This window comes from Polaromonas sp. CT11-55 (assembly GCF_047303325.1).
In the GTDB taxonomy this organism is placed as follows: Bacteria; Pseudomonadota; Gammaproteobacteria; order Burkholderiales; family Burkholderiaceae_C; genus Polaromonas.
In genome coordinates, this window is record NZ_JBKBEX010000023.1 from 1 (window position 1) to 54,500 (window position 54,500).

Genomic DNA, 54,500 nt, shown 5'->3' on the forward strand with positions numbered 1-54,500 from the left:
CGGCGACGGACAGCGCATCGGGGGCGCTGCGGCGGGGGGAGGAGTCGAAGGGCGGTTGTTGCATAAGGCAGTCGGGGAAGCGCGCAGGAGTGCGGCAGGCAGTAGGGCGGTCACCCGGACAGCCATTGTGGCCCCGCGCGTCTTTTCCCAGGTGTAGGACAGAAACTTATTTGTACACGAGCCTGGTTGACCCTTTCGCGTGAACAGTTTCACGGAAATGGCCGCAACCACACGCCGCGGGCGCAGTGTCCTACACGGCGCGGCGGGCCTCTCCGGCAAGTTCGCCGCGGCCCGGCCCCTAAATTGAAACCAGCCCCGCCACACATCAGGGGTTGTTTATCCAACGCGCCTTATCCATGGGGCCAACCGAAGAGGAAATCACGATGACGAAAATTTCAATGAAATCCATTCCCGCAGCGGCTGCGATTGTTTCCGCCTTGTTGCTGGGCGCGCAAGTCCATGCGCAGACCGATACCACGACGCCGCCCGGAAGCACCAAGGCACAGGACCAGAACTCGGCGGCCCCTATGGGCGGTACGGCAAAGACCCCCGAGGCACGCACGGCCGCCAAGGCCGACCGTGCGGCAGCCAAGGCCGCCAAGCGCGAAAAACGCGCGGCCAAACGGGCGAAGAACGCCGCCGCGCGTGACGCGGCCGCCACTTCCACCGGCGGCGCGCAAGGCCCCGCGAAGGGCGACAGCCATTAAGACCGCCGATCCGTTTTGGGGCGAAGTGGTGATCCACGGCCCCAGGCGGCGCGGGCGGGCCACAGCGGTTTTCGTTGCGGCCCTGCTGGGTGGGTTGCCATGTTGAGCAAGCCCATCGTTTTTTGAAGGAGACTGAAATGTCCAAGTTCCTGATTCGTTCGATTCCCGGCGCCGTGGCGCTGACCCTGGCTGCCGCGCTGGCCGGGCCTGCTGTTTTTGCCCAAGGCCTTGGCGTAGGCGTGGGTGTGGGCGCCGGCGCAGGTGCCGGCTTGAGTGGCAACAGCGCCGGCGGCAACGCCGGGGCCGGCCTGGGCGTGAACCTCGGTGTCAATGCCGGCCAGAACGCCAACATTGATGCCGCCACCCGCGCGAATGCGGGCGGTGGTGGCGACAGCGGCACCGGCGCAACCGCCGGCCGTGTGGGCGCTGCTGCCGGCGTCGGCGCGGGCGCCAATGTCTCGGGTGCGGCCCAGAGTGCCGGCGGCCTGAGCAGCCGGGCCACGGGCGCGGTGGATGACACCGCACGCGCCACCGGCCGGGCCGTGGCCCGCACGGGCAGCGCCGTGAAGAGCGGCGCCAAACGCACCTACAACGGCGTGAGCAGCGGCGTGGGCAGCCTCCAGGGCGGCGTACAGGGCAGTGTCCAGGGTGGCGCGGCCGTCAGCGGCGGTGCTCATTAAGGGCTAGAAGGGCTAGAGCCTGGGCCGGCCGTTCGCGGCCGGCGCCACCAGCTTGCAAGGCCGGGCGCGGGCATGTCCCGCGGCCCGGCTTTTTGCTGCCCCATTCATTACCAAGGGGGCACAAAAAAGCCCGCACCGGTTTGCGGTGCGGGCTGGGGGCGTTGGCGCCGGGGCCTGGCTTAGCCCTTTTGCGGGCCGGGGCCGCCGTGCTCGCGGTGGCCGCCGCGCGGGCCGTGCTTTTTGTGTTCGGCATCAAAGACTTTTTGCTGCTCGGGGCTCAGCACGGCGTAAAAGGCCTTGGTGGCTTCGCCGCGTTTGTCCATGGCCGCGTTCATCTCGGCCATGCGCTGGGTGCGCATTTCCTTCATCTTGTCGATGCGCTGGGGCGTGGTCAGCTTGTCGAACTCGGCGCGCTGCTCGGCCGTGGGGCGGGGACCGTGCGCAGGCGGCTGCATGGCGGCCGTGTAGTTGGTCCATGCGCCTTCCTGGGCCGGGGTGAGCTTGAGCTTGGCCTTGAGTTCGGCCTGGTGCTTGGCGATCATGGCCTGCATCTTGGCGGGGTCATGGCGGCCCATGCGCTCGCCGTGGGGGCCGGCGGGTTTGCCGGCTGCGGGCGGCGATCCGGCCGGGGGGGCGGGAGGCGTTTGCGCCATGGCGCCGGCGCCCACCGTTGCCAGCAGGCCGGCCAGTACAAGGCTGTTGAGGGAAGCGGAGGGCTTGAATGCGAATTTCATGGGGACTTCCTTTCGAAGAGAAGATGCCTGAAATCCGCGGCCGTGACATACGGTTTTGGGTTCAGGTTGGGAGCAAGTGTGGCGGCGCTCTGTATCCCCGCGGTTGCCCGAGCGATGAGGTTTTGTAAAGTTTTGGGAAAAAGCACACCCCTGTTGGGGCTCACTGCGTGTAGCCCCCTCTCCCCTTGCAGGGGACGGGGGATGGATACACCCCTATCGGCACTCACTTCGTGTAGTGCCTTTTCCCCTTGCAGGGGACGGCGCCTGCGGCCTGGCAAAGCCAGTTCCGCGGCCCCCACGGGCTTGGACGACTTGTGACCTTGGTTATTTGCCATGCGGCCTGGGGGTGCCTACAATGGCTGCAGCTTGTCGGGGTGCCAAGATTTCCTTAGGGAGTGTCAAGGCTGAGATCGCAGTTTGCGAGACCCGCTGAACCTGATCGGGGTCATCCCCGCGTAGGGAACAACGCAATTGGCTCCGGCATTCCGTAGCGGCACCTCCAGAGGCCGCCCAAGGACCCTCCGGCTCCCCAGCAGGCACCCCACCTCCTGGAGAACCACATGGCCAAAACCCGACTCACCGTTGACACCCAAGACCTCACGGGCCGCATCACGCGCGCGCCCTTTCCCGGCTCGGCGAAGATTTATATCGAGGGCTCGCGCCCCGACATCCGCGTGCCGTTTCGCGAGGTCACGCTGACCGATACCCTGGTGCACGAAGGCGCCGGTGAGCCACGCCGTGAAGCCAACCCGCCGCTGCGCCTGTACGACGCCTCAGGCATCTACACCGACCCTGCTGCACCCATCGACATCACGCGCGGCCTGCCGCCGCTGCGCGGCGCCTGGATCAACGAGCGCCAGGACACCGAGGCCCTGGCCGGCATCAGCAGCGCCTACGGCCGCCAGCGCCTGAACGACCCGGCCCTGGCCGCGTTGCGCATGGCGCATGCGCCGGTGCCGCGCCGCGCCAAGGCGGGCGCCAATGTGTCGCAAATGCATTACGCGCGCAAAGGCATCATCACACCCGAGATGGAATACATCGCGGTGCGCGAGAACCTGGTGCGCGCGCAGCTGGCCGAGCGCCTGAAGACCGAGCGCCTGCCCAAGGCCGGCCATTCCTTCAATGCCGCCATCCCGAAAGAGATCACGGCCGAGTTCGTGCGCGACGAGGTGGCGCGCGGCCGCGCGGTGATCCCGAACAACATCAATCACCCCGAGAGCGAGCCGATGATCATCGGCCGCAACTTCCTGATCAAGGTCAACGCCAACATCGGCAACTCGGCGGTCACCTCGAGCATTGAGGAAGAAGTCGACAAGCTGGTCTGGTCGATTCGCTGGGGCGCAGATACCGTGATGGATCTCTCGACCGGCGAGAACATCCATGAAACCCGCGAATGGATTCTGCGCAACTCGCCGGTGCCCATCGGCACGGTGCCGATTTACCAGGCGCTCGAAAAAGTCAACGGCAAGGCCGAAGACCTGACCTGGGAAATCTTCCGCGACACGCTGATCGAGCAGGCCGAGCAGGGCGTGGACTACTTCACCATCCACGCCGGCGTGCGCCTGGCCTATGTGCCGCTCACGGCCAACCGCCTGACGGGCATCGTCTCGCGCGGCGGCTCCATCATGGCCAAGTGGTGCCTGTCGCACCACAAGGAAAGCTTTTTGTACGAGCGCTTTGAAGAGATCTGCGAGATCATGAAGGCGTATGACGTGTGCTTCTCGCTGGGTGACGGCCTGCGGCCCGGCTCGATTGCCGACGCCAACGACGAAGCGCAGTTCGCCGAGCTGCACACCCTGGGCGAGCTCACGCAAATTGCCTGGAAACACGACGTGCAGGTGATGATCGAAGGCCCCGGCCATGTGCCGCTGCAGCTGGTGAAGGAAAACGTCGACAAGCAGCTGGAGGCCTGCTTCGAGGCGCCGTTCTACACGCTGGGCCCGCTGATCACCGACATCTCGCCGGGCTACGACCACATCTCTTCGGCCATGGGCGCAGCCAACATCGGCTGGTACGGCACGGCCATGCTGTGCTACGTGACGCCCAAGGAACACCTGGGCCTGCCGAACCGCGACGACGTGAAGCAGGGCCTGATCGCCTACAAGATCGCCGCGCATGCGGGCGACCTGGCCAAGGGCTACCCGGGCGCGCAGATGTGGGACAACGCGGTGTCCAAGGCACGCTTCGAGTTCCGCTGGGAAGACCAGTTCCGCCTGGCGATCGACCCCGACACGGCCATGGCCTACCACGACGAAACCCTGCCCAAGGAGAACGCCAAGGTCGCGCATTTCTGCTCCATGTGCGGGCCGAAGTTCTGCTCGATGAAAATTTCGCAGGAGGTGCGCGAGTTCGCGCGGCTGAATCCGGCCACGACGACGCTGGCCCCGGCCGCCGGTACGATTCCCATCAAGCAGATCGCGACTGGCTTTGAGGAAAAGGCCAAGGAGTTCCGCGAGGGCGGCAGCGAGATTTATTCCTGAGATGAACAGCTTGCACATCGGCATCGCAGGCGCGGGCCTGGCCGGCCGCACGCTGGCCTGGCGCCTGCTGCGCGCCGGTTGCCGTGTGAGCCTGTTCGATGCGCGGGCGCGCGGCGACCTGGCCACGGCGTCCATGACGGCGGCGGCCATGCTCTCGCCGCTGGCCGAGCTTGCGGTATCCGATGATGTCGTGTTCGCGCTGGGCCAGCGCTCCATGCAGCTGTGGCCGCAATGGATCGGCGAGCTGGCCGATCGGGGCTTGCCGGTGTATTTCCGGCGCGAAGGCACGCTGGTCGTCGCGCATGCGCCCGACCAGAGTTCGCTGGCGCATTTCACCGGCCTGCTGCTGCACAAGCTGCCCGAGGCCGCGCGCGCCCAAGTGCACACGCTGGACGCGGCCGCGCTGGCCCAGGCCGAACCGGCGCTGGCCGGGCGCTTTGGCCAGGGGCTGATGCTGGACGGCGAAGGCCAGCTGGCCAACGACCAGTGGATGGCCGCGCTGGCGACCGAGATAGACCGGCTGGGCGGCAGCTGGCTCGAAGGCCGGGCTGTCGATGCGGTCGAAGACGACCATATCGAATGCGGCGGGCAAACATATGGCGTGGATGTGGCCGTGGATGCGCGCGGCGTGGGCGCGAAAGAAAGCTGGCCGCAGCTGCGCGGTGTGCGTGGCGAGGTGCTGACGGTTGAATGCGATGGCGTGACTTTGCAGCGCCCGGTGCGGCTGATGCACCCGCGCTACCAGCTTTATGTGGCGCCGCGCCCCAACCACCAGTTTGTGGTCGGCGCGACCGAGCTGGAGTCGGAAGACACCGGGCCAGTGACCTTGCGCTCCACGCTGGAGCTGGGCAGCGCGCTGCACAGCCTGCACCCGGCTTTTGGCGAGGCAAGGGTGCTGCGTCTGGCAGCAGCGTTACGCCCGGCGCTGGATGACCACCGGCCAACGATTGCGCAGCGGCATGGCGTGTGGCATATCAACGGCCTCTACCGCCACGGTTACCTGTGTGCGCCGGCGCTGGTCGAAGACCTGGTTCATCAACTGTTGGGGCAGTGAAAATGAATGACATGACAAGACTCCACATTTCGCTGAACGGCGAAGCCATTCAAACCGACGCACCCACCTTGCAGGCTTTGCTGCTGGCGCGTGGTTACCAGCTGCAAGGCGCGTTTGCCTGCGCGATCAACAACAGTTTTGTGCCGCGCCCCCAGTGGCCGGAGCGCGTCTTGAATAACGGCGACCGCATAGACATCGTCACCCCGATCACAGGAGGTTAAATGGACACGTCCGTCACTTCTTCCCCCATCGCCCATGGCAAGCCCTGGACGGTCGCCGGCGTTACCCTGTCCAGCCGCTTTTTCCTGGGCACTTCGCATTACCCTTCGCCGCAGGTGCTGGCCGACGCGGTGCGCGCCAGCGGCACCGAGGTGCTGACGGTGGGCCTGCGCCGCTTGCAACCCGAGAGCGGCGGCGGCAACAGTTTCTGGCAGCGAGTGCAGGCCATGGGCTGCCGCATCCTGCCCAACACGGCGGGCTGCCACAGCGCAGAAGAAGCGATCACGCTGGCGCAGATGGCACGCGAGATTTTCGGCACGCCCTGGATCAAGCTGGAAGTCATAGGCGATGACTACACACTGCAGCCAGACACGGTGGCCACACTCGAAGCCGCGACCACGCTGGCCAAAGAGGGCTTTGCCGTGTTTGCCTACACCACCGACGACCTGGTGATGGCGCAGCGCCTGCATGCGGCCGGCTGCGCGGCGGTGATGCCCTGGGCCGCGCCGATTGGCACGGGCCGCGGGCCACTCAACCCTTACGCACTCGAGACCATGCGCCGGCGTTTGCCCGATGCGGTGCTGGTGGTCGACGCCGGCCTGGGCCGGCCCTCGCATGCCGCGCAGGTGATGGAACTGGGCTTTGACGCCGTGCTGCTGAACACCGCGGTGGCGCAAGCTGGCGACCCGGTGCGCATGGCGCGCGCCTTTGCCGATGGCGTGGCGGCCGGCCGTGCGGCCTACGAGTCCACACCCATGCCTGAGCGCGCGGCGGCGCAGGCTTCGACACCGACAGTCGGTGTGCCCTTCTGGCATTCCTCTTGAGGCCGCTATGAGTTCCTTTAAGCCACTTACCGGCCCCATTGGTTTTTATCCCGTCGTTCCCGACGCCGCCTGGGTGCGGCGCCTGCTGGGCTGGGGTGTGCGCACCATCCAGCTGCGCATCAAGGCGGCGGACCACGACGCGGACGAGATCGCATGGGAAGTGCGCACCGCGGTGGCGGCGGGGCGCGAGGTGCCGGGCGCGCAGGTGTTTATCAACGACCACTGGGAGCTGGCGCTGGAGGCTGGCGCTTACGGCGTGCACCTGGGCCAGGAAGACCTGGACACGGCCGACATCGCGGCCCTGCGCAAAGCCGGCGTGCGCCTGGGCCTGAGCACGCACACGCCGGCTGAACTGGCGCGGGCCAAGGCGGTGCAGCCTTCCTACCTCGCGATAGGCCCGATCTACCCGACCACGCTCAAGGTCATGCCTTATGAGCCTGTGGGCCTGGAGCGCCTGGCGCTATGGGCCAAGGACGCCGCGCCCTATCCGGTGGTGGCCATAGGCGGCATTTCGCTGGCGCTGATGCCGGGCGTGCTGGCCTGCGGCGTGGACGGCGTGGCGGTGGTCAGCGCGGTGACGCTGGCGGCCGACCCGCAGGAGGCCGCGCGCCAGGGCATGGCCCTGGCGGCGCAGGCCCGCGGCACTTAAGCCGACAGCGCGGGGTAGTCGGTGTAGCCTTTTTCGCCGCCGCCGTAAAAGGTGTTTTTGTCGGGCGTGTTGAGCGGCGCCCTGGCGCGCAGGCGCTCCACCAGGTCGGGGTTGGCGATATAGGGCTTGCCGAACGCCACCAGGTCGGCGCCGTCGGCCACGGCTTTTTCAGCCAGGTCCTGGTCGTAGCCGTTGTTGACCATCCAGGCGCCCTTGCCGCCGGCCTTGCGGTAGGCGGCCTTGAGCGCCGGGTAGTCGAAGGGGCGGTCGTCAATTTCACGCGGCCCGCCGGTGGCGCCTTCGATGATGTGAATGTAGGCCAGGTTCAGGCTGGCGAGCTGCTTGACCACGTATTCAAACAAGGCCTGGGGCTTGCTGTCGTGCACGTCGTTGGCGGGGGTGACGGGCGACAGGCGTATGCCGGTGCGGCCGCCGCCGACGGCGTCGGTCACGGCGCGCGTGACTTCCAGCAGCAGGCGGGCGCGGTTTTCGATGCTGCCGCCGTAGTCGTCGCGGCGGTGGTTGCTGCCGTCCTTGAGGAACTGGTCCAGCAGGTAGCCGTTGGCGCCGTGGATTTCCACGCCGTCAAAGCCGGCGGTTTCGACCGCGTTGCGCGCCGCCGCCGCGAAGGTGTGCACGATGCCTGGGATTTCGCCGAGGTCGAGCGCGCGCGGCTCCGAGGTGTCGACAAAAGTCGGCACGCCGTCCTCGATCAGCACAGTTTTAGTCTTGGCCGTGATGGCCGAGGGCGCGACCGGCTTGCCGCCATTGGGTTGCAGCTTGTTGTGCGAGACGCGGCCCACATGCCACAGCTGCACGACGATCTTTCCGCCTTTGTCATGCACGGCATGGGTGACTTTTTTCCAGCTGTCGAGTTGCTCGCTGCCGTAGAGGCCCGGCACGTCCGAATAGCCCTGGCCCTGGTGGCTGATGGCGGTGGCCTCGGTGATCAGCAGGCCGGCGCTGGCGCGCTGAGCGTAATAGGTCCGGGCGATGGCCGGAGGCACGGCATTGGGCGAGCGGTTGCGCGTGAGCGGCGCCATGACGATGCGGTTGGCAAGGACAAGGTCACCGGCTTTGTTGGAGTCGAATAAGGTGGGCATGGCTTGGATCCTGAAAAGCTGAATGAAAACAGGGCCAGTTTGGCCCTGTTTCGATTGGCTTGCCCAACACGGGTTGCTAAATCCATGGTATTTAGAGCCCTCGCGGACACAAGCAGCAGGGGCCGCGGAACTGGCTTTGCCAGGCCGCAGGCGCCGCCCCCTAGAGGGGGAACAGGCTACACGCAGTGAGCCTGGACGGGAGTGTTACTTGGTCAAGCCTTCGTGCTTCATGGCCGCTTGGACGGCGGGCCGGGCCGCCATGCGCTCACGGAAGGCCGCCAGGTTGGCGAAGCCGGAGATGTCCACGCCGACGCGCGGCGCCCAGTTGGTGACGGTGAAGAGGTAGGGGTCGGCCACGCTGAAGGCATCGCCCATCAGGTACTGCTTGCCGGCGAGCTGGCCGTCCACCCACTTCAGGCGCGACAGCAGCTTGTCGATGACGATGGTTTTGTACTCGGCCGGCGTGGCGGCGTTGAACAGCGGGCTGAAGCCCTTGTGCAGTTCGGTGCCGATGAAGGTCAGCCAGGACTGCATCTTGTAGCGATCGAGCGTGCCGTTGGCCGGCGCGAGTTTCTTCTCGGGCACCTGGTCGGCGATGTACTGCACGATGGCCGGGCCTTCGGCGATGCGCGTGCCGTCGTCGAGCTCCAGCAGGGGCACATAGCCCAGCGGGTTGATGGTGTAGTAGTCGGTGCCGTCATCCAGCTGGTGGGTTTTGGTGGGCGCCGCCACGTGCTCGAACTTCAGGCCGGACTCGTGCAGCGTGATGTGCGGGGAGAGGGAACAGGCGCCGGGGGAGTAATAAAGCTTCATGGTGGGTCCTTTGTAGTGCGGGTGAAATGCGGTACAGCCCCTGATGCTAGCCGCAACCGTGGATTTTTGCTGTAGGCCGGGATGCGGATCGCCGCGCCGCGCCACAATAGCCGCATGGCAAAAGTTTTCAAATGGCTGGTGTTCCTGGCTTTGGGTTTGATGGTGCTGCTGGCCGTGGTGGCCTTCACGCTGCACCGCTGGGTGAGCACCGATGATTTCCGCCAGCGCGTGGAGCGCGAGGCCTCGGCCGCGTTGGGCGTGCCGGTGGCGCTGGACCGGGTCGCGGTGGACGTCTGGCCGCTGCCGGCGGTGGCCTTGAGCGGCATCTCCATCAAAAGCAAGCCGCCCCTCACGCTGGAGCGCCTGGAAGTGCGGCCGCGCTGGCAGCCGCTGCTGACGGGGAAGCTGGCGGTGGCGACCCTGTTGGTGCGCAAGGCGGTGCTGCCGCAGCAGGGCATTGACGCCGTGCTGCTCCTGCTGCAAAAGAAGAAAACCCCGGCGCAGGCCGCAGCCGCCGCGCCTTCCGCACCGGCGGGGCAAGCCTCCATGGACTGGCTGCCGCGCCGCACGGTGCTGGACGAGGTGACCTGGATCAGCGCCGCGGGCGCGCGCACCACGGTGAATGCCGAAGCTGCGCTGGGCGACGACGGCCTGCCGGACAGCGTCTCGCTCAAGCTGATCAAGGGCAACCTGCAGGGCCTGGAGGCCAGCCTCAAGCGCGAGGAATCCAAGGCCGGCGCCGCGGGCGACGAATGGGCTTTGCGTGTGGACGTGGGCGGCGGCAAGGTCGAAGGCAAGCTGGGCCTGAAGAAAGTGCCGGCGGCCGCCGCGCGGGAGGAACTGGAGCTGCAGGGCAAGCTGCAGACCAAAGATGTCGAGGTGTCGGCGCTGACCGCGCCCAGCAAATCGCTGACGGGCCGGCTCGAGGCATCGACCACGCTGCACGCCCGGGCCGCCACCACGGGCGCGCTGGTGGAGGCGCTGAACACCCAGACCACCTTTACCGTGCGCAATGCGGTGCTCAACGGGCTGGACCTGGCCAAGGCGGTGAGGACCATAGGCCTGAGCCGCGGCGGCCAGACCCCGCTGGACACCCTGGCCGGGCAGGTCAGCACCCAGGGCAAGTCGGCGCAGCTGACCAACCTGGTGGCGAGTTCGGGCGCGCTGAGCGCAACCGGCAACGTTGCCATCTCGCCGGCCAAGGCGCTGAGCGGGCGCGTGAGCGTGAACGTGGCCGGTGACAGCAAGCTGGGCAGCGCCATTGGCGGCGCGGTCGGCGTGCCTTTGACGGTGGGCGGCACGCTGGACAACCCCGAGGTCACGCTGTCACGCTCGGCCCTGCTGGGCGCGGCCATAGGCACGGCGCTGATGCCCGGCGTGGGCACCGGCGCCGGCGCCAACCTTGGCGACCGCGTGGGTGAGGGTTTTCGCAGCCTGTTTGGCAAGTAAGCCCCGCGGTCTCGGTATTCTGGGGTTTGTGTGCTGCTAAAAATATAGCAAGCCGGCACCGCCGCGCCCTTGTCCTACAGCGCCTGGCGGGTGCTGCTGATGGGGCACGGGCCGGCGCACTTTTAGCATGAAGATTCGCCGCGGCGCCTTGTCGCGGCCGTCCCGGCCCCGGCTGGCATGCCGATTCGCGCATGAACCGGGCCGCCCTACCTTGCACAGGAGGCCAAGATGCTCAAGTACGCGATTATTTTTGCGCTGATTTCACTGATTGCCGGCGCCCTCGGCTTCGGCGGCGTGGCGGCGGGTGCTGCCGGTATCGCCAAGATCCTGTTCGGGCTGTTCCTGATCCTGGCGGTCATCTTCCTGCTGCTGGCCGCCCTGGGCGTGGGCGCGGCGAACAAGGTGCTCAAGTAGATGACGCCACAAAAAGTGGATAGTGCCCCCGCGCCGCCGGCATCGCTGGCGTCGCGCTTTCGGCAGCGGCTGTTCCATCCCTGGTCCGGGCCGCTTGCGCCGGCGAGTGCGCCCGCGCCTGTCGCCAAACGCAAGATCACTTTCCAGGCCAGCATTGCCGAGTTCCTGCTGGTGAACCGCCTGCGCGCGCGCCGGCGCGCCCAGCCTTCGGCGGACGTGCTGGAGCGCGCCGCGCGCATTGTGTTTGTGACCTGCCAGAACTGGTTTGCCCAGCCGCGCCGTGGCGCGCCCGACCATCGCACCCGCCTTTGATGGCCTCCAGGGTTGACCCATGCACACCGCGCTGATTGAAACCCTGCTGGAATACGAAGTCGGCAGCCCTGCGCATTTTCTGTTCAATATCGAGACGGCTTTTCACGAAGGCCACCATGTGGTGGAGGAACGCCTGACCATCACACCCAGCATGAAGGTGCGCAACTTCTGCGACGAGCGCAGCGGCAACCGCTTCATACGGCTGGATGCGCCCAAGGGGCTGCTGTCGGTCAACTACCGCACGCGCGTGGAACTGCATCCCGCGCCTGTGCCGCTGCACCTGGAGGAAACGCCGGTGACCGGTGTACCCGACGACGTGCTGCGCTACCTGATGCCCAGCCGCTATTGCGAGTCCGACGTGATGAGCCGCGCGGCGCAGCAGCTGTTCGGCCAGTTGCCACCCGGCATAGGCCGCGTGCGCGCGATCGAAAGCTGGATTTACGAGTCGATCAACTACCTGCCCGGCTTCAGCGACTCCACGACCTCGGCGCAAGAAGTGTTTGTGCAGCGCGCGGGCGTGTGCCGCGATTTCGCGCACCTGGGCATCACCATGTGCCGCGCCCTCAACATCCCGGCGCGGCTGGTCGTGGGCTATGTGCACTTCGAGGAGCCGCCGGAGGATTTCCACGCGGTGTTCGAAGCCTGGCTGGAGGGCCGCTGGGTACTTTTCGACCCGACGCGCATGGCGCCCATAGACCGGCTGGTGCGCGTGGGCACGGGGCGCGACGCCAAGGACGTGGCCTTCGCCACCATCTTCGGCGACGTGCGCATGACGCGCAAGGAGCTGACGGTGGAGGAGGGCGACATGCCGCCGCGCCCGCCCGGCACGTCCCAGGCGCCGCCCCTGCTGACCGTGGTGAGCGCCTAGGCCGGCGCCTTGATTGGCACCGGCACGCTCTTTCGCTTGAGCACCAGCAGGCCGAACAGCGTGGCCGTGACATACATGCTGAAGGAGTAGACGGCCGCGGGCAGGGCCAGCTGGACGTTGTTCAGCACGGCCAGCGCGATGAAGATGGCCAGGGTCGCGTTGTGGATGCCGATCTCGTAGCTGATGGCGGTGGAAATCGGCTTGTCCAGGCCCGTCGCCCGCGACACGTAATAACCCGCCAGCAGGCTTACGAGGTTGAAGGCCAGCACGGCCGGGCCTATGGCCGCGAAGCCGGCGCTCAGCGCCTGCCATTCCTTGACGACCGCGCCAACGGCCACCACGACCAGCACGATGATGCTGAAGACCTTGGTCGGGTTCTCGCTGCGCGCGGCCCAGCCGGGCCTGAGGGTGCGCAGCCACATGCCGACGGCCACCGGCACCAGCACGATGACAATGACCTCCACCACCTTGCCGAACTGCAGCGGCACGACCTGGCCGGTTTTGGCGAAGGTGTTGATGGCCCAGTTGGCGATCAGCGGCATGGTCACGATGGACAGCAAGGTGTTGATGGCGGTCAGCGAGATGTTCATCGCGACGTTGCCGCCGAACAGGTGGCTGAACAGGTTGGCCGAGATGCCGCCGGGCGAGGCCGCCAGCAGCATCAGACCCACGGCGAACAGCGGCGGCACATTGAGCAGCATGATGATGGCGTAGCAGGCGATGGGCAGCACGATGACCTGCAGCACCAGCGCCACCAGCACGGCCTTGGGGTATTTGAGCAGGCGGGTGAAATCCTCGACCTTGAGCGTCAGGCCCAGGCCCAGCATGACCAGGGCCAGGGCCGCCACCAGCAGCTGCGCGACGATGGGGGAGCCGCTCATGACTTGTAGCTTTCATCGAGCCTGTCGAGCTTGCGGATCAGCGAGGGCCAGACAAACGCCCCGCCCATGCCGCCGGTCTGCACCCGCATGGCCTCGGACACGCCTTTGACGATCAGCGGGTTGACCTCTGTCAGCGGGCCGCCGGCCTGGGCGTCGAGCTGGATACGGCAGGTGTTCTCAAAGGTGTACATGCTCAGAAACGCGTCGGCAATCGTCTTGCCCACGACCAGCAGGCCGTGGTTGCGCAGCATCAGGAAATTGGCCCTGCCCAGGTCGGCCTGCAGGCGCGGTTTTTCCTCGTCGCGAAAGGCTACACCCTCGTACGCGTGATACGCGAGTGAGGCCAGTACAAAGGTCGACTGCTGGCTGATGGGCAGCACGCCGCACTGCTGGGCACTGACGGCCACACCGGCGCGCGTGTGGGTGTGCAGCACGCAGCCGGCATCGGCGCGCGCCTCATGCACCGCGCTGTGGATCACAAAACCGGCCGGGTTCACCGGGAAGGGCGAGTCGATCACCTTGTTGCACTGGCCGTCGACCTTGACCAGGCTGGAGGCCGTGATCTCGTCGAACATCAGGCCGTAAGGGTTGATCAGGAAGTGGTGATTGCCTGCGCCCGAGACCGACTCGGGCAGCTTGGCGCTGATGTGGGTGAAGACCAGGTCGCTCCAGCCGTAGAGCGCAACCAGGCGGTAGCAGGCGGCGAGGTCGCAGCGCAATTGCCATTCTTCGGCGCTGACGACTTCTTTGAGGGAAGGGATGTGCATGGTTTGTCTCCGGGGGGTTGTAATGTTTGGGTGGTTCTGGGGTTCAAGCTGCACGATACGTCCGTGCTTGACGGCGAACTGTCAAAAATTTGACAATTGACCACATGCCTATCGTTCCCGCGACAGCCTCGGCTTCTTCCCTGGTGGACCGCATGTCGGCCAACCCCTGGTTTGGCGCGCTGCCCCTGGCGGACCGGCAGGCCTTGCTCGACTCCGCGGAACTGCTGCGCCTGCGGCCCGGCGAGATGCTGTTCCGCCAGGGTGATGCGCCCGGCGGCTTTTACGGCTTGCTGGGCGGGCTGCTCAAGATTTCCTCGTTGCGCGAAGACGGGCGCGAGGCCATCCTGGTGGTGCTGGAGGCGGGCAACTGGATTGGCGAGATCTCGCTGATGGATGGTGAGCCGCGCACCCACGATGCTACGGCGCTGTCGGCGGCCGAGGTGCTGGTGGTGCCGCAGGCGGCTTTTGCCGCGCTGATGGAGGGCGCGCCCTTCGCGCGGGCGGTGGCGGGGCTGCTGGCGGCACGCGTGCGCTCGCTCTACGGCATGGTGGAGGACGCGGCGCTGCGCTCGACCCGCGCGCGCGTGGCGCGCCGCTTGCTGCTGCTGGCGCGCGGCGATGCCACCATGGCGCTGAAGGCGCGGCCTGTGGTGCCGGTGTCGCAGGAGGCGCTGGCCATGATGCTGGGCATCAGCCGGCAGACGCTGTCCAAAGAGTTGAAGGCGCTGGCGGCGCAAGGCGTGCTGGCGCTGCGCTATGGGCGCATGGAGATCCTGGCGATGGACCGGCTGGAGGTGCTGGGGCGGCGGGTTGAGTAGAGCTGTTGCCTGCTGTTGTCGCCTCAATAATTGACGTCGGGAAAGCCCGCGCGAGTTCGGATTACCGTAAGCGTACCGTAGCGTCGGATGCCAATACCGTAGTAGGCACAGTTACCTGGTCCGGCGGGCGATGCAACACTGGCTCCATGCATTTTCATGGAGTTGTGATGAGCGTTCAGGAATCCGTTGTCGAAGATCAGATGCAGGCCGAGGCCGGACAGGCGCTGCAGGATCAGTTCAAAGTCCATTGTTTCGGCTGCGGCGCTCTCAACGCGCACGGCCTGCAAATCAAGAGCCATTGGGTGGGTAAGGAGCTGGTGTGCCGCTGGCGCCCGCAACCCTTTCACATCGGCCATCCTGGTTTTGTGTATGGCGGAGCAATTGCCTCTGTCGTTGATTGCCATGCCATCTGGACCGCGCTGGCCACCGCTTGCCGGCAACTGGGCCATGATCTGGCAGGCGGTCCCCCGCCGTTTGCATTTGTCACCGGCAGATTGACCGTCAACTACCTCAAACCCGTGGCAATTGATGCTTCCTTGGATTTCTACGCGCGGGTCCAGGAGCAAACCGACCGGAAATTTGTGGTGGCATGCCGGGTTTTGCAGAATGGCGCCGAGTGCGCCAGTGCAGAAGTCGTGGCCATTCGTGTCAAAGGGATGGGCTGATGATGCGCGCCGTTATTTGCAACACCTTTGATGGCGTCGATTCCCTGGTGCTTGGAACCATGGACTCTCCGAAGCCGCGCCCTCATCAAGTACTGGTCGACGTGCATGCCGCCTCCATCAGCTTCATGGATTGCCTGATGGTTGCCGGCAAGTACCAGTTGCGCCCGCAGCCCCCTTTTGTGCCAGGGACGGACGCGGCGGGCGTGGTGGCCGAAGTCGGCAGCGAGGTCACCCGCTTCAAGCCGGGTGACCGGGTGATTTGCGGCAATTGGTCTGGTTGTTATGCGGAACGGGTGGTCGCTTCGCAGGACGCGACGGTTTTGCTGCCGGACGGCGTCGATTTCGAGACCGGCTCCACCGTTCGCCATTGCTATGGAACCGCCCGCTACGCGCTGCTTGACTGCGCCAGGCTGCAGGCCGGTGAGACTATCTTCATATCCGGCGCGGCCGGCGGCGTGGGGCTGGCGGCGGTTGATCTGGCGCGGCACCTAGGCGCAACAATCATCGCCGGTGTCGGGACGCCGGACAAGGCCGGGATCACCAGGGCGCATGGAGCGCAGGAAGTCATTGTCTATGGCAGCGAAGACCTGCGCCAACGGATCAAGGACATCACCGGCGGCAAAGGGGTTGACGTGTTCTTCGACAACATTGGCGGGGAAATTTTCAGCACCATGACACGGTTGATGAACTGGGGCGGGCGGATGCTGCCGGTTGGTTTCACCAGCGGGGAAATAGTCTCGGTCCCCATGAACCTCCCGTTGCTGAAGAACTATTCCGTCGTAGGCTCCTATTGGGGCGCCTGGGTTGAGCGCTTTCCGCAGGCCAGTCTTGATGCCGATGCCCAGTTGCTCGCATGGGTGGCGCAGGGCAGTATCAAACCACATGTCAGTGCCAGCCTTCCATTGGAGGAGTTTCGCACCGGCATGCACAAGGTCACACAACGCCTGGCGCAGGGGCGCACGGTGCTGAGGGTGCGTTGACTGTGAGCCCAATCCTCGCCACCGTGCGCACCTGAAGGCGCGGGCCCAAGGAGCTGGGTGGCCAAGGTCACCCGGGGGCCGAGGTGATCAACGCGAGTTCTGTTGCGCGCCTCACCGCCTCGGCGCGCGTGCGGCACTTCAAGGCCAGCAGTGCGTTCGCGACATGCATTTCAACGGTGCGCGGACTTAAGGCGAGCTTGCGGGCAATCTGCTTGTCGGTCTGGCCCTGCCCAACCTCGCGCAGGATCTCGATTTGCCGCGGTGTCAGCAGCGGCTTGGTGGTTGTTGGCGCGTTCGCATCACGAGGTGCGGATTCGGCACCGGTCCCGGGCAGGAAGGCCCGAAATTCGGACAGGAACACGGGCCAGGCGGCCTCGGTCTCGAACGGCAGGTGGTTTTTGCTCTCTAGCGGTATAAAGCGCGCGTTCGGGATCAGCGATGCGAGCAGACGGCCCTCCTCGAAGGGAAAACAGGGGTCGTCTTTGGCGTGGAACACCAGCGTTGGGCAGCGCACCTTGGGCGCCGATTCGAGCAAGTCGATCTCGAAGACCTCCTTGAGGAAACGCACGGCGTTCGCGCCGGAGATCGTCAGCCGCTGCGCTTCGTCGACCGCGCGTTGCTGTTCCGCCGTTGCATCATGCAGCAACTGGGAAATGAACACTTGCCTGAACGACGAACTGTCGGAACCCCAGCCCAGTTCTGCCGCCTTGAGCATGGCCAGCGCCGCGTCGATGACCTTGGCCGGCGGATCGCGTTTCAACAGGCCGCGAGCGCAAGCGCCATAGAGCACCAGGTGGCTGACCCTGTCCGGGTGGCGCGCCGCATAGTTGACGGCGATGGCTGCGCCCTGGGACATGCCAAACAGGGGAAAGCGGTCCATGGCCAGGGTGGCGACCACGGCCTCCAGATCCTCGATCCAGGCTTCCATGGAAATGCGTTCGACCTGCCGTTCCGACAAGCCGCAGCCGCGGGAGTCGTAGCGGATGAGGGTATTGCCGCGGCTCAACTCGGACACCCAGTGCCGGGTGAACAGGTTGCTCGGGTCCTTCTCGACATGGGTCAGCCAGGTGGCCGCCTTGACCAAAGGCGCGCCTTCACCGAGCGTCGCAACGGCCAGTCGCGTGCCGTCTGCGCTGGTGCAAAAACGAATCTGCTGTTGTCGTTCCCGGTGCATCGCGCCGATTGTAAGAGGCGACCAGGGCGCAGTCCAACGGCATCTGGCCCAGAGTCAGCGTCGCTTCAATGGGGCGGATAGCCTGTGCTTAAAAGCATGTCCAAGGCATGTTCATCAGTTCACGAGCAGCCATGTTGACGCCTTGGCCTTAGCGAAGCGTCTTTCCGGGAAATGGAATGATCATCGCCACGCGCTTGCGATACTGCCGGTAGGTATCACCGAAATAGTCGATCAGGTCGCGTTCTTCGAACCGGATCGCGATCAGGATATACAGCGTGGCGGCAACAGCAAACACCAGATGCGCGATCGTCATGGTGGGCGTCACCCAGAAAGTCAGCAACCAACCCAGGTAGATGGGGTGGCGTACGTACCGGTAAGGGCCTGGCGAGGCAAACGAGATGGTTTGGTAGGACTCGCCGCGCAAGTAGCAGTAAACCTGCCGCAGGCCAAACAAGTCCCAATGGTTGATGGCATAGGTGCTGCCAAACACGGTCAGCCATCCCAGCGCATACAGGATGTAGAGCAGCGCCCTGCCGTTGGTGTCTTGCACGCTCCAGACAACGCCGCCCATGGGCTGCCACAGCCAGAACAGCAGAATCAGGGCCAGGCTTGAGGCCAGGACATAGGTGCTACGCTCCACGGGTTCAGGAACAATCCGCGTCCAGGCCTTTTTGAATGCGGGCCTGGCCATGACGCTGTGCTGCAGCGCAAATACGCCGATCAGCAAGACGTTCACCAACAGTGCCTGCGTCCAGTGGATATGCGGTGCGGAATCCATGGTCTTGGGGACCAGGAAGTTGCCAATGAAACCGACGGCGTATAAGGTTGTGCCGAAGGAAATGGCATAGGCCGTCAAGCCGTATACAAATGCAAGTAACCTCTTCATGGCGGGTGCCCTTTGTTGATCGATGGAAATGGAAGCCGGCTTGGATGGCGATATTGGATACGAGGGGTCCGTCCACACACAAGAAGCTGTGACGTCAGTGTGCGATGGAACCAGGCCGCAGCCCAGTCGGAAAATTACGGTTGGTGCAGGCCGCGATTACGGTAGCGGGCTACCGTAGGCGCTATCGAAACGGGTAGAACGCGATGGGTGCCGGGCCGACCCAAGGAGCCTGCGGCACCTCGGGGGGCTGCAGAGCGATGGCCTCAGGCCATCAGTCTGTGAGGGACGTAGCCGGCGTTGTAGACGTGGAACGCTCAAGGTCATCCAGCCATTGGATGGCCAGTTCGCGTGATGTCCCGCACATTTCCACGGAAGGCTGTAGTCCGGAACAACATGCTGGCCGGTCGGGCCGGCCGAAGATCAGGCACTGGTTGGCATCGCCCAGCTGCACGCAGCGCACGCCGGCCGGCTTGCCTTGCGGCATGCCGGGAATGGCGGAGCTGATGGAGGGCGCGATGCAGCAGGCGCCGCAGCCGGGGCGGCAGTTCATGAAGAGGGCTCGCGGTTGGGAAGGAGGGGAATGCGGCGGACCGTTTAATCAGGCTTGATTTTCGCCCGTTCGGCGACCAGCTTCCAGCGCGCCTGCTCGGTCTTGATGAAAGCGCCGTACTGCGCCGGCGTATCGCCCACGGGCTGGGCCGTGTCGCCGCGCAGGCGTTCGGTGGCCTGCGGGTTGTGCATGGCCTTGTTGCAGGCTTCGGCGATGCGGTCTATGTTGGCCTGCGGCATGTTGGCGGGCGCGTTGAGGCCGTACCACTGGGTCATCTCAAAACCCGGGTAGCCGCTTTCGGCGACCGTGGGCACGTCGGGCAGCTGGGGCAGGCGCTCCTTGGTGCCGGTGGCGATGCAGCGCAGCTTGCCGGACTTGATGTGGGCCAGGATGGCGGGCGCGCCCACGCTGGCGGCTTCGAGCCGGCCGGCCAGCAAATCAGTGAGCTGCGGGCCGGTGCCGCGGTAAGGCACGTGCAGCACGAAGATGCCGGTGGCCATCTTCAGGTATTCAAAGGCCAGGTGGCCGGCGCTGCCGTTGCCGGCCGAGCCGTAATTGAGCTGGCCGGGCCTGGACTTGGCCAGCGCGATGAATTCCTTGAGGTTGTTGGCGGGCACATTGGAATTGATCACGTAGAGGCTGGGCACCTTGGCCAGCAGCGAGATGGGCTTGAAGTCCTTGTTGGTGTCGAAGGGCAGCTTGTCGAAGATGAAAGGGTTGACCGCCATGGTGCCGATGTGGCCCAGGATGATGGTGTGGCCGTCGGTGGAGGCCGCGCATTCCTGCATCGCGATGTTGCCGCTGGCGCCGGGCTTGTTTTCGACAAACACGTTCTGGCCCAGGCTTTTGCCGAGTTCATTGGCGGCCGAGCGGGCGACGATTTCAGAACTGCCGCCGGGCGCGAAGGGCACGAGCAGGCGAATCGGTTTGCTGGGCCAGGCGGCCTGCGCGTGCAACAGGCCCGGAAAGGCCGAGGCCGCGGCGATGGCGCCGCCGGCCTTGAGGCCGGACTGCAATGCGCCGCGGCGCGTGTTCGTGAGTTTCATCTGATGTCTCCGTATCGTTGTCGTGGGCCCAATATAGGACCGGGGGGGAGGGGGCCGCTACGTGATTCCTCTGATGAGGCTAACCCTGCCAGCGGGCGGCTAATGAAAAGATGCGTCGAAACGTTCGCGGGCGGCCTTGAGGTTCTGGTGGTTGCGCTCGGCCCAGTTGTCCAGCGGGATCAGGGTTTCGCTGAGCGACTGGCCCAGCGTGCTGAGCTGGTATTCGACATGGGGCGGCACAGTCTGGCGATCAAAGCGCAGCACCAGGCCGTTGCGCACCAGTTCCTTGAGGGTCTGCGTCAGCATTTTTTGCGAGATGCCTTCTATCTTGCGCATCAGCTCGTTGTTGCGCACTGGGCCCTCGGCCAGCGCCGGGATGACCAGCAACGCCCATTTGCTCGCAACCAGCTCCAGCGCCTGGCGTGAAGGGCAGGCCTGGCTAAACACAGTGGAGGAATCGGTGTCGGGCGCGTCGGGAATTGTCATGGTTACCAAAAGGTGCGTACTTGCCTATGGGTAATCGTAAACCTAAGCTGGCGGCTCTTCAATCTTTAACCCTGTTCTTTAAAAGAAAGACTCCCCATGGCCTGGTTCTACCTGCTCGCCGCAAGCATTGTCGAAATCGCGATGGCTTTGCTTCTCAAATCCTCCCAGGGCTGGACCCGGCTCTTGCCCAGCGTGCTGGGCGTGGCCGCGGCGGGTGCCAGCATTTTCTTTTTGACGCATGCCGTCAAGACCTTGCCGGTGGGGACGGCTTACGCGATCTGGACCGGCATAGGCTCGGTCGGCGTCACCCTGATCGGCATCCTCTGGATGGGCGAGAGCGCCTCCGCCTTGCGCCTGTTGTGCGTGGCGTTTGTCGTGGCCGGCATGGTAGGGCTACGGCTGCTGGACGGTGCGGCGTGAGGGCCCCCGGCAAGAAGAAGCCCCATGACCCATCTGCTCTATATAGAGCTGCCAGCTACAGATTGATGCGACCGTCACCGGGGTATTTTTGCGATTTCCAGCGTGGTCACGATCCCGTTGGCCAGCGCGTCACCCTGTTGCGGTTTTGCGCACAGTTCCTTGCGCAGTTTTGCGTCTTCGCTTCCCTGGCACAGCATCACGCCTTCCGGGCCTATGCCGGGCACCTGCGGGTGATAGAAATACGCAAAGCCGTTCCGGTTGGGCAGATTGACCCACTGCTCAACCAGCTCGGGGTTGGCTTTGCCGTCGCTGTATTTGATGATCCAGGCTTTCAGCGCAGGCATGCGCACCTGCTGCAAGCTGCCGTCCTGCGCGTAGTTGCCATGGAAGGCTACGGCTGTTTTGTCGAGAGGCTGGTCGTCGGAGTAGGCGCGTGTTTTGCCGCCAAGAAACATGCGTGAACAGGAAGAGCGGCAGTAGCCCGATAACAAAGTCGCCAGGCCCTTTTCACGGATGTATTCGCCGGTGGCATACCCGGCCCGGGCATCCCCGCCGGAAGAGTTTTTGAGTACCACCGTTGTGATGCCGGGGTGTTCCTCTACCGCGGCCTGCAGGATCCGCTGCTCATTGCCGGCCACCTTGCCCGACAGAAAAATAAAAGGCTCCCTGATCTCCACGTCCATGGCATAAGCGCATGAGGCGAGGCACCACGCCGCCAGGCTGCACCACCAACGGCCTGGGTGCCCGATCATGCTGCGAGGCGTTGCGAGGCGAACAGCACCTGGTCGATCACGGCCTGCACGTTCTGCAGGCTGGCTTCGTGGACCAGTTTGCCCTCGGCATCAAAAGCATCGCCAGCGCGGCTGAGGGCAAAGGCCTTGGGCGCGACCCAGCATTGCGCGTTGAGCAGCAGCGGCACCAGGTGGCTTTGCGAGCGCAGGCCCCCCAGCGCGCCGGGCGAGGCGCTGAGCACGCCCACCACCTTGCCGGTAAAGGACTTGAAGCCGTCGTGCCAGGCCGGGTCGCTCTTGGCGGGGCTGGACACCCAGTCGACGGTGTTCTTGAGCAGCGCGGTGTAGCTGCCGTTGTATTCGGGCGAGCAGATGATCCAGGCCGGGTGTTCGTACATGATCTGCTTGAGTTTCATGACGTCGGGCGGCGTACCCTTGGCTTCGAGGTCGGCGTTGTACATGGGGATGTCGAAGTCGGCCAGTTCAATATGGGTGACTTCGGCGCCGCTGGCACGGGCCAGGCCGGCTGCGACATGGGCCAGCTTGCGGTTGTAGGAGTTCTGGCGGGTGCTACCGGCGAAGATCAGGAGTTTTTGGGGGGAGTTCATCGTCCGATTTCACCACAGGCCGCAGGGTGAAAAACTGCGTGCGGAGCGCCTTGCAAGCACAAACCCGTTAAAATGTACAAAACACTAAAATTTGTACAAAATGCATACCATCGCACTCAGCGAGTTTCGCGCCAATGCCTCCGCCATGATCGACCTGGTGGAGCAGGGCGAAACCGTCCGCATACTCCGGCACGGCAAGCCGGTGGCCGAACTCGTGCCCCTGAAGGCCGAAGAAGACGCCGCCAAGGTACCGAGCTGGAAAAAGCCGTTTGAACCCGTGGTCCTGCCGCCCGGCGTGTCGCTGTCGCAGGCGGTGCTGGACGAGCGGAATGAATCGCCATGGTGAAGAGGGCGCAAGCCGCTTATGTGCCGCAGGCTGTTTCCGCCACCCGCGTGGTGGCGCGCGATGGCGACGCGCGGCTGATGTTTGACGCCTCGGCGCTGACCAAACGCTACGCCAGCGAGGCCGGGCGCGACCGGGTGCTGATGTTGTTCGAGACGGCCAGCGAGCTGCTGGTGGCGGCGCATTGCAAGACCGAGGTGGCCTCGGCGCTGCTGCGGCGCCGGCGCGACGGCAGCCTGCCCGCGCCCGAGTTTGACCGGGCCTGGGCGGCGGCGCAGCGCGATGTGGCCGACATGACGCTGGTGCCGCTGGACGCGCATGTCGAGCGCTTTGCTTTTGCCGCGATGGAGCAGGGCCCTTTGCGCGGCATGGACGCCCTGCATGTGGGCAGCGCGCTGGCCAGCCGCGTGGACCTGTTCGTCACGGCGGACAGGCGCCAGGCGCAGGTGGCACGCGGCATGGGCCTGGCCACTGAATTGATAGAAAGCTGAAGGTTGGATATGTTTTACCCCCAAGAATTTGACGTGATCGTGGTCGGCGGCGGCCATGCCGGCACCGAGGCCGCTCTGGCTTCAGCCCGCATGGGCTGCAAGACCTTGCTGCTCTCGCACAACATCGAGACGCTCGGCCAGATGAGCTGCAACCCCTCGATAGGCGGCATAGGCAAGGGCCACCTGGTCAAGGAAGTGGATGCCCTGGGCGGCGCGATGGCGCTGGCCACCGACGAAGGCGGCATCCAGTTCCGCATCCTGAACAGCTCCAAGGGCCCGGCCGTGCGCGCCACCCGGGCCCAGGCCGACCGCATTCTGTACAAGGCGGCGATTCGCCGCAGGCTGGAAAACCAGCCCAACCTCTGGCTGTTCCAGCAGGCCGTCGACGATTTGATGGTGGAGGGCGACCGGGTGGTGGGCGCCGTCACTCAGGTGGGCATCAAGTTTCGCTCGCGCACCGTGGTGTTGACGGCCGGGACTTTCCTGGACGGCAAGATCCATGTGGGCCTGAACAATTACTCGGCGGGCAGGGCGGGCGACCCGCCGGCGGTGTCGCTGTCCAGCCGGCTTAAGGAGCTCAAGCTGCCGCAGGGCCGGCTCAAGACCGGCACGCCGCCGCGCATAGACGGCCGCACGATTGACTTCAGCAAGTGCATTGAGCAGCCCGGCGACGGCATGCCCGGCGGCATTGAAGGGCCGGTGCCGGTGTTCAGTTTTATGGGCGGCAGCATCGCCCATCCGCGCCAGGTGCCGTGCTGGATCACCCACACCAATGAGCGCACCCACGAGATCATCCGCTCCGGTTTTGACCGCAGCCCCATGTTCACCGGCAAGATAGACGGCGTCGGCCCGCGCTACTGCCCTAGCGTGGAAGACAAGATCAACCGCTTCGCCGACAAGGACAGCCACCAGATTTTCCTGGAGCCCGAGGGCCTGACCACCCACGAAATCTACCCCAACGGCATCTCGACCAGCCTGCCTTTCGACATCCAATATGACCTGGTGCGCTCCATGGCTGGCATGGAAAACGCCCACATCCTGCGGCCCGGCTATGCCATCGAGTACGACTACTTCGACCCGCGGGCGCTCAAGTCCAGCTTTGAAACCCGGGCGATTGGCGGCCTGTTCTTTGCCGGCCAGATCAATGGCACGACCGGTTACGAAGAGGCGGCGGCCCAGGGCCTGTTCGCCGGCATCAACGCCGCGCTGCAATGCCAAGGTAAAGAGGCCTGGCTGCCCAAGCGCGATGAAGCCTACCTCGGCGTGCTGGTCGACGACCTGATCACCAAGGGCGTGACCGAGCCTTACCGCATGTTCACCAGCCGGGCGGAGTTCCGCCTGATGCTGCGCGAGGACAACGCCGACATGCGCCTGACCGAAAAAGGCCGGGAGCTGGGCCTGGTCGACGACGCCCGCTGGGACGCTTTCAACCGCAAGCGCGACACGGTTTCACGTGAAACAGCCCGGCTCAGGGCGATCTGGGTCAACCCCAACAACCTGCCAGCGGCCGAAGCCGAGCGCGTGCTGGGCAAGTCGATTGAGCGCGAGTACAACCTGCTGGACCTGCTGCGCCGCCCCGATGTGAACTACGCCGGACTGATGTCGCTGGAGGAGGGCAAGTACGCCAACCCGGAGCTGGCGGCCGAAGCTGCGGCCAGCGACGACCTGGCCAAAAGCGTGATCGAGCAGATTGAAATCACCGCCAAGTACGCCGGCTACATCGACCTGCAGAAGACCGAAGTCGAGCGCGCCGCCCATTATGAAAACCTCAAGCTGCCGGCCGACCTGGACTACCTGCAGGTTTCGGCCCTGAGTTTTGAGGCGCGCCAGACCCTGGCCAAGCACAGGCCGGAAACCCTGGGAATGGCCTCGCGCATCTCGGGCATCACGCCGGCCACCGTCTCCCTGCTGCTGGTGCACCTGAAAAAGAACCTGTGGAAGAACACGGTTCCGCTCCAGGCAGCCGACGCCGGCAACGAAAAAGCCAAAGCCTGATGCGGGCCGGTGAACAGAATTTGCGCGCCGGCCTGAAGGCGCTGCAACTGGACCTGGCTGACGCCCAGGTCGGCCAGCTGCTGGATTACCAGGACCTGATCGGTAAATGGACCAAGGTCTACAACCTGACGGCGGTGCGCGACCCGGCCGAAATGCTGACCCACCACCTGCTGGACAGCCTGGCCGCGGTGCTTCCGCTACGCCGCCACCTGCAAAAAGCCGGGCTGGGGCAGGGCGCCAGATTGCTGGACGTGGGTTCGGGCGCTGGCCTGCCTGGGGTGGTGATTGCGATCTGCTGCCCGGAAGTGGCCGTGACCTGCGTGGACACGGTCGCCAAAAAAGCCGCCTTTATCAAACAAGCGGCGCTGGCGCTCAAGCTGCCCAATCTCTCGGGATTGCATGCACGGGTCGAAACCATTGCTACGCCATTTGAGGTGATTTGTTCCCGGGCCTTCGCCTCGCTGGCTGATTTCAGCAATTGGTCGGTCAATGCCCTGGCGCCTCAAGGTGTCTGGATGGCGCTCAAAGGCAAACACCCGGCCGAGGAAATCGCGGCCTTGCCGGCCGGCGCTGAGGTGTTTCACGTGGAACAGCTACAGGTTCCCGGGCTGGATGCCGAGCGCTGCATTGTCTGGATGCGGAAAAAGACCGATCCCTGAACCCGGCTGAGGGCTAGCGGGGAGAGGGCGATGCTGCCCGGTTCGTTGTTCGGGCACAAAAAGAATCCGTCCCGAACACCGAATCGGTCCTGATTGGCCGATTTGGCGTTGGGGCGGCACACCCCTGTCGTAAACTCGGTTCCTCTCTCTTTTCTCTACTTTCTGGAGAACCTCCATGTTGGGCTCATTCGTCGGCATCGCCGACTACGGTGCTTTTGTCGTCGCGATCATTGTGTTTTTGCTGATTCCCGGCCCGGGCAACCTCGCGCTGATCACCTCGACCAGCAAGGGCGGTATTGCCGGCGGCCTGGGTGCGACCTTTGGCGTGATCGCCGGCGACCAGGTTTTACTCTGGGCGGCGGTGGCCGGCGTGTCGGCCATCATGGCGGCTTACCCCACGGCTTTCCACATCGTCCAGTGGGCTGGGGCGATTTATCTGGCCTGGCTGGGCATCAAGATGCTGATGGCCAAACCCGGCGACGCACCTTTGCTCAATATCAAGCCGTGCCACTACTTCCAGCAGGCCATGATGATCACCTTGCTGAATCCAAAAGCCATCGTGTTTTACATGGCTTTCTTCCCTTTGTTTGTCGACCCGGCCCTGCACCAGGGACTGAAGACTTTCGCCGTGATGGCGGCCACGATTGCCGGGCTGACCTTTCTGTATGGTCTGACCTCGGTGATGATCACCTACCACCTGGCCGAGCGCATACGTGCCAACCCGAAAATCACGGCGGCGCTCAACAAGCTGGCCGGTATCTTCCTGATCGGCTTCGGCCTCAAGCTCGCGGTCTCCAAATAAGCCGCCATCGCATTTCGCGTCCTCTTTCGAACAAAAACTAAAAACACACATGGCCAAAATATTCTGCGTTGCCAACCAAAAGGGCGGGGTGGGCAAGACCACCACTACGGTGAATCTGGCGGCGGGGCTGGCAAAAGTCGGCCAGCGGGTGCTGATGATCGACCTGGACCCGCAGGGCAATGCCACCATGGGTTCGGGCGTGGACAAACGCAAGCTGGAGATGACGGTCTACGACGTGCTGCTTGAATCCGCCTCGGTGGCCGAGGCGCGGGTGCACAGCGAGAAATGCGGCTACGACGTGCTGGGCGCAAACCGCGAACTGGCCGGCGCCGAGGTTGAATTGGTCGATGTCGAGCGCCGCGAAAAACGCCTCAAGCTCGCGCTGGCCGAGGTCGACAGCCAGTACGACTTCGTGCTCATCGACTGCCCACCCTCGCTCAGCATGCTGACGCTCAACGGCCTGTGCTGCGCGCACGGCGTGATCGTGCCCATGCAGTGCGAGTACTTCGCGCTCGAAGGCCTGACGGACCTTGTCAATACCATCAAGCAGGTGCACGCCAACCTCAACAAGGATTTGCAGATCATCGGCTTGCTGCGCGTGATGTTCGACCCGCGCATCACCCTGCAGCAGCAGGTCAGCGACCAGCTCAAGGAGCATTTCGCCGACAAGGTTTTCAACACCGTGATCCCGCGCAATGTGCGCCTGGCCGAAGCGCCCAGCTACGGCCTGCCGGGCGTGGTGTTCGACCCGTCCTCCAGGGGCGCGCAGGCCTTCATCACCTTTGCCGAAGAGATGGTCGACCGTATCAAGGCGATGTAAGCAGAATTGGCTCAAACTCGCATGAGTAGGCGGTTTATAGCTATCAATACAGTAGCAATCGGCCTTCGCGCACCATGAACCCCCGCAACGTCCTGATACTTCCCGGCTGGCAGAACAGCGGCCCCGACCACTGGCAAAGCCGCTGGGAGAAGGCCCACGGCTATACGCGGGTCGAGCAGCACGACTGGATGCGGCCGCTGCGCGGCGACTGGAGCGCGCGGCTTGAAGAGGTGCTGCTGGCTTGCGACGAGCCGGCCGTGCTGGTCGCGCACAGCCTGGGCTGCATGCTCACCGCCGCCTGGGCCTCGCATTCGCGCAACACCCACCGCGTCAAGGCCGCGCTGCTGGTCGCGCCGCCCGACGTGGAGCGCGAAGACGTGTGCCAGATGCTGCCGGGCTGGGCGCCCGTGCCGCTGGGCAAGCTGCCCTTTTCCGCCGTGGTGTTCTGCAGCAGCGATGACCCCTTCTGCGCGCCCGAGCGTGCCCGCCGGTTCGCCGCGGCCTGGGGCGCCGAGCTTGTCGAAGCGGGGCCGCGCGGTCACCTCAATGCCGACAGCGGCCTGGGCGACTGGCCCGAGGCCTTTGAAAAATTGCAGCGCCTTCAGGCATTGCCTGCTTCTCTCCCAAACAGCCATTCATGACAAGAGAACCCATGCCCTTGCCCCGCTTATTCGTCCGCTCCCGTTCTCACTTGGCGTCCACCGCACTGGCCGTGGCCGCCCTGGCCGCCCCGCTCGTCTGCACCGCGTTGCATGCCGAGCCCGACGAAGAGCTGCTTGGAAAATCGCAGGGCTACCCGCTGGGCAACGCCAGCACCTGGTACAGCAATCCTTACCGCATCGGCTCCTGGTCGGCCATGGACAAGGTGACCGGCGTGCAGGTCCGCGCGGTGGCGCGCCCGGCTGAGGCCAGCCCCTTGCCGCGCGCGGCCAGCCCCGCGTCCATCAACTACCGCTACAAGAACACCAACTACACGCTGGCCGACTACCTGGACCGCCAGCGCGCCACTGGCCTGCTGATACTGAAGAATGGCGAGATCGTCGCCGAACACTACCGCTACGGCCGCAAGGACGACGCGCGCTTCCTGTCCTTCTCCATGGCCAAGAGCGTCACCTCGCTGCTGATCGGCAAGGCGCTTTCGCTGGGGCTGATCGCATCGCTCGACGACCCGGCCGAGAAATACGCCAAGGAATTCGCCGGCAGCCCCTATGGCGCGACCACCCTGCGCCAGCTGCTGCGCATGAGCTCGGGCCTCACTTTCACCGAGCGCTACGACGGCAAGGACGACGTCGCGCGCCTCACACGCGCCGGCGCCGGTGCGCCCGGTGCGGGCAAACCGATGGACGTGCTCAAGTCCATCACCGACCGGCATTCCCCGCCCGGCGAAAAATTTGTTTATGCGAGTGGAGAGACCGATGTGCTGGGCCGCGTGGTGGCAGCCGCCACCGGCAAGAGCATGTCCGAGCTCACCACCGAGTGGATCTGGAAACCCATGGGCGCCGAGCATGACGCCTTCTGGCGCGTCTTTGCCGACGGGCAGGAGCAATCCTATGGCGGCTTTAACGCCAGCCTGCGCGACTGGGCACGCCTGGGCCAGCTGCTGGCCAATGACGGGCGCGCGATCGACAAAACCACCGGCAAGCCCGGCGCGCTGCAGGTCCTGCCGCTGGAGTATCTGTTGGACGCCACCGACGCGACGCGCCAGCCGCCGGCATTCAGGCCGCGCACGGCCACGCCCTATTTCGGCTACGGCTACCAGTTCTGGCTCTTGCCGATGAGGGCCCGCACCTTTGCCATGCAGGGCGTCCACGGCCAGACGGTCTATGTGCAGCCCTCCACCGGCATCGTACTGGTGCTGACCTCGGTCTGGGAATACGCGGGCGGCAAGCCAGACCCGCAAGCTTACGAAGAGCGCGACGCCCTGTGGCGCGGCGTGCTGCAGTCCCTGGGCGGCAGCCTCACGCCCCAATAACACTGCGCCATACATCACAACATTGACGGATTGAAGGAATAGAAAACCATGGTCACAAAAAAACCCAAAGGCCTGGGCCGCGGGCTGGAAGCATTGCTGGGCCCCAAGGTCAGCGAGAGCGCCACCGACGCCGAGAACGCCAGCAGCACGGCGAACAGCCCGGGGCTGCCGGCCTCCCTGCGGCTGGAGGACATGGTCGCCGGCCAGTACCAGCCGCGCACGCGCATGGACGAGGGCGCGCTCTACGAGCTCGCCGAATCCATCAAGGTCCAGGGCATCATGCAGCCCATCCTGGTGCGGCGCCTCACATCCGGCGCCAACGACGGCAAGTATGAAATCATCGCCGGCGAACGGCGCTTCCGCGCGGCCAAACTGGCCGGCCTGGACAGCGTGCCGGTACTGGTGCGCGACGTGCCCGACGAGTCGGCCGCCGCCATGTCGCTGATCGAAAACATCCAGCGCGAAGACCTCAACCCGCTTGAAGAAGCGCACGGCCTGCAGCGCCTGGTCAAGGAATTCGGCCTCACGCACGAGCTTGCCGCGCAGGCCGTGGGCCGCTCGCGCAGCGCCGCCTCCAACCTGCTGCGTTTGCTCAACCTGGCCGAACCGGTGCAGACCATGCTGATGGCCGGCGACCTGGACATGGGCCATGCGCGTGCGCTGCTGGTCCTGGACCGCGCCGCGCAGATCACCGCGGCCAACCAGATCTCGGCCAAAAAAATGTCGGTGCGCGAGGCCGAAAGCCTGGTCAAAAAACTGAGCGCGGAGTTCTCGCTCAAGCCGCAAAAAGCCGCCAAGGAAAAGTCGCGCGACACCCGCCGTGTGGAAGAGGAACTGGCCGACCTGCTGATGGCCGATGTGGAAGTGCGCGTCAAGAAACAGGTCAAGCGCAACGGCAAGCGCGAGGACATGGGCGAGGTGGCGATACAGTTCGCTTCCATGGACGAACTCAACGGGCTGATCGAGCGCCTGCGCGGCAACAAATAGCCCGCCTGGCCGGCCCGGGCAGGGTCTTTTCACGCTGTGCTGCGGGCCCCTTCGGGGGCCTTTTCTTTTCCGCTCCGGTGCGGAGGGTGATACCCCAATAGTGTTAATTATTCAACCTGGTTGAGTAATTAAGTGCTAATCTTTGTGCTCAAGGGCGCGGCCAGGTCTTCGGACCTCCCTCCGGAGTTGGCCGCGCCGGCGAAGAAGCAGAGGGGTCCGCCGTGCGCACCTTTAATCTGAGCCACATCAGAAGGCATACCGTTCTGGTTGCCGCGGGCCTGGCCATGGCCACGGGTGTCGTGGCGCTCCTGGGCTGGGTGCTGCAGCTGGACATCCTGAAAAGCCTGATACCGGGCGCTGTCCAGATGAAACCCAACACGGCCGTCGGACTGTGCCTGTCCGCCGCGGCCCTGCTCGTGGGTCTGCGCCGCCATGAAAAAAGAATGCGCTACTGGGGCTACGCCCTGGCCGCTGCCGTCAGCGCCATCGGCGCGGCCACGCTGTTTGAATACCTCTTCGCGGCGGACCTGGGGATTGATGAGCTGCTGTTTCGCGACGGGGCCATCGCCTACAACCTGACCCCCGGCCGCATGTCGCCCTTCAGCGCCTGGACATTTTTCATGCTGGGCATAGGGCTGGGCTTTGTGCGCTGCCGCTACGCGGGCTGGCTGGCCTATGTGTGCGGCGGCCAGGTTGCCAGCATAGGCGCGGTCAGCCTGCTGGGCTACCTTTGGCATGCCAGCGAGTTGGTCACGGACGTCTGGTTGCCGCCGGTGGCGGTCAACACCGCGCTGGCCTTCACCGCCCTGGGGCTGGCCGTGGCCGCCGCACATGCCCGCGACACCTCGCTCAGCAGCATCGAAACCGAACTCTCTCCGCTGGAGATCAAGGTGGTGCTCGCCATGGCCGGCACGCTGGTGGTCCTGGTGGCATCGGCCAGCTACACCTATCGCTCGGTGGTGGCCTTCACCGGGCACGCGGACCAGATGGCTGCCGGCCAGCAGCAGCGTGTCGCGGCGCTCAAAGCCTCGCTGGTGCGCACGCAGCGCGTGACGGCCGACGCGCTGTCCGCCTCACCGGGTGCGCCGCTGCCGGCCGGCTACGGCGATGCGGGCGACTCCTTCGCCAGCGTGGTGCTGTTCGCGGAGCTCTCCCGGTTGGGGCGGGAGCTTGAAACCGTGCAGCAGTCGCTGCGGCGCGAGCAGGCCGGCCCCCTCGAAAAGGGCCGCACCACCATGCTGGTGTCGCTCCTCGTCACCATAGGCCTGGCGGTGGGGGTGTTTGTCGTGCTGATGGCGTCGGTCAGGCGAGAGATGAGCCGCAACATCCTGGCACGCGCGGAGATCTTCGCGCTCAACAAGCACCTGGAGCAGCGTGTGCACGAACGCGCCGCCGAACTCAACGCAACCAACGAGCGCCTGAACACCTTCATGAGCCTGCTGGCCCATGACCTCCGGCAGCCCCTGATCTCCCTGGGCAGCTTCGGCGAACTGCTGGACCGCCGGCTGCTTGAAACAAAGGACACGCAAGGCCGCAAGCTCATGCAGCGCATCCTGCGCGCCACCAGGCAGGTGGACGCCTGCGCCGACGCCTTGCTGGAACTGGAACGCGTCTCCAGCAGAAGCCTGTGGATACAGACGGTCGATGTCAGCGGGCTGGTGAAGGCCATGGTCGAGCAGCTGCGCGAGCAGGAGCCGGGCCGGCGGGTGAGGCTTTTTGCCGGGCCCACGCGGCCCGCGCACGCCGACCGCAGCCTGCTGGCGGTGGTGGTCTGGCATGTGGTCGGCAATGCCTGGAAGTTCAGCGCCACCCGCGACGTTTCGGAGATAGAGGTCGGCTGCGGCCAGGATGAATCCGGCGCGCCGATGTGGTGGATCCGGGACAACGGCGTGGGCTTTGACATGGCCTATGCCGACAAGCTGTTCATGCCCTTCCAGCGGCTGCACGCGGCGGACGAATTCCCCGGCCTGGGCACCGGCCTGGCGATTGTCCACGCCGTCGTGGCGCGGCACAGGGGGAGGGTGTGGGCGCATTCGGAGCCCGGCCGGGGCGCCACGTTTTTCTTCACGCTCGGCGATCCCGGCACTCAGGCCGGGGTCTGAGGCGATGCGGCTTCAGGACAGCGAAAAAATCTTGCCTGGGTTCATGATGTTCTTCGGATCCAGCGCGCGCTTGATGGTGCGCATCATGTCGACCGCGCCGTCGCCGGTTTCGGTCACCAGGAAGTCCATCTTGTGCAGGCCCACGCCGTGTTCGCCGGTGCATGTGCCTTCCAGCGCCAGCGCGCGCGCCACCAGCTTGTGGTTCAGCGCCTCGGCCACTTCGCGTTCCTTGGGGATGGTCGGATCTATCAGGTAGCCGAAGTGGAAGTTGCCGTCGCCGACATGGCCCACCAGGAAATAGGGAATGCCGCTGGCATCGACCTCGGCCACCGACTCGAGCAGGCAGTCGGCCAGGCGCGAGATCGGCACGCAGGTGTCGGTGGAGATCGCGCGGCAGCCGGGCCGTGACTGGATGGCCGCGAAGTAGGCGTTGTGCCGCGCCGTCCAGAGGCGCGTGCGCTCTTCCGGCGTGCTGGCCCATTCAAAGGCATTGCCGCCGTGGCCGCTGGCGAGCTCCTGCACCAGCTCGGCCTGCTCTTTCACGCTGCTGGGCGTGCCGTGGAACTCCATCAGCAGCATGGGCTCTTCGCGCAGCGTGAGCTTGGAATGCGCATTCACCATGCGCACGGTGTTGTGGTCTATCAGCTCCACGCGCGCGATCGGCACGCCCAGCTGTATCACCTCGATGGTGGTGCGCACGGCGGCCTCTATGCTCGGGAAGGAGCACACCGCGGCCGAGATGGCCTCGGGCAGCGGGTAAAGCCTCACGGTGACTTCGGTGATCACGCCCAGCGTGCCTTCGCTGCCCACCATGAGGCGGGTCAGGTCGTAGCCGGCCGATGATTTTTTGGCGCGCGTGCCGGTGCGTATGACGCTGCCGTCGGCGGTGACGACTTCCAGCGCCAGCACGTTCTCGCGCATGGTGCCGTAGCGCACGGCGTTCGTGCCGCTGGCGCGCGTGGCGCTCATGCCGCCCAGGGTCGCATCGGCGCCCGGGTCTATGGGGAAGAAGAGGCCGGTGCTTTTGACTTCTTCATTGAGCTGCTTGCGCGTCACGCCCGGCTGCACGGTGACGGTCAGGTCTTCGGCGTTGATGGACAGCACCTTGTTCATGCGGCTCACGTCGATGCTGATGCCGCCCTGCACCGCCAGCAAATGGCCTTCAAGCGAAGTGCCCACGCCAAAGGGGATCACGGGCACGTTGTACTGGCCCGCGAGCTTGACCGCATCGGCCACGTCCTGCGTGCTTTCGGCGAACACCACGGCCGAAGGCGGCGGCGCGGCGAAAGAAGACTCATCACGGCCGTGCTGCTCGCGCACCACCAGGGCCGTGGAGCAGCGCTCGGCAAAGCGGGCCTTCAGCGCGTCTATCAGCGCAGCGGGCGTTTCACGTTGCTGGATTTCGGGAAGCAGGTGTTGGGGAAGGGGGGCGTTCATTGTTGTCTCCGGGTCGGTGGCACAGTTTACGACGTGTGTGCCCTTTCCGCTATTTCGCCATTTTCCGCCAAGGCGGCCCGAAGACCCCGCGGCCGTGGCCGCGGGAGGAGAGCATGAAAGCGGGGCGATGGTCACCCCGCGAGGGATCAGGAGCCCGAGCCCGTGGCGGCCTTGGTGAGCTCGGCCAGCGAGATGAAGGAGTCGTGGTTGGTGTCGATCTGCTCGAAACGCTGTGCCACGGCCGGCAGGTGTTCGGCCTCCTGCCGGTCCAGCTTGCCGTCCTTGTTGGCATCGGCGCGGTTGAAAGCCGCCTCGACGTCCTTGGGAGTGGTGCGGTTTTGCGGAACGGCGCCCGGGGTGGCGGAGGGCGCCATCTGGGACGGCGGGCTGCCGGGGCTGGCCGGCGAAGCCGGGGCGGTCTGGGCCCGTGCGGCGCCGGCAACGCCCGCGGCCAAAGCGGCCACCAGCAGCACGCTGCGCAACTCAAAGCCGGGAATAGAATGTTTTGAATGTTTTACGGGGGATGTTGCCGTCGTGTGTAGGGTCATGCGAGGAGTCTTTCAAAGAGTGAACAAGCCGCCATTGCAACCCAGCCGGCGCCTCGCGGCCAGCAGTTTTTCAGGGTGTTGCCTCACTGACATGATGTCCTAGGACGACACATTTTTTTGCCCGGCGTAACGCTTGCCGCTTTGGTCTCTCATTAGTTCCTTTGCTTCATTGACTTTTCTACACAGCGCCTCATCGCGCTCCGCACCATGGCCAACAGACTTTCACAGATCGCAACCCGCACCGGCGACAACGGCACCACCGGCCTGGGTGACAACACGCGCGTATCCAAGGACAGCCTGCGCGTCCATGCCATGGGCGACGTCGACGAACTCAACTCGCACATCGGTGTGTTGCTGTGTGAAGAGCTGCCGACCGGCGTGCGCGAGCTGCTGGTGGAGGTGCAGCACCAGCTCTTCAACCTCGGCGGCGAGCTGTCCATCCCGGGCTTTGAATTGCTCAAGCCCGAGGCCGTGGCCTTGCTGGACGAAGCGCTGGCCGAACACAATGCCGCACTGCCGCGCCTGGCCGAGTTCATACTGCCGGCCGGTTCACGCGCCGCCGCGCTGGCCCATGTGTGCCGCACCGTGGCGCGACGCGCCGAACGCGCCGTGGTGGCACTGGGCGCGACCGAGCCCTTGAAGGAAGCGCCGCGCCAGTACCTCAACCGCCTGAGCGACCTGCTGTTTGTGCTGTCGCGTGTGCTCAACCGCATGAATGGCGGCGACGATGTGTACTGGAAGAGTGAGCGCATGGCGCGCGCGGCCACAGAATAGCGCGGCGTGTTTGCACGCATCCTTGAGATGCCACCTGCCAAGCGCTGAACAGGTTTAGGACTCAGCCCACATGAACCAGCGGCTCTAGATGTCGTAGCTCGCGGCGCCCGGCTCATCGCTCAAGGTCTTCTCGACCACGGCGCGTGTCAGCGTGGGTGCGAAGGACTCGATAAACGCATAGACGTAACCGCGCAGGTAGCTGCCGCGGCGCACCGCGAGCTTGGTGAGGTTGATGCCGAACAGCGCGCCCGCGTCCAGCGCGCGCAGGGCGGTGTCGCGCTCGGCCTCGTAGGCGATGGAGGCGACGATGCCCACGCCCATGCCCAGCTCCACATAGGTCTTGATCACGTCGGCATCCATGGCCGTCAGCACGATGTTGGGCGCCAGGCCGCGCTGGGTGAACGCGCCGTCGATGTGTGATCGGCCGGTGAAGCCGGTGTCGTAGGTGATCAGCGCAAAGCGCGCCAGGCTCTCTAGCGTGAGCGGGCCGTCCAGCAGCGGGTGGCCGGGCGGCACGATGACCGAGTGCGTCCAGCGGTAGCAGGGCAGGGCGACAAGCTCGGGGTAGTCGTTGAGCGCCTCGGTGGCGATGCCCACGTCGACCTCGCCCGACACCAGCATGTCGGCCACCTGCTTGGGCGAGCCCTGGTGCAGGTGCAGTTTCACGTTGGGAAACTGGCTGCGGAACTCCTGCACCGCGTGCGGCAGCGCGTAGCGCGCCTGCGAGTGTGTGGCGGCAATCGACAGCAGGCCGCTTTGCTGGGCCATGAATTCCTGGCCGGCTTTTTTCAGGTTGCTGCTCTCCAGCAGCAGGCGCTCGATGATGGGCAGTACATGGGCGCCCGGTTCGGTCAGCCCCGTCAGGCGCTTGCCGGCGCGCACAAAGAGTTCAATGCCCAGCTCTTCTTCGAGTTCGCGGATCTGCCGGCTCACGCCGGGTTGCGAGGTGTGCAGCGCATTGGCCACGTCGGTGAGGTTGAAATTGCATCGCACGGCCTCGCGCATGGAACGCAGCTGCTGGAAATTCATGGTGGCGAAGGCGCGGGGCGCGCGGTGTTGAAGAAGTCAAACACCGGATTGTGGGCAGGCGCCCTTATTTGAGGAACTACTGATTAGTTCGTTTTAAATCACCAAAACATCCTAAGAACCTGTGACCAAGACACCTTAGACCCGCGTCAGCATGCGCGCCGGCAAGCTGCCGCGGAAGGCGGGCAGCAGCGCGTTGATGCGCCGCACGGCCTCTTCCTGGCAGAACTGGCGCGCGACCAGCTGGAATATTTCCCCCCGCAGCTGCCACAGCTGCTGTGCGCTGTGCGCGTCATCGATGCGCCAGCGCATGCGTTCGCACATGGGCCCCTCGCAGTGCTGCAGCGCTTCGTGGAGCTGAAGCCGCAGTGGCTCCATGTGCTGCGGTTTGCCTGCCGCGGCAACGCTTTCGTGCAGCCAGCTGTGCAGCGACTTCTTCCAGGCCATGGCGGTTCCCCTTGTGGATGGGCGCTGATGCGACAGGGGGGTTCAGAAGGCCGGCCATCAGCGCACAAAGCGGCCTTCAAGGTCCACGATGGAGAGGTCGGCGAAGTCCAGGCCCGTATGGTCGTCGGGGCCGAAACTCACCTCCAGCCCGCCCAGGTCGTAGCGCTTCATGCCTTCGAGGGCTGCCTGCAGCGTCTCGCGCGTGGGATTTTTGCCGGCACGCCGCAGGCCTTCCACCAGCACCTTGGCGGCGGCATAGCCTTCCAGGATGGCGGGCGACAGCATGATCTTTTTGGCCTTGGCGAGCTCGGTGGCTTCCTGCACCATGGTGTAGGCATAAGAGCGCTCGGACGGGTAGACCTGCGTGACGATGACGCCGCGCGAATATTCCCCCAGCGCCTTGACGAAGCCCTGTGATGCGTTGTTCGACAGAGTGACCACACGCACCGACGATTTGGCGGCGCGAAAGGCCTTCACCCCGTCGGCCACGGCGTTGGCCGAGCCTATCCACAGTACGGCCTGCGCATCGCTGGCCAGGATGGGCGGCACGAGCTGGCTGTAGTCGGGCTTGCTGCGGTCGGCTTTCAGGACATGCGTGGGTTTCAGCTTGGCCTGGGCAAAGCCCTTGTTGGCCCCCTCCAGGCCGTCGCGGCCGAAGGAGTCGTCCGCATGAACCAGGGCGATGCGCGTGATCCCCAGCGTATTCAGGTGCTCAATGGCTTTCTGGGCCTCGCGCTGGTAGGTTGCGCGCACATTGAAGACGTAGCGCTGCACCGGCTGGTGCAACACCATCGCGCCGGTGGACGGGCCCACCAGCGGCATGCGGTTGGCCTGCAGCACGGGCAGCACGGCTTCGGTGGGCGGCGTGCCGCGCGTGAGGAACAGGGCGACGGCGCCGCGCTCGGCCAGCTTCTGCGCGTTCTCGGCGGCGAGCTTGGGGTCGAACTTGTCGTCCATGGACAGCAGCTCCAGTTGCTGGCCCGCGATACCGCCCTTGGCGTTCACCGCGTCCAGCCACAGGCGGGCCCCGTCCGTTGTCTCCTTAACGCCCGCGGCCACGGGGCCGGTGAACCCGGCGGTCTGGCCGATCAGGATCTGGGCGTGTCCCGCGCCGCACAGGGCGGCCGCCAGCAGCGCCGCCGCGCATCTTTGGAGTGTTTTCGTGTCCATTTGTTACTTTTGAGCCTCTCGTCGCCGAACAATAGGGACGAATACTCATCAGATCAAATACGAAAAAAACGGCTTTTCCAGACTCAAAAAGTATGGGAAGAGTCCTGGTGCTGGCCGGGGCGATGCGGCTGGGAGTGGCTTGCCGCCTCGCTCTGCGTGGGTGAGCAGGCTGTCGCGGAGCTTATAGGCGCTTGCCTGCACCCCGGCCATGAAGGGCCCTCCGGGGGCAAGCGTGGAGGCGCTTGCCCGGCGCCGAAAATTCGTTGCTATTCGTAAACCGGCCGCCTCAGCCCGGCTGCAGCATCGCCATGGTGATGCGCGAGACGCAGGTCAGCTCACCCGCGTCGTTGTGCAGGTCTATCTGCCAGACCTGGGTGCTGCGGCCTATGTGCACCGGGCGCGTGATGCCTGTGACCCAGCCGCTGGTCGTGCCCTTGAGGTGGTTGGCATTAATGTCCAGCCCCACGGCGCGATGGCCCGCCGGCACCGCAAAGGCCGCGCCGCAGGAGCCCAGGGTTTCGGCCAGCACCACCGACACGCCGCCGTGCAACAAGCCGTAGGGTTGCACCGTGCGGCGGTCCACCGGCACCCGCGCGCGTATGAAGTCGTCCCCGACCTCCAGGAACTCTATGCCCAGATGCGTCACCGCGCTGTCGGCGTTGGCGGCGGTGAGCAGTGCGACGGAGATGGGCTGTTTCCAGATGCGCATGGTGTTGGGCTTTCTCAGGTATCAGGACTATAAGCTTGCGGCCTACAGCAGGTGGGCCACTTGTCGCCTCGGCAACAGTGGCGCCAAGGCTTAAGCTGGCTCGCATGAGAGACATGATTCGATGACGCGCGCGAACAAGTGGCTGCTGGGTCTGGGCATCACGGCAGTGCTGCTGGGCGCCGCCTGGGTTGCGCTGTTGCGCCTGCTGCCGTCCGACGAAGAGCTGGCACGTCGCGCCTCCGTCGAACTGGAAGCCCGGCTGGGCACCAAGGTGCGCGTGGGCGCGCTGCATTGGCGGCTGCTGCCTTCGCCCGCCGTGGTGATTGAAGATGTCGCGACCGAGCAGCCTCAGCCCATACTGATCAAAAAGCTCACTGCCTATCCCGACGTGTTCGCGCTGGCGCAGCGCCGCGTCAAGATAGACCGGGCCGACCTGGAAGGCGCCGTGGTGCCCCAGCTCTCGCTGCACGGCCTGGGCAGCGGGCGCGAGAAGGACGAGACGGCGGCCGAAGAGCTGCCGCTGGCGCGCTTTGTGTTTCGCGATCTGACCTGGGTTTCGCGGCGCGGCATCGCGGTGGTCTATGAGGGCGAAGTCGATTTCGACCCCGGCTGGCGCCCGCGCAAGGCCGAGCTGCGCCGGCCCGGTTTCAAGCCCGCCACCGACCTGAGCCTGGCGCGCCAGGGCCAGGAGGATCGCTGGGCCGCGCGCATCCACGTGGGTGGGGGCACGGCCAACGGCGAAGTCAGGCTGGACTTTCGCGCCAATGGCCGCATGCACCTGGAGGGCACATTGCAGCCGCAGGGCGTGGAAGTCGAAAGCATGATGGCGGCATTCAACCGCCGCTCCGTCATCGCGGGCAAGGCCTCGGGCGAGACCACGCTCTCGGCCAACGGCGACACCGTGGGCGAGCTTGCGCGCTCGCTGCACACGCGCACGCCCTTCAGCATGGGCAAGTCCACCTTGCTGCGCTTTGACCTGGACAAGGCCGTGCGCAGCGCTGGCAAAGAGCACGCCGGCCAGACAGCGCTGGACTCGGTCACCGGCCGGCTCGACACGCAGAACACGCCGCAGGGCATGGTGGTCACTTATACAGATCTCAAGGCGACGTCGGGCTCATTGAGCGCTTCGGGCCAGGCCAAGGTTGCCAACCGCCAGATCGAGGCCGAGTTCGCCGTCGACCTGGTGGACGGCATCATCGGCGTCCCGCTCAGCGTCAGCGGCCCGCTCGACAATGTCAAATTCTCCGTGCCTAACAGCGCCATCGCGGGCGCGGTGGTCGGCACGGCCGTGTTGCCGGGCGTAGGCACGGCCATAGGCGCGCGCATAGGGGCCACGCTGGGGAAAATTCTCAGCCCGGGGCCGGCGTCGCCCGCATCCGCGCCGTCGCCCGCACGCGCGGCCAAGCCCGCCACAAGCCGATAAGCGTTGCATGGGATGGAGACCCCGGCGCGCGCCAGGCCTTTGGCGAGCTTCCCGCGGGCCGCAAGCGTAGAATCGTCCGCGGATTCCGCGTGCCGTTTGTAAGCCCTCGCTTTTGCACAGGTTTGCCACGGCAACGGTCCTGCCTCCCCTCATCTAGGACCCTGACATGCCCCAGCCGCTCTCCGCCGTACCCACGCCACTGGAACGCGCGCTTGACCAGAACGAGTCCGTGAAAGACACCGTGGAACAGTCGGCCGCCGAACTGCTGGTGATCAACACGGTGCTCAAACAGGAAATCCCGCCCGAAGTGCAAAGCGGCGAGGTGGCCCAGGCACTGGAAAAAACCGACGCGCTGGAAACCCGCATCCAGGAGTCCGCCGAAGACCTGGCCCAAGTCAACGAGGTGCTGGAGCAGCAAATCGACGAGCGCGCCGACCTGGAGCGCGAACTCAGGGCCACCAAGGCCGCCCTGGCCAAGGCGACGGGGCAAGCTCAGGCCAAATAAGGCAGCAGCCCACGCGGGCTGTCCCTGATCGCCCCCATTGTTGAACGGTTTATCAGGGTTATTACCTAGAATCCATTACACTCCGGTGCTTACGCTGCCGGCCCGCGCTTTTGCGCCGGGCGGTGGCTGGTTGTTCACCCCCAAGGCCGCACGGCCTTGTTCTTCTGGCTTCACGGCCGCCCCTTGGAGATTTTTCGCGATGTTTCGCCGCCGCTTCCTTTCGCTCGCCCCTCAATTGGCTGCCTTGTCGGCCGCCCCCGCTTTTATCCGCAATGCCTATGCCCAGGACGGCCTGACAGCCAAGGCCGTCACCATAGGCTGCACCGGTGCGACCAGCGGCCCGCTGGCCGGTGTCGGCGCAGAACTCAAACAAGGCGTGGACGCCGCCATGGGCCAGATCAACGCCAAGGGCGGCGTGAACGGCCGGGTGCTGCAGTTCCAGATGATGGACGACGCTTATGTACCGCAGCGCAGCGCCGACAACGTCAAGAAGATGATCGGCGACGGCAGCATTTTTGCGCTGATGTCCTGCGTGGGCACGCCCAACAACACCGCCATCGTGCCGCTGATTGAGGAGTCCAACCTGCCTTACGTCGGCCCGCGTTCGGGCGCCTCCTCGCTGCGCAAGCCCGGCATGCGCAATGTCTTCCATGTGCGCGCCAGCTATACCGACGAAACCCAGCGCCTGGTGCAGCGAGTCGTGAGCATGGGCATCAAAGACCTGGCCGTCGTCTACCTGGACAACGACTACGGCAAGGAAGTGCTGGTCGACGTCAGCCGCGCGCTGCAGGCGCAGGGCGCCAAGGCCGCGACGCAGGCGGCGCTGGCCGTTGACGGCAAGAACCTCACCGAGGTCGTGAACCAGGTTGTCGCCGGCAAACCCGGCGCCGTGCTGCTGGGCACCGCGGGCTCGGTGTCCGTCGGCCTGATCAGTGCGCTCAAGAAGGCGTCGCCCATGCTGCCGATCGCGGGCCTGAGCGTCACGCTGTCGGGCGACGGCATCAAGGCGCTGGGCGCGGCCGGCTCCGGCCTGGCGCTGACCATGGTGTTCCCCGACCCGTATCGCGCCAAGCTGCAGGTGGTGCGCGACTACCAGGCCGCCATGCGCGCCATCGGCCAGCAGGAGTTCTCGCCGGTCAGCTTTGAGAGCTACATCAATACCCTCGTCATGGCCGAGGGCCTGGAGCGCGCCGGCCGCGAGCTGACGCGCGCCAAGCTGCGCAACGCGCTGGCCGGCTTGCAGAAGTTCGACCTCGGCGGCTTCACTGTCGACTACGCCGCGCCGCCCTTCGCGGGTTCGAAGTTTGTGGAGCTCGGCGTGCTGGGTAACGGCGGCCGCTTTATCGGTTAAACGGCCAAGCCGCAAGTCAAAAAGCCCCGGCGGGTGCATCACCCGCCGGGGCTTCTTTTGTTGGGGGCCTGCTCAGTGTTTGCGATTGAGCAGCGCGTACAGCAGGATGGCGCCAAAGGTGGCCGTGCCTATGCCGCCCAGCGCGAACTGGCCGAAGCGCAGCGTGAAGTCGCCGGTGCCCAGCACCAGGGTGATGGCCGCGACGATGAGGTTCTTGTTGTCCGAAAAATCCACCTTGTTGTCGACCCAGATCTTGGCGCCGGCGACTGCGATCAGGCCGAACACCACGATGCTCACGCCGCCCATCACCGGCAGCGGGATGGCCTGGATCAGCGCGCCGAACTTGGGGCTGAAGCCCAGCAGCACGGCGATCAGCGCCGCCACCACAAAGACCGCCGTCGAGTAAATCTTGGTCGCGGCCATCACACCGATGTTCTCCGCGTAAGTCGTCACGCCCGTGCCGCCCGCGCCGCCCGAGACCATGGTGGCCACGCCGTCACCGATAAAGGCCCGGCCCATGTAGACGTCCAGCTTCTTGCCAGTCATGGCCGTCACCGCCTTGATGTGGCCCAGGTTCTCCGCCACCAGGATGATGGCCACCGGCGCGATCAGCAGCATGGCGCTGGCGTTGAACACCGGCGTGGTGAAGCCCGGCAGGCCGACCCAGGCCGCGCCGGCGATGCCCGAAATGTCTATCGGCTTGCCCAGGCCCAGGCCGTTGGTGAGCACCGCGTAAATCACGCTGGCCACGATCAGCCCGACCAGGATCAGGAGGCGCTGCACCATGCCGCGTGTCATCACCGCCACCAGCGCCACACTGACAAAGGTCACCAGCTGCATCCACGCATCGAAGTTGCCGGCCGCCATGTTCTTGACGGGAATGCTCGCCAGGTTCAGGCCTATCACCGCCACCACCGCACCCGTGACCACCGGCGGCATGAAACGCTCTATCCAGCCTGTGCCTATGGCCTGCACCACCACGCCTATCAGCGTGTAGAGCGCGCCGCAGGCGATGATGCCGCCCAGCGCCACGCCCAGATTGGCATTGGGGCCCTTGCCGGCGTAGGCCGTGGCGGCGATGACGACGCCGATGAACGCAAAGCTCGAGCCCAGGTAGCTCGGCACCTTGCCACCGGTGACGAGGAAAAAGATCAGCGTGCCTATGCCGCTCATCAGGATGGCGATGTTGGGATCAAAACCCATCAGGATGGGCGCCAGCACCGTAGCGCCGAACATCGCGATCACATGCTGCACGCCCATGACCGCGGTCTGCGGCCAGGGCAGGCGTTCATCGGGAGCTATCACTCCGCCTTGCTGCAGTACCGCGCTGCTTTTCTCCGTCCAGTCCAGCATTCCCATCGCTTGCTCCTCTTGTTGTAAGAACCTGTTTACGATCTAAGCGGGCCCGCGCAAGCCCCTTCTCGGGATGAGATGCAAGGCGCGGTGCGCCAGCCCATAGCACCGCTATGGGCCAGCATCGCAACGCCGCAGACCGCCCGAGAAGGCACTTGCCCTCCGGGTTGGGGTGAAATCGGGCGATTGAGCCACCCGGTCCCTTGCATGGGCATCAGCCCGTGCGGCGTGCCCGGTCGGCCCACTCATCCCGATTGCACCCCAACGCGGGCCCGCTTAGATCGTAACCAGGTTCTAGGTGAGGCAATGCTAGGGGGAATGGCGCTGGTGCACAAGCTGAGGCAGCAAAGGAATAAAGGAAAGCGGCACGCAGGCGCTCGGAAATGCCCTATTCCAAATCTTGTTCCCTCTCCCCCTGGGAGAGGGTTAGGGTGAGGGCCAGCGGCCCGGGACACACAGGGCGAACAAGGCGCAGCCAGCCCTCTTTGTGAAACAGGCCCGGCTTTAGCGAGCCGGTATCGATAAATCCAACAAAAAAAGGCCGCGTGCGGACAATCCGCGCGAATTTCCCTCGCGGCCTCGCATACCGTTCAGCGTCGCCAACCAAAGCTCGGCTCGCCACACGGCGAACAGCGATTGGCTCAGCCAAAACCCTCTCCCACCAACGTGATCGCCATGGGCTTTGTCCCGCGGCCCAAGCGGCGGGAGTTTTTCGGGAAGCAGGGAAGTCATGAGAAAACACACAAGCGGCGGTAAATACGCCACCAGCTCACGCCGGGCATGGCTCGCGCGAGCGGGCTGCCTCGGCATGGGCCTGGCCCTGCCTGGCGCCAGCCGCCCCGCCGGGCCAGGCCCCAAGAAACCCGCCACGAAAGCGGCACCCAAAACCCACTACCTGGTCTCAGCCATCCTGCGCGAAGGCGTGCAGGACTTCACCTTCAGGCTGGTCCACTCGGTGCAATCGGGATCCAGCGTCGACGAAGCCATCGGCCTCTTCACACGCTTGGTACTCGAAAAATACCCGGGCTATGCGATTGCGCAAACCACGGTAACCGACATCGTCCTGCCGCCGGGCGCATGCACCGCAGGCAAGCCGGGCAGTCCCAGAAAGCCCGGTCTCACCCTCTACATCGTCTCCGCCGCTATGAGCAGCAGCGCCAAGGACCTCGACACCCTGCTCGTCAACGGCTGGCTGCCCGGCAAAACCGCCGACGAGGCCCTGGCCCGTGTCATCCGCGACGTGAAGGCAAGCTACCCGATGTTCAAGCCCGCCAGCACGCTGGCCACCGAGCTGGATTTAACGCTGGCAGGATGTTCGGCGCCAAGTCCCGTGCGCAGCTTTGGGGAGCGGGCTTGATGAGCAGGATCCGTACACCCCAGGCGAGCCGCACCGTGCTCGCCGCCGCGCAGGTTTGCATCACGGTGATCCTCGCCGCGTGCGGTGCCACCGTTCAGCTGCACGCCCCCTCCAATGATCAAGCCAGTCAGCCCGCTCCTCAAATCACCGCAAGCGAACCCGCCATACCGCCGGGGCATCGCCTGGACAAATTCAAGCTTTGCTACGAACTGCGCCGTCCGCTGGCATCGCCGGCCGAGAAGCCCGTCAAGCGCTTCTCCATCGACGTCAGCATCCTCGTCCCGCAGGACGACTGCCTGGCGCTGGATGCCAATGGCTGGCTGCGGGTGGTGCCTGGGCAGTGCAGCAGCGTGCCCGCAAAAAGTGCTTGCGAGGAAAAACCATGAACGGACATTCCGCAGCAGCGAGCCTGGGTCGCACTTTTCTCCTGCTGCTGGCCGCCGCTTGCATCGCATGCCTTCAAGCTTGCGCAACAAAACCGCAGGCCCAGTACAAGGTTTACTTCTGCAACATGGAAGACACCATGGTGTCAGATATCCGCATCAACTACGGCAGGGCCCTGTGGACGATCCCACCGTTTCCCGCCCATGCCAAGGGTGGCGATGAAAGATGCCTGGGCGGCTACGCAATCACGACGATGGAGGTACTGCCCGAAGGCATGGCACTGAAATGGGTGCTGGGTGGCCGACGGTATGAAGTGAGCGTACCCATCAAGTCCAGGCTCAACGGGCTCTACCCCACCGGCGGCATCCAGGTGGTTTTCCAGAACAAGCGCGTGGAGGTGTTTGAGTATGTCTACCCGACCAACAACCACCTGATGCGGCTGCGGATTTATCCGCCTGTTGCGCCCAAGCCGGCACCTGGACCCAAGAAGCCGATTCAAGTGACGCGCGCTGGCGTGAACGAAGGCCCGAACTACATCCGTCCTTAGCGTCCCGCCATGATTTTCAAAAATTATTACTTATATCTTGTGGGCCTTGCGCCTGGATACACCAGAAAGTTTACTCACGCTTATTTGGAAAGGTAAGACGGCAATGTCAAAGCTAGCTTTTGAGGCCAGAAAAATAAGGCCATTTTTACTGCCATTTTTTGTGGCATTTCTAACGACGGTGTGTTTGCTTGAGGCGTTCTGTCAGCTATCAGCGGAACGCCGATTTAGCGGTGACTGGGATGTCAGGTTTCGCAAAGAGGCGGCTGCAGTTGAGATGTACGGGGAGGACATCTGGCTGCATGGCCACCGCACCCTAAAAACACCCTTTGACCCGACGTCCTGCGAAATAACGTCGCATAACAAATGGCATGTTTACTGGGCCGATGTTCAGTGTACGGCTGAAGACCAGCTGGGTCAGCAATGGCAATACACCGCCCGATACAGCAATACCACAACGCCCATGTTTGGCATCCCATTTTTAGTGGACATTGGGCCTCTTCGAGAAATGAAAGTAATCCCGGCGAAACCTTCAATCAAGGAGACGGGCAAATGAGATGGATTGCAATATTTTTAGGCGTGATTGCTGGTGGATTTTTCATGGCACAGGATTGGACGCCCTTGATTCGCTATACCCCGAATGTCGACGCGAGCTATCGCGACATCAGAGACGCAAAAAAGCGCGCGTTTCTTCGAACATTATTTGAGACTTTTGAATCTGAAAATCCACATGCTGAACAGCTAGATGTCATCGGCAGTAACCGTCCAAGTGGAGAGGAAATCAAGGCGCACCAGTCGCAATTTGATCAATCACTTAAGCGTCTTCGAGTTGGTCCTTGTCCTGAAAAAACAATCGTTGTCCCAACACGTTGGCAAAACATGGAAGCCATCGATCGCGTATTTCACGTTTTCGATATCGAACATTGCAAGTTTTAATTTATTGATAAAAAACCATGACTACTTGGACTAATTACCAATCTCAAATTCGCGTCGAAAGCGGTGTCACGTATTACATGGGGTCGACGTACCCTAACAAAGATTTTTTTGATGCTCACTGGTCCTATGGTCTAGGCTCCACCTTAGTAATTCCTTCGTCATTGGTTTGGGATCAGGTCGCATTGAAGGTACCGGCCATCAGCAACCTTACCGGCGTTAAAAATATACTAACAACAGAGTCGAATAGATATCCAGTTGGCTCTGTTTATGAAGCAACGGGGCCGTATGTCGTGGACTACTACAAAGCTTATGGATATCAAGTTACAGAGGGTATACCGTACAGTCTCGGAAACTCAACTCTGACTGCAACCATGATCTTCACCAAAGTGAGTGATCATGTAGTGCAAGGAACCGTCACCTACCAGCTCAAAGGAGATGAATTTGACTGGAACAGGAACGGTGACGAACAGAACAGGTTTAGTTTTATCGGGAATTTAAAGGAAGCCGGAGGCTGGCTTGCAGGCCCTGGTACCAAATATCAAATTGCCTTTAGCGGAAACACCGCGCTTCAGATCAATGGAACCGTTGCGGATGTCGGTCCCGCATCGGGCATCAATGACGGAAAATATTACCCTGTTGAAAGCAGCACACGCACTGTCATTGGCAACTATCAGCCACCCTCCAGTGCGCAACCCGGATCTGACTCTGAAAATGCTTCCATAAATATCGTCACCCCCACCGACGCCCCCACTCGCAACAGCAACAGCAACAACTACATCACCGATACCAGTGCAAACGATCATCTGGTGGTCATCAGGGACGGTGGCCGGATCTGGGATGCCTACATGGTGCAAAAGACTGAGCCCAATGGCTTTGTCAACTGGACTGACTTTCAGGCGGCTGTCGCAGCCAGCAACCCCAATATCCCAAACCTGAATCAGGTCGCGGCGGGCACTACGCTTTACATGCCAGAGAGGTTCACCGATGGCTCCATCACCTACCACTATGCCGGCGGCATCAGCATCAACAACAACGCCACCACGGGTGAATACCACATGGTTGTGCCCAATACCGATGGCACTGGAGGCCAGACCATCTACAGCCGCACCTACGACGGCAACGGCCTGGGTGGCGAAGGCTACATCGTCAAGCAAAGCACTACCAACCAAGCCGGCATCACCATCTTCGACTACACCGGGCGCCAAGACAGTCCGACCGCCGAAGTCAAGCCCGTTTCGATAACGGAGCAACTGAACGGCGTAGAGACCAGCAGCTTCTATGGCAGCGACGGAACCCTGACCGGACGCAGCAAGACGCTAAGTGACGCAGACGGTACGCCCACCAGCGACAGCCTGGCCAACACCCTACAAGGCCTGCGCAACGCCGCAGGCGATCTGGACGACATGCTGCTGGACGCAGCGGAACTGCGCGCCTTGAGCGGTTCGCAAGCTGAAGGCGAGGCCTGGGGTGGCGCCCGCCTGCTGACGCTGGGCAACGGCGCACTGGGTGACTACTTCCGCCATCACCAGGACGTCCAGACCGGCACCGTGATTCCCCTGCTGCTCGACGACCCGCAAACCCAGGGTCTGGGTTTGCTGGGCGGGTTTGACCTTGGCAACGGCGCGAACGTGCTGGACGGCATCAGCAGCGATGCCTCTGCCAGCTGGAACTACTTAAACAACTCCGCCGGCGGCATCGACTACATCGATTGGGGGTATGACACCAGCGTGGTCGACTATGCCAGCTATACCTACGATACCAGCGCCTATAGCTACAGCAGCTATACCTACGACAGTTATGACTACAGCGCCTACAACTACGGCAGCTACGACTACGGCTGGAGCAGCTGGTGGCCGGTCGCGCTGGATATGGATGGAGACGGTATTGAACTGGTGACCCAGGAGGACAGCCATGCCTGGTACGACGTCAAGGGTGATGGTTACCGGCGCAACATCGGCTGGGTCGGCAGCGACGACGCGCTCCTGGCCATTGATGAAAATCACGACGGCAAGATCACTGATGCCCGGGAATTGTCTTTTGCGCTGTGGACGGCGGATACCAGCGACACTGACTTACAAGCCCTCAAGACTGCCTTCGACACCAACCACGACCAGAAACTCGATGCCCGGGATGCGCGCTTTGCCGACCTGAGGGTGTGGCAGGACAAGAATGGCGACGGTGTGAGCGACGCAGGCGAGCTCAAGACCCTGGTCGAGGCCGGTATCAAAAGCATAGGCCTCAGTGTGGCCCAGACCGACTGGAGTAGCGGCGGCAACCGCGTGGCCGGCTTTGCCACGTATGAAAAGACTGACGGCACGCGAGGCTGGGCCGCGGACGTAGGCCTGGGCTATGACACCCAGGGCTGGAGGGCCAGCGTGGAAAGCAATCTGGTGCGCATGACGGAAAGCGGCGGCCTCGTTTATGGCATTGCACGCAACAATGCGCTTGCCCTTGACTTGGGCGCACAGGGCCTGGACGCGGCCATAGGAGGCACCGGCAGCGACACACTATCGGCCGGCAGCAAGATGGCCGTACTGCTCGAAGGTGGCGCGGGTGACGACAAACTCACTGGTGGTGCCGGGGATGACTGGCTAGCGGGCGACATCGGCTCGGACACGCTTTCGGGTGGCGACGGCGATGACACTTTGGTGATCGATGCACAGGATGCGCAAGCCAACCTCAATGGCGGGGCGGGCTTTGATATGGCGGTGGTGGCGGGTACTGCAGCCGTATCGCTGGACCTGGGAGCAGCGGGCATAGAAGCAGCAGTAGGCGGCGCCGGCAATGACAACCTGCGCACCAGCGGCACAGGCCGAGTGATTCTGGCCGGCGGCGCGGGCAGCGACAGCCTGTCTGGCAGTGCGGCCGGTGACTTGCTATACGGCGGCACGGGAGATGACGCGCTCAAAGGCGGGCGGGGCAATGATATATATGTTTTCAACAGAGGCGACGGCGCCGATACCATCACCGATGCGGCCACCGGCGTGACCATGGTCACGAATACCACGACGAGTGTGGAGTATTTCCCGACGGTGGTCTTGGAGCCCTGGGTGCTTACCATCAACTACCCCAATCAGGCTCTGCTTGACCAGACGCTGAGCTCGCTCACCGCCGCAGGTATCCCCTATGGCAGCGCTGCTTATGCCTATGTGCTGAACCTCAGCTTCAGGAACGGTTGGCAGTATGCGACCGGAAGTCGAACGACAAGCACTACGACGACCACGCCTGTGGAAGTCGAAGTCGATGCAGGCCAAGACACCTTGCGCTTTGGTGCGGGCATCGGTCGGGAAGACCTGGCGTTGACGAAAAACGGCGCCGATTGGATTTTCAGCATCGCCAACAACGGCGTAGCGAGCGGCGACCAGATCACACTGAAAAACCAGACCAATAGCAAGGCGCGCATCGAGTCCGTGGAGTTCTCCGATGGGCAGAAGTACGCCATGGAAGACTTGGTGTTTGGTACGGCGGGCGCAGATATTTTGTCGGGCACGGCGGCGGCGAATGTGATCAATGGTGGTGCCGGCGGAGACACAATGCGCGGCGGCGCGGGCGATGATTTTTACGTGGTCGATAGCGCGAGTGATAGCGTTCTGGAGAACGCCAATGAAGGTACGGATTCGGTACTTTCCAGCATCAGCTACACCCTGAGCGCCAATGTTGAGAACCTGACCGTGACCGGCGCGGCGGCCCTCAATGGCACCGGTAACACATTGAACAATGTTCTGATTGGCAACGGCGCGGCCAATGTGCTGGATGGCGGGCAGGGCAATGACACCTTGGACGGTGGCGGGGGTGCGGACACACTGAGTGGCGGTGCTGGGGATGACCGATATCGCTTCAGTCTGGGTAGTGGGAAGGACTCCATTGTGGAGACCAGCGGCAATGATCGTATTGTGTTTGGTAAAGGGATTAGCGCCGCGCAGATCACCGCCAGCATGACCAATGGCCAGGTCACCCTGTCCGCAGCACTTGGCGATAGCGTGAGTTTTGCCGCGCCGGCAATCAACAGCTACGCGATCGAGCAGTTTGAGTTTTCCGACGGGAGCGTGAAAGATGCGGCCTGGCTCAATGGTTTACTGAACGTAGCCCCTACCGGCGCCAACAAAACGCTGACCTTTAACGAAGATGGCAGCTATGCCATCACCGCTACCGACCTGGGCTTTAGCGATGCCAATCCCGGCGACAGCCTGAGCGCTGTACGCATCGACAGCCTGCCAGGAGCCGGTAGCTTGAGACTCGATGGCATTAATGTCACGACGGCTCAAGTCGTCAGTGCTGCCGACCTGGCGGCTGGTAGGCTGGTGTTCAGTCCGGCCGCCAATGCCAACGGCAACAACTACGCCAGCCTGACGTTCTCTGTCAAAGACCAGTTTGGTGCTTTCGATATTTCACCCAATACCTTGAGCTTTAACGTCACCCCGGTAAATGACGCCCCCACGGGAACAGCCACGATCAGCGGAACGCCCACCCAGAACCAGACCCTGACAGCAACCCATACGCTGGCCGATGTGGACGGCCTGGGCGTGGTCAGTTATCAATGGATGGCGGGCGGGGTCGCTATTGCAGGTGCGGTCAGTTCCCGCTGGACGCTGACCCAGGCCCAGGTGGGCAAGGCCATCAGCGTCAAGGCCAGTTACATCGACTTGCAGGGAACGGCGGAAAGCGTGATGAGCGCAAGCACCGCGGCTGTCGCCAATGTCAACGATGCACCCACCGGGACCGTCAGCTTGCTGCGGGGTGGCACCCCGCTGGGTGATACCACCACCGTCCAGCAAGGCGATATCTTGAGCACCGTCAGCACCCTGGCCGACGCCGACGGCTTGGGCGCCTTGAGCTACCAGTGGCAAAGCTCGACGGATGGCCTTAACTGGAACACGATCAGCGGCGCTACCTCCAGCAGTTTCAGTCCGGCCTCCAGCCTGGCCGGCCAGCGAGTGAGGGTGGCCGTGCGCTACACCGACGGCTTTGGCTTTGTGGAGAACCTGAACTCCGCAGCCACTGCAGCGGTCAACCGCATGCTCGGCACGGCCGGCGCCGACACGCTGGCTGGCACCGCAGGCGTGGACCGCCTCGAGGGCCTGGCCGGCAACGACGGGTATAGCGTCAACAACGCGGGCGATGCAGTGGTGGAGAATCCGAACGAAGGCATCGACAGCGTCACAAGCTCGGTGGCCTACATCTTGACGGCCAATGTCGAGAACCTGGCGCTGGTGGGCACAGCGATCAATGGGGCCGGCAACGCGCTGGACAACACCTTGACCGGCAACGGCAGCAATAACGTGCTGGTGGGCGGCTTTGGCAACGACACCCTGATGGGCGGCGCCGGCGACGACCTGCTCGACGGTGCCACGAGCGATGTGGTCAAGGTGGTTCAAACCGCCTCCTCGGCGACCACTTACCTGACCCGCTATTTCAACCAGGGCTTCGGAAGTGGCCAGGCCATCAGCGAAGTGGTTTCTACGGTCGACTCCATCATCCGCGCCGGGCGTCTTGGCGAAAACCTTCAGGTGCAGGGCACTACCGCAGTGGATAAAGTGTATGTGGGCGCGGGAACGACGGTGGATGCCACCTCGCTGGGTGGTGGTTCCGACGAAATCTACCTGACGGGGCGCCTGCAGGACTACGGTCTGAGCACTGCGGGTAGCACCCTGGTGCTGACCCGCACTGCAGGGTTGGCCGCAAGGCAATCCGAATTGATCAAGGTAGCGGCCGGCACCGGCACTCTCAACGACAAGCTTGTCTTCCTCGACGGCGCCATCAATACGCTGGACTTGAAGACAGCCATCGCCAGCGGCGCAGCGCCGGTGCTGGACGCCACCCGGCGCAGCAACCCGGCCGATACCGGCTTTGTCGTTGCAAGCCAGGGTGCCGATACGATGATGGGCGGCACAGGCAATGACAGCTATACGGCGGATGACGCGGGCGACGTGATCGTCGAGAACGCAGCAGAGGGCACGGACCTGGTGCAAAGTTACATCGCCAGCTACACGCTGCCGGCCAATGTGGAAAACCTGGACCTTGCCGGTGCGGCGGCGATCAACGGTGTCGGCAACGGCCTGAACAATTCCATCACCGGCAATAGCGGCAACAACATCCTTTATGGCGGTTTCGGCAACGACACCTTGATGGGCGGCGCCGGCGACGACGTGCTCGACGGTGCCACGGGCGATGTGGTCAAGGTGGTTCAAACCGCCTCTTCGGCGACCAGCTATCTGACCCGCTATCTCAACCAAAGCCCTGGAGGTGGCCAAGTCATCGGCGAAGTGGTTTCTACGGTCGACTCCATCATCCGCGCCGGGCGTCTTGGCGAAAACCTTCAGGTGCAGGGCACTACCGCAGTAGACAAAGTGTATGTGGGTGCCGGAACGACGGTGGATGCCCTCCCGCTAGGCGGCGGTATCGACGAGGTTTATGTGACGGGGCGCCTGCAGGACTACAGCCTGGGCACGGCAGGCAGCACCGTTTCACTGATGCGCACAGGTGGGCTAGCCCCGGGGCAGAAGGAAATGGTCAAGGTCACGGCTGGCACTGGTGCTTCCAATGACAAGCTGATTTTTCTCGACGGCGCCATCAGTACGCTGAGCCTGAAGACGGCCATCGTCAACGGCACGGCACCTGTGCTCGACACCACGCAGCGCAGCAATCCGGCTGATGCCAGCTTCGCGGCCCAAAGCCAGGGCGTCGACACCCTGATAGGCGGCACGGGCAATGACATTTTTATGGTAGACGACGTGGGCGACCTGGTGCAGGAAAACGCCGGCGAAGGCTCAGACTCGGTGCAAAGCTATCTGGCCAACTACACGCTGGGCGCCAATGTGGAGAACCTGACATTGCTGGGTAGCCTCAATGCCAACGGCACGGGCAACATGCTGGCCAATGTGCTCAGCGGCAATTCCGGCAACAACACTCTGACGGGTGGCGCCGGCGGCGACAGCTACCTGGCCTATCGCGGCATGGGACAGGACCGCATTGTCGAAAACGATACTACCCCAGGCACAACGGACATGTTGTGCTTCGGCGCGGGTATTGCCAGCAATCAACTGTGGTTCCGCCACACAGGCAACGACCTGGAGGTAAGCATCATAGGCACGGCAGACAAGGCCACCGTGCAGAACTGGTACCTGGGCGATGCTTACCACGTCGAGCAGATCAAGAGCGGCGACGGCAAGACTTTGCAGCACACCAATGTGGACAAGCTGGTCAGCGCCATGGCCGCCTTCGCGCCGCCGGCCATGGGCCAGACCAGCTTGACGGCTTCGCAGCAGACGGCGCTTGCGCCGGTGCTGGCGGCGAACTGGCACTAAAAAGCAGAGACAAAGAACCGGCCCTCAAGCCAGGAAGGCGGCCACTTCGCGCAGCACTTCCTCGTCCTTGAGGATCTTGCGATGCCCCAACCCCTCGGTCGCGACCAGGCGCGCGCCGGCAATCGCCTCGCTGTAGGCCACGCCGTCGGCGAAGCGGTTGATGCTGTCCTGCCGGTCATGCACCACCAGCGTGGGCAGGCTGATGCGCGGGCCGACCGCGGCGGGTTCGAACTGCGGCATCAAAATGCCTTCACGCGCTTCGATGCGCCGCTGCATGGCCGCACGCGTCGCTTCACGCAGGCCAAACACATGGGCGAACAGGCGCGTGTATTCGAGCGGCGAGGCCGGCGGCGCCAGCAGCACCAGGCGGCCGGCTGCCAGCCCGCGGCTGGCCGCGTAAGCGCTTGCATTGGCCGCCAGCGAATGCGCGACTACCGCGCGCAGCGTGTGGCCCTGTTGCAGCAGGCGCGCCGTCACATACTCCAGCACGCGCGCGAACTGCGGCAGGTTGCTGACCGAGCCGCCGCTGCGGCCGTGCGCCGGCATCTCGACGATCACCGGGCGCAGGCCTTGCGCACTGAGTTGCTCCGCCAGTGCCAGCATCTGCCCCGCATGGCCGCCCCAGCCATGTGCCAACAGCACCACCGGGCCATGCGGCGCGACGGGACGCGAATACAGGGTGAGGCTGGCGTCCTCGAACGGCCATTGCTCGATGTGCCAGTCGGGGCTCCAGCCGCGGCGCC

General features: G+C 64.2%; 55 protein-coding genes and 1 riboswitch (1 of these 56 running past the window's edge). Of the genes, 35 read left to right on the forward strand and 20 right to left on the reverse strand.

From position 1 onward, the window contains the following. Window positions 1–383 precede the first annotated feature (383 nt). The gene (locus tag ACEN8I_RS18395) at window positions 384–707 is read left to right on the forward strand and encodes a hypothetical protein (protein WP_413330021.1); all 324 of its coding nucleotides are present in this window, start codon (window positions 384–386) and stop codon (window positions 705–707) included. Between the two features lie 137 nt (window positions 708–844). Then, a complete protein-coding gene (locus tag ACEN8I_RS18400) occupies window positions 845–1,387 on the forward strand; it encodes a hypothetical protein (RefSeq protein ID WP_413330022.1) in 543 nt (180 codons plus the stop codon). Window positions 1,388–1,566: 179 nt separating this feature from the next. Here ACEN8I_RS18400 and ACEN8I_RS18405 read toward each other — a convergent pair whose 3' ends face one another. Continuing rightward, window positions 1,567–2,121, reverse strand: a complete 555-nt coding sequence (locus ACEN8I_RS18405; RefSeq protein WP_413330023.1) for a Spy/CpxP family protein refolding chaperone — start codon at window positions 2,119–2,121, stop codon at window positions 1,567–1,569. Between the two features lie 360 nt (window positions 2,122–2,481). Continuing rightward, window positions 2,482–2,600, forward strand: a riboswitch (TPP riboswitch). Between the two features lie 81 nt (window positions 2,601–2,681). On the opposite strand from ACEN8I_RS18405, the gene thiC reads away from it, so the two are divergent. From thiC to thiE, 5 genes are read left to right on the forward strand one after another with little or no spacing between them, the layout of a single operon-like run. After that, a complete protein-coding gene (gene thiC, locus ACEN8I_RS18410; RefSeq protein WP_413330024.1) occupies window positions 2,682–4,601 on the forward strand; it encodes a phosphomethylpyrimidine synthase ThiC in 1,920 nt (639 codons plus the stop codon). 1 nt (window position 4,602) lies between these two features. Continuing rightward, the gene (thiO, locus tag ACEN8I_RS18415; RefSeq protein WP_413330025.1) at window positions 4,603–5,655 is read left to right on the forward strand and encodes a glycine oxidase ThiO; all 1,053 of its coding nucleotides are present in this window, start codon (window positions 4,603–4,605) and stop codon (window positions 5,653–5,655) included. Between the two features lie 11 nt (window positions 5,656–5,666). Then, window positions 5,667–5,876, forward strand: a complete 210-nt coding sequence (thiS, locus tag ACEN8I_RS18420) for a sulfur carrier protein ThiS (protein WP_413330026.1) — start codon at window positions 5,667–5,669, stop codon at window positions 5,874–5,876. Continuing rightward, window positions 5,877–6,698, forward strand: coding sequence for a thiazole synthase (locus ACEN8I_RS18425; protein ID WP_413330027.1), 822 nt, complete (start codon window positions 5,877–5,879; stop codon window positions 6,696–6,698). Window positions 6,699–6,705: 7 nt separating this feature from the next. Further along, on the forward strand, window positions 6,706–7,347 hold the full coding sequence (thiE, locus tag ACEN8I_RS18430) for a thiamine phosphate synthase (protein WP_413330028.1): 642 nt from the start codon (window positions 6,706–6,708) through the stop codon (window positions 7,345–7,347). On the opposite strand, the gene ACEN8I_RS18435 is transcribed toward thiE, so the two are convergent. Both ACEN8I_RS18435 and gstA read right to left on the reverse strand, forming a co-directional pair. Continuing rightward, window positions 7,344–8,450 (reverse strand): alkene reductase, encoded by a 1,107-nt coding sequence (locus ACEN8I_RS18435; RefSeq protein ID WP_413330029.1) that lies wholly within the window; start codon window positions 8,448–8,450, stop codon window positions 7,344–7,346. The genes thiE and ACEN8I_RS18435 overlap by 4 nt on opposite strands. 204 nt (window positions 8,451–8,654) lie before the next feature. Beyond that, complete coding sequence (gstA, locus tag ACEN8I_RS18440; protein WP_413330030.1) at window positions 8,655–9,263, reverse strand: glutathione transferase GstA; 609 nt, start codon at window positions 9,261–9,263, stop codon at window positions 8,655–8,657. A 114-nt stretch (window positions 9,264–9,377) separates the two neighbouring features. Between gstA and ACEN8I_RS18445 the strand changes: the two genes are divergently transcribed. From ACEN8I_RS18445 to ACEN8I_RS18460, 4 genes are all read left to right on the forward strand, one after another. Beyond that, window positions 9,378–10,712, forward strand: a complete 1,335-nt coding sequence (locus tag ACEN8I_RS18445; protein ID WP_413330031.1) for an AsmA family protein — start codon at window positions 9,378–9,380, stop codon at window positions 10,710–10,712. A 228-nt stretch (window positions 10,713–10,940) separates the two neighbouring features. Next, complete coding sequence (locus tag ACEN8I_RS18450; RefSeq protein WP_413330032.1) at window positions 10,941–11,126, forward strand: DUF1328 family protein; 186 nt, start codon at window positions 10,941–10,943, stop codon at window positions 11,124–11,126. Beyond that, window positions 11,127–11,438: a hypothetical protein gene (locus ACEN8I_RS18455; protein WP_413330033.1), complete on the forward strand. Its 312-nt coding sequence runs from the start codon at window positions 11,127–11,129 to the stop codon at window positions 11,436–11,438. It abuts the gene before it with no gap. Window positions 11,439–11,457: 19 nt separating this feature from the next. Next, window positions 11,458–12,306, forward strand: coding sequence for a transglutaminase-like domain-containing protein (locus ACEN8I_RS18460; RefSeq protein ID WP_413330035.1), 849 nt, complete (start codon window positions 11,458–11,460; stop codon window positions 12,304–12,306). Here ACEN8I_RS18460 and ACEN8I_RS18465 read toward each other — a convergent pair. Both ACEN8I_RS18465 and ACEN8I_RS18470 read right to left on the reverse strand, forming a co-directional pair. After that, a complete protein-coding gene (locus ACEN8I_RS18465; RefSeq protein ID WP_413330036.1) occupies window positions 12,303–13,187 on the reverse strand; it encodes a bile acid:sodium symporter family protein in 885 nt (294 codons plus the stop codon). The genes ACEN8I_RS18460 and ACEN8I_RS18465 overlap by 4 nt on opposite strands. Beyond that, entirely contained in the window at window positions 13,184–13,954 is a 771-nt protein-coding gene (locus tag ACEN8I_RS18470) for a class II aldolase/adducin family protein (RefSeq protein WP_413330037.1), read from the reverse strand. Before ACEN8I_RS18470 ends, ACEN8I_RS18465 begins: the two co-directional genes overlap by 4 nt. Before the next feature lie 104 nt (window positions 13,955–14,058). Here ACEN8I_RS18470 and ACEN8I_RS18475 point away from each other — a divergent pair, with 104 nt between their 5' ends. From ACEN8I_RS18475 to ACEN8I_RS18485, 3 genes are all read left to right on the forward strand, one after another. Further along, window positions 14,059–14,772 (forward strand): Crp/Fnr family transcriptional regulator, encoded by a 714-nt coding sequence (locus ACEN8I_RS18475; RefSeq protein WP_413330038.1) that lies wholly within the window; start codon window positions 14,059–14,061, stop codon window positions 14,770–14,772. 167 nt (window positions 14,773–14,939) lie between these two features. Continuing rightward, on the forward strand, window positions 14,940–15,437 hold the full coding sequence (locus ACEN8I_RS18480; RefSeq protein ID WP_413330039.1) for a PaaI family thioesterase: 498 nt from the start codon (window positions 14,940–14,942) through the stop codon (window positions 15,435–15,437). Beyond that, window positions 15,437–16,417 carry an NADPH:quinone oxidoreductase family protein gene (locus ACEN8I_RS18485; RefSeq protein ID WP_413330040.1) on the forward strand — a complete coding sequence of 327 codons (981 nt, stop codon included), beginning with the start codon at window positions 15,437–15,439 and terminating at the stop codon, window positions 16,415–16,417. Before ACEN8I_RS18480 ends, ACEN8I_RS18485 begins: the two co-directional genes overlap by 1 nt. Window positions 16,418–16,484: 67 nt before the next feature. On the opposite strand, the gene ACEN8I_RS18490 is transcribed toward ACEN8I_RS18485, so the two are convergent. From ACEN8I_RS18490 to ACEN8I_RS18510, 5 genes are all read right to left on the reverse strand, one after another. Then, a complete protein-coding gene (locus tag ACEN8I_RS18490) occupies window positions 16,485–17,591 on the reverse strand; it encodes an alpha/beta fold hydrolase (protein ID WP_413330041.1) in 1,107 nt (368 codons plus the stop codon). A gap of 148 nt (window positions 17,592–17,739) precedes the next feature. Next, on the reverse strand, window positions 17,740–18,477 hold the full coding sequence (gene mddA, locus ACEN8I_RS18495; protein ID WP_413330042.1) for a methanethiol S-methyltransferase: 738 nt from the start codon (window positions 18,475–18,477) through the stop codon (window positions 17,740–17,742). Between the two features lie 271 nt (window positions 18,478–18,748). After that, window positions 18,749–19,027 carry a YkgJ family cysteine cluster protein gene (locus tag ACEN8I_RS18500; RefSeq protein ID WP_413330043.1) on the reverse strand — a complete coding sequence of 93 codons (279 nt, stop codon included), beginning with the start codon at window positions 19,025–19,027 and terminating at the stop codon, window positions 18,749–18,751. 44 nt (window positions 19,028–19,071) lie between these two features. Continuing rightward, window positions 19,072–20,073 (reverse strand): Bug family tripartite tricarboxylate transporter substrate binding protein, encoded by a 1,002-nt coding sequence (locus ACEN8I_RS18505; RefSeq protein WP_413330044.1) that lies wholly within the window; start codon window positions 20,071–20,073, stop codon window positions 19,072–19,074. 99 nt (window positions 20,074–20,172) lie between these two features. Continuing rightward, a complete protein-coding gene (locus ACEN8I_RS18510; RefSeq protein ID WP_413330045.1) occupies window positions 20,173–20,559 on the reverse strand; it encodes a winged helix-turn-helix transcriptional regulator in 387 nt (128 codons plus the stop codon). 96 nt (window positions 20,560–20,655) lie between these two features. Here ACEN8I_RS18510 and ACEN8I_RS18515 point away from each other — a divergent pair, with 96 nt between their 5' ends. Next, window positions 20,656–20,979: a DMT family transporter gene (locus tag ACEN8I_RS18515; protein ID WP_413330046.1), complete on the forward strand. Its 324-nt coding sequence runs from the start codon at window positions 20,656–20,658 to the stop codon at window positions 20,977–20,979. Window positions 20,980–21,053: 74 nt separating this feature from the next. Here ACEN8I_RS18515 and ACEN8I_RS18520 read toward each other — a convergent pair whose 3' ends face one another. Both ACEN8I_RS18520 and ACEN8I_RS18525 read right to left on the reverse strand, forming a co-directional pair. After that, window positions 21,054–21,662: a hypothetical protein gene (locus ACEN8I_RS18520; protein ID WP_413330047.1), complete on the reverse strand. Its 609-nt coding sequence runs from the start codon at window positions 21,660–21,662 to the stop codon at window positions 21,054–21,056. Window positions 21,663–21,727: 65 nt separating this feature from the next. Beyond that, on the reverse strand, window positions 21,728–22,318 hold the full coding sequence (locus ACEN8I_RS18525; RefSeq protein ID WP_413330048.1) for an NADPH-dependent FMN reductase: 591 nt from the start codon (window positions 22,316–22,318) through the stop codon (window positions 21,728–21,730). Between the two features lie 100 nt (window positions 22,319–22,418). Here ACEN8I_RS18525 and ACEN8I_RS18530 point away from each other — a divergent pair, with 100 nt between their 5' ends. The 10 genes from ACEN8I_RS18530 to ACEN8I_RS18575 all read left to right on the forward strand — a co-directional run bounded on the left by ACEN8I_RS18530 (window position 22,419) and on the right by ACEN8I_RS18575 (window position 32,489). Continuing rightward, window positions 22,419–22,664: a type II toxin-antitoxin system Phd/YefM family antitoxin gene (locus ACEN8I_RS18530; protein WP_413330049.1), complete on the forward strand. Its 246-nt coding sequence runs from the start codon at window positions 22,419–22,421 to the stop codon at window positions 22,662–22,664. Beyond that, complete coding sequence (locus ACEN8I_RS18535) at window positions 22,658–23,152, forward strand: type II toxin-antitoxin system VapC family toxin (RefSeq protein ID WP_413330050.1); 495 nt, start codon at window positions 22,658–22,660, stop codon at window positions 23,150–23,152. The genes ACEN8I_RS18530 and ACEN8I_RS18535 overlap by 7 nt, the downstream gene beginning before the upstream one ends. A 9-nt stretch (window positions 23,153–23,161) precedes the next feature. Further along, window positions 23,162–25,147: a tRNA uridine-5-carboxymethylaminomethyl(34) synthesis enzyme MnmG gene (gene mnmG / locus ACEN8I_RS18540; RefSeq protein WP_413330051.1), complete on the forward strand. Its 1,986-nt coding sequence runs from the start codon at window positions 23,162–23,164 to the stop codon at window positions 25,145–25,147. Continuing rightward, a complete protein-coding gene (gene rsmG, locus ACEN8I_RS18545) occupies window positions 25,147–25,806 on the forward strand; it encodes a 16S rRNA (guanine(527)-N(7))-methyltransferase RsmG (protein ID WP_413330052.1) in 660 nt (219 codons plus the stop codon). The genes mnmG and rsmG overlap by 1 nt, the downstream gene beginning before the upstream one ends. A gap of 175 nt (window positions 25,807–25,981) precedes the next feature. Further along, window positions 25,982–26,608 (forward strand): LysE family transporter, encoded by a 627-nt coding sequence (locus ACEN8I_RS18550; protein WP_413330053.1) that lies wholly within the window; start codon window positions 25,982–25,984, stop codon window positions 26,606–26,608. A 49-nt stretch (window positions 26,609–26,657) separates the two neighbouring features. Then, window positions 26,658–27,428, forward strand: coding sequence for a ParA family protein (locus tag ACEN8I_RS18555; RefSeq protein WP_413330054.1), 771 nt, complete (start codon window positions 26,658–26,660; stop codon window positions 27,426–27,428). A gap of 74 nt (window positions 27,429–27,502) precedes the next feature. Continuing rightward, window positions 27,503–28,069, forward strand: a complete 567-nt coding sequence (locus ACEN8I_RS18560) for an RBBP9/YdeN family alpha/beta hydrolase (protein WP_413330055.1) — start codon at window positions 27,503–27,505, stop codon at window positions 28,067–28,069. A 50-nt stretch (window positions 28,070–28,119) separates the two neighbouring features. Further along, window positions 28,120–29,400 (forward strand): serine hydrolase domain-containing protein, encoded by a 1,281-nt coding sequence (locus ACEN8I_RS18565; RefSeq protein WP_413330056.1) that lies wholly within the window; start codon window positions 28,120–28,122, stop codon window positions 29,398–29,400. Window positions 29,401–29,448: 48 nt separating this feature from the next. After that, window positions 29,449–30,387: a ParB/RepB/Spo0J family partition protein gene (locus ACEN8I_RS18570; RefSeq protein ID WP_413330057.1), complete on the forward strand. Its 939-nt coding sequence runs from the start codon at window positions 29,449–29,451 to the stop codon at window positions 30,385–30,387. Window positions 30,388–30,608: 221 nt separating this feature from the next. Beyond that, window positions 30,609–32,489, forward strand: a complete 1,881-nt coding sequence (locus ACEN8I_RS18575) for a sensor histidine kinase (RefSeq protein WP_413330058.1) — start codon at window positions 30,609–30,611, stop codon at window positions 32,487–32,489. A 12-nt stretch (window positions 32,490–32,501) separates the two neighbouring features. On the opposite strand, the gene ACEN8I_RS18580 is transcribed toward ACEN8I_RS18575, so the two are convergent. Both ACEN8I_RS18580 and ACEN8I_RS18585 read right to left on the reverse strand, forming a co-directional pair. After that, complete coding sequence (locus ACEN8I_RS18580; RefSeq protein ID WP_413330059.1) at window positions 32,502–33,926, reverse strand: FAD-binding oxidoreductase; 1,425 nt, start codon at window positions 33,924–33,926, stop codon at window positions 32,502–32,504. Between the two features lie 146 nt (window positions 33,927–34,072). Beyond that, window positions 34,073–34,474, reverse strand: a complete 402-nt coding sequence (locus tag ACEN8I_RS18585) for an EF-hand domain-containing protein (RefSeq protein ID WP_413330060.1) — start codon at window positions 34,472–34,474, stop codon at window positions 34,073–34,075. 207 nt (window positions 34,475–34,681) lie between these two features. Here ACEN8I_RS18585 and ACEN8I_RS18590 point away from each other — a divergent pair, with 207 nt between their 5' ends. After that, window positions 34,682–35,248 (forward strand): cob(I)yrinic acid a,c-diamide adenosyltransferase, encoded by a 567-nt coding sequence (locus ACEN8I_RS18590; RefSeq protein ID WP_413330061.1) that lies wholly within the window; start codon window positions 34,682–34,684, stop codon window positions 35,246–35,248. A gap of 84 nt (window positions 35,249–35,332) precedes the next feature. On the opposite strand, the gene ACEN8I_RS18595 is transcribed toward ACEN8I_RS18590, so the two are convergent. The 4 genes from ACEN8I_RS18595 to ACEN8I_RS18610 all read right to left on the reverse strand — a co-directional run bounded on the left by ACEN8I_RS18595 (window position 35,333) and on the right by ACEN8I_RS18610 (window position 38,600). After that, window positions 35,333–36,277 carry a CysB family HTH-type transcriptional regulator gene (locus tag ACEN8I_RS18595; protein WP_413330062.1) on the reverse strand — a complete coding sequence of 315 codons (945 nt, stop codon included), beginning with the start codon at window positions 36,275–36,277 and terminating at the stop codon, window positions 35,333–35,335. A gap of 135 nt (window positions 36,278–36,412) precedes the next feature. Then, window positions 36,413–36,721 (reverse strand): hypothetical protein, encoded by a 309-nt coding sequence (locus ACEN8I_RS18600; RefSeq protein ID WP_413330063.1) that lies wholly within the window; start codon window positions 36,719–36,721, stop codon window positions 36,413–36,415. Between the two features lie 57 nt (window positions 36,722–36,778). Then, complete coding sequence (locus tag ACEN8I_RS18605; RefSeq protein WP_413330064.1) at window positions 36,779–37,891, reverse strand: ABC transporter substrate-binding protein; 1,113 nt, start codon at window positions 37,889–37,891, stop codon at window positions 36,779–36,781. 286 nt (window positions 37,892–38,177) lie between these two features. Next, window positions 38,178–38,600: a hotdog fold thioesterase gene (locus ACEN8I_RS18610; RefSeq protein ID WP_413330065.1), complete on the reverse strand. Its 423-nt coding sequence runs from the start codon at window positions 38,598–38,600 to the stop codon at window positions 38,178–38,180. 121 nt (window positions 38,601–38,721) lie between these two features. On the opposite strand from ACEN8I_RS18610, the gene ACEN8I_RS18615 reads away from it, so the two are divergent. The 3 genes from ACEN8I_RS18615 to ACEN8I_RS18625 all read left to right on the forward strand — a co-directional run bounded on the left by ACEN8I_RS18615 (window position 38,722) and on the right by ACEN8I_RS18625 (window position 41,879). Continuing rightward, window positions 38,722–40,023: a hypothetical protein gene (locus tag ACEN8I_RS18615; protein WP_413330066.1), complete on the forward strand. Its 1,302-nt coding sequence runs from the start codon at window positions 38,722–38,724 to the stop codon at window positions 40,021–40,023. 166 nt (window positions 40,024–40,189) lie between these two features. Further along, a complete protein-coding gene (locus ACEN8I_RS18620; protein WP_413330067.1) occupies window positions 40,190–40,528 on the forward strand; it encodes a hypothetical protein in 339 nt (112 codons plus the stop codon). 199 nt (window positions 40,529–40,727) lie between these two features. Then, window positions 40,728–41,879 (forward strand): ABC transporter substrate-binding protein, encoded by a 1,152-nt coding sequence (locus ACEN8I_RS18625; RefSeq protein ID WP_413330068.1) that lies wholly within the window; start codon window positions 40,728–40,730, stop codon window positions 41,877–41,879. 72 nt (window positions 41,880–41,951) lie between these two features. On the opposite strand, the gene ACEN8I_RS18630 is transcribed toward ACEN8I_RS18625, so the two are convergent. Then, window positions 41,952–43,238 carry a solute carrier family 23 protein gene (locus tag ACEN8I_RS18630; RefSeq protein WP_413330069.1) on the reverse strand — a complete coding sequence of 429 codons (1,287 nt, stop codon included), beginning with the start codon at window positions 43,236–43,238 and terminating at the stop codon, window positions 41,952–41,954. A 724-nt stretch (window positions 43,239–43,962) separates the two neighbouring features. On the opposite strand from ACEN8I_RS18630, the gene ACEN8I_RS18635 reads away from it, so the two are divergent. The 6 genes from ACEN8I_RS18635 to ACEN8I_RS18660 all read left to right on the forward strand — a co-directional run bounded on the left by ACEN8I_RS18635 (window position 43,963) and on the right by ACEN8I_RS18660 (window position 53,757). Next, window positions 43,963–44,589, forward strand: coding sequence for a hypothetical protein (locus ACEN8I_RS18635; protein ID WP_413330070.1), 627 nt, complete (start codon window positions 43,963–43,965; stop codon window positions 44,587–44,589). Between the two features lie 35 nt (window positions 44,590–44,624). Continuing rightward, window positions 44,625–44,975, forward strand: a complete 351-nt coding sequence (locus ACEN8I_RS18640; protein ID WP_413330071.1) for a hypothetical protein — start codon at window positions 44,625–44,627, stop codon at window positions 44,973–44,975. Beyond that, on the forward strand, window positions 44,972–45,520 hold the full coding sequence (locus ACEN8I_RS18645; RefSeq protein WP_413330072.1) for a hypothetical protein: 549 nt from the start codon (window positions 44,972–44,974) through the stop codon (window positions 45,518–45,520). The genes ACEN8I_RS18640 and ACEN8I_RS18645 overlap by 4 nt, the downstream gene beginning before the upstream one ends. A 103-nt stretch (window positions 45,521–45,623) precedes the next feature. After that, complete coding sequence (locus ACEN8I_RS18650) at window positions 45,624–46,073, forward strand: hypothetical protein (RefSeq protein WP_413330073.1); 450 nt, start codon at window positions 45,624–45,626, stop codon at window positions 46,071–46,073. Then, window positions 46,070–46,453, forward strand: a complete 384-nt coding sequence (locus tag ACEN8I_RS18655) for a hypothetical protein (RefSeq protein ID WP_413330074.1) — start codon at window positions 46,070–46,072, stop codon at window positions 46,451–46,453. Before ACEN8I_RS18650 ends, ACEN8I_RS18655 begins: the two co-directional genes overlap by 4 nt. 845 nt (window positions 46,454–47,298) lie before the next feature. Further along, on the forward strand, window positions 47,299–53,757 hold the full coding sequence (locus ACEN8I_RS18660) for a calcium-binding protein (RefSeq protein ID WP_413330075.1): 6,459 nt from the start codon (window positions 47,299–47,301) through the stop codon (window positions 53,755–53,757). 24 nt (window positions 53,758–53,781) lie between these two features. Here ACEN8I_RS18660 and ACEN8I_RS18665 read toward each other — a convergent pair whose 3' ends face one another. After that, window positions 53,782–54,500 carry the 3' portion of an alpha/beta fold hydrolase gene (locus tag ACEN8I_RS18665; protein ID WP_413330076.1) on the reverse strand. Its footprint extends 166 nt past the window's final position, so 719 of the gene's 885 nt are visible here — the last part of the coding sequence; the start codon falls outside the window, past its right edge; it ends in the stop codon at window positions 53,782–53,784.

Bases quoted from the DNA above. Each gene is read 5' to 3' on its own strand.
- ACEN8I_RS18395 (WP_413330021.1), top strand. From the start codon at position 384: ATGACGAAAATTTCAATGAAATCCATTCCCGCAGCGGCTGCGATTGTT.
- ACEN8I_RS18400 (WP_413330022.1), top strand. From the start codon at position 845: ATGTCCAAGTTCCTGATTCGTTCGATTCCCGGCGCCGTGGCGCTGACC.
- ACEN8I_RS18405 (WP_413330023.1), bottom strand. From the start codon at position 2,121: ATGAAATTCGCATTCAAGCCCTCCGCTTCCCTCAACAGCCTTGTACTG.
- thiC (WP_413330024.1), top strand. From the start codon at position 2,682: ATGGCCAAAACCCGACTCACCGTTGACACCCAAGACCTCACGGGCCGC.
- thiO (WP_413330025.1), top strand. From the start codon at position 4,603: ATGAACAGCTTGCACATCGGCATCGCAGGCGCGGGCCTGGCCGGCCGC.
- thiS (WP_413330026.1), top strand. From the start codon at position 5,667: ATGACAAGACTCCACATTTCGCTGAACGGCGAAGCCATTCAAACCGAC.
- ACEN8I_RS18425 (WP_413330027.1), top strand. From the start codon at position 5,877: ATGGACACGTCCGTCACTTCTTCCCCCATCGCCCATGGCAAGCCCTGG.
- thiE (WP_413330028.1), top strand. From the start codon at position 6,706: ATGAGTTCCTTTAAGCCACTTACCGGCCCCATTGGTTTTTATCCCGTC.
- ACEN8I_RS18435 (WP_413330029.1), bottom strand. From the start codon at position 8,450: ATGCCCACCTTATTCGACTCCAACAAAGCCGGTGACCTTGTCCTTGCC.
- gstA (WP_413330030.1), bottom strand. From the start codon at position 9,263: ATGAAGCTTTATTACTCCCCCGGCGCCTGTTCCCTCTCCCCGCACATC.
- ACEN8I_RS18445 (WP_413330031.1), top strand. From the start codon at position 9,378: ATGGCAAAAGTTTTCAAATGGCTGGTGTTCCTGGCTTTGGGTTTGATG.
- ACEN8I_RS18450 (WP_413330032.1), top strand. From the start codon at position 10,941: ATGCTCAAGTACGCGATTATTTTTGCGCTGATTTCACTGATTGCCGGC.
- ACEN8I_RS18455 (WP_413330033.1), top strand. From the start codon at position 11,127: ATGACGCCACAAAAAGTGGATAGTGCCCCCGCGCCGCCGGCATCGCTG.
- ACEN8I_RS18460 (WP_413330035.1), top strand. From the start codon at position 11,458: ATGCACACCGCGCTGATTGAAACCCTGCTGGAATACGAAGTCGGCAGC.
- ACEN8I_RS18465 (WP_413330036.1), bottom strand. From the start codon at position 13,187: ATGAGCGGCTCCCCCATCGTCGCGCAGCTGCTGGTGGCGGCCCTGGCC.
- ACEN8I_RS18470 (WP_413330037.1), bottom strand. From the start codon at position 13,954: ATGCACATCCCTTCCCTCAAAGAAGTCGTCAGCGCCGAAGAATGGCAA.
- ACEN8I_RS18475 (WP_413330038.1), top strand. From the start codon at position 14,059: ATGCCTATCGTTCCCGCGACAGCCTCGGCTTCTTCCCTGGTGGACCGC.
- ACEN8I_RS18480 (WP_413330039.1), top strand. From the start codon at position 14,940: ATGAGCGTTCAGGAATCCGTTGTCGAAGATCAGATGCAGGCCGAGGCC.
- ACEN8I_RS18485 (WP_413330040.1), top strand. From the start codon at position 15,437: ATGATGCGCGCCGTTATTTGCAACACCTTTGATGGCGTCGATTCCCTG.
- ACEN8I_RS18490 (WP_413330041.1), bottom strand. From the start codon at position 17,591: ATGCACCGGGAACGACAACAGCAGATTCGTTTTTGCACCAGCGCAGAC.
- mddA (WP_413330042.1), bottom strand. From the start codon at position 18,477: ATGAAGAGGTTACTTGCATTTGTATACGGCTTGACGGCCTATGCCATT.
- ACEN8I_RS18500 (WP_413330043.1), bottom strand. From the start codon at position 19,027: ATGAACTGCCGCCCCGGCTGCGGCGCCTGCTGCATCGCGCCCTCCATC.
- ACEN8I_RS18505 (WP_413330044.1), bottom strand. From the start codon at position 20,073: ATGAAACTCACGAACACGCGCCGCGGCGCATTGCAGTCCGGCCTCAAG.
- ACEN8I_RS18510 (WP_413330045.1), bottom strand. From the start codon at position 20,559: ATGACAATTCCCGACGCGCCCGACACCGATTCCTCCACTGTGTTTAGC.
- ACEN8I_RS18515 (WP_413330046.1), top strand. From the start codon at position 20,656: ATGGCCTGGTTCTACCTGCTCGCCGCAAGCATTGTCGAAATCGCGATG.
- ACEN8I_RS18520 (WP_413330047.1), bottom strand. From the start codon at position 21,662: ATGGACGTGGAGATCAGGGAGCCTTTTATTTTTCTGTCGGGCAAGGTG.
- ACEN8I_RS18525 (WP_413330048.1), bottom strand. From the start codon at position 22,318: ATGAACTCCCCCCAAAAACTCCTGATCTTCGCCGGTAGCACCCGCCAG.
- ACEN8I_RS18530 (WP_413330049.1), top strand. From the start codon at position 22,419: ATGCATACCATCGCACTCAGCGAGTTTCGCGCCAATGCCTCCGCCATG.
- ACEN8I_RS18535 (WP_413330050.1), top strand. From the start codon at position 22,658: ATGGTGAAGAGGGCGCAAGCCGCTTATGTGCCGCAGGCTGTTTCCGCC.
- mnmG (WP_413330051.1), top strand. From the start codon at position 23,162: ATGTTTTACCCCCAAGAATTTGACGTGATCGTGGTCGGCGGCGGCCAT.
- rsmG (WP_413330052.1), top strand. From the start codon at position 25,147: ATGCGGGCCGGTGAACAGAATTTGCGCGCCGGCCTGAAGGCGCTGCAA.
- ACEN8I_RS18550 (WP_413330053.1), top strand. From the start codon at position 25,982: ATGTTGGGCTCATTCGTCGGCATCGCCGACTACGGTGCTTTTGTCGTC.
- ACEN8I_RS18555 (WP_413330054.1), top strand. From the start codon at position 26,658: ATGGCCAAAATATTCTGCGTTGCCAACCAAAAGGGCGGGGTGGGCAAG.
- ACEN8I_RS18560 (WP_413330055.1), top strand. From the start codon at position 27,503: ATGAACCCCCGCAACGTCCTGATACTTCCCGGCTGGCAGAACAGCGGC.
- ACEN8I_RS18570 (WP_413330057.1), top strand. From the start codon at position 29,449: ATGGTCACAAAAAAACCCAAAGGCCTGGGCCGCGGGCTGGAAGCATTG.
- ACEN8I_RS18580 (WP_413330059.1), bottom strand. From the start codon at position 33,926: ATGAACGCCCCCCTTCCCCAACACCTGCTTCCCGAAATCCAGCAACGT.
- ACEN8I_RS18585 (WP_413330060.1), bottom strand. From the start codon at position 34,474: ATGACCCTACACACGACGGCAACATCCCCCGTAAAACATTCAAAACAT.
- ACEN8I_RS18590 (WP_413330061.1), top strand. From the start codon at position 34,682: ATGGCCAACAGACTTTCACAGATCGCAACCCGCACCGGCGACAACGGC.
- ACEN8I_RS18595 (WP_413330062.1), bottom strand. From the start codon at position 36,277: ATGAATTTCCAGCAGCTGCGTTCCATGCGCGAGGCCGTGCGATGCAAT.
- ACEN8I_RS18600 (WP_413330063.1), bottom strand. From the start codon at position 36,721: ATGGCCTGGAAGAAGTCGCTGCACAGCTGGCTGCACGAAAGCGTTGCC.
- ACEN8I_RS18605 (WP_413330064.1), bottom strand. From the start codon at position 37,891: ATGGACACGAAAACACTCCAAAGATGCGCGGCGGCGCTGCTGGCGGCC.
- ACEN8I_RS18610 (WP_413330065.1), bottom strand. From the start codon at position 38,600: ATGCGCATCTGGAAACAGCCCATCTCCGTCGCACTGCTCACCGCCGCC.
- ACEN8I_RS18615 (WP_413330066.1), top strand. From the start codon at position 38,722: ATGACGCGCGCGAACAAGTGGCTGCTGGGTCTGGGCATCACGGCAGTG.
- ACEN8I_RS18620 (WP_413330067.1), top strand. From the start codon at position 40,190: ATGCCCCAGCCGCTCTCCGCCGTACCCACGCCACTGGAACGCGCGCTT.
- ACEN8I_RS18625 (WP_413330068.1), top strand. From the start codon at position 40,728: ATGTTTCGCCGCCGCTTCCTTTCGCTCGCCCCTCAATTGGCTGCCTTG.
- ACEN8I_RS18630 (WP_413330069.1), bottom strand. From the start codon at position 43,238: ATGGGAATGCTGGACTGGACGGAGAAAAGCAGCGCGGTACTGCAGCAA.
- ACEN8I_RS18635 (WP_413330070.1), top strand. From the start codon at position 43,963: ATGAGAAAACACACAAGCGGCGGTAAATACGCCACCAGCTCACGCCGG.
- ACEN8I_RS18645 (WP_413330072.1), top strand. From the start codon at position 44,972: ATGAACGGACATTCCGCAGCAGCGAGCCTGGGTCGCACTTTTCTCCTG.
- ACEN8I_RS18650 (WP_413330073.1), top strand. From the start codon at position 45,624: ATGTCAAAGCTAGCTTTTGAGGCCAGAAAAATAAGGCCATTTTTACTG.
- ACEN8I_RS18655 (WP_413330074.1), top strand. From the start codon at position 46,070: ATGAGATGGATTGCAATATTTTTAGGCGTGATTGCTGGTGGATTTTTC.
- ACEN8I_RS18660 (WP_413330075.1), top strand. From the start codon at position 47,299: ATGGTGCAAAAGACTGAGCCCAATGGCTTTGTCAACTGGACTGACTTT.